Here is a 55,330-nt window from a genome sequence, read left to right as displayed (position 1 = left end):
CCGCTACCTTGCCCGATTTGAGAAATTGGGCTGTTAATTTCTCAAATTCGATCCAGACTGTGTGAAAAGTCGCGTCTGCGATTCCGCTGGGTTGTAGATCGGAGTATGCTGGTGGCATGGCGTATATCAAGGGTCACGCGCGCGACCAGGCGCTGCTGTTGCCGGCATCGGTTGAGGATTACGTATCGGCGGACAACCCGGTGCGCTTCATCGATGCCTTCGTCGACGATCTTGATCTCGGCGAAGCCGGTTTCCATCGCTCGCAGCCGAAGGCCACAGGGCGGCCGGGCTATGACCCAGGCGACATGCTCAAGCTGTATCTGTACGGCTATCTCAACCGAGTGCGGTCGAGCCGTCGCCTGGAAGCGGAAGCGGTACGCAACCTGGAGGTGATCTGGCTACTGCGCGGGCTACGGCCCGACTTCAAGACCATCGCCGACTTCCGCCGCGACAACCGGTTCGCGTTCAAGGCGGTGTTCCGCGCCTTCGTGCTCCTGTGCCGCAAGCTCGACCTGTTTGGGCGCGAGCTGCTGGCGGTGGATGGAACACGGCTGAAGGCGGTGAACAGCCGCGAGCGTAACTTCACGAAGGCCAAGCTCCACAAGTACATCAAGTCTGCCGACGAGCGGCTCGAGACGTACCTCGGGCAGTTGGATAATGCCGACCGCGGCGAGGAGGCCGGAACGACTAGGCGGAGCGAGGCACTGGCGGCCAAGATCGCGAAGGTGCGCGAACAGCGTCAGGTCAACCAGGCAATGCTGGAGCAACTAAAGGCCAGCGGCGAGAGCCAGATTTCGCTCACCGACCCGGACGCTCGTGCGATGGCAGCCCATCCCAAGGTAGGCGTCGGCTATAACGCTCAGGTCGCAGTCGATGCCAAGCACAAGCTGATTGCCGAACAGCATGTCACCAACGCGGGCAGCGATCTGGGTTTTCTGGCTGAGACAGCCGGCGCAGCAAAGGACATCCTCGGCGTCGAGCGGATCGATGTGGTCGCCGACATGGGGTACTACATGGGCGAGGACATCGCCGCGTGCGAGCGGGCCGGCATCACACCCTATGTCGCCCGCCCGCAGCGTGGCACGGCCGTCGGCGACGGGCGCTTTCCCAGGAGCGGTTCCGCTACGATGAAGCCGCGGACTGCTACCACTGCCCCGCCGATCAACGGCTCGATACACGGTACCGCTGGCTTCAGGGCGGTCATATCATCGTGCAATATTCAAACCCGCGCGCCTGTGACGGTTGCGGACTCAAGGCGCAGTGCGCCCGCGGAAACTTCCGCCGCATCACGCGGTGGGAAGGCGAGGCCGTGCTTGACCGCATGGCAATACGCCTCGCCGCCCGGCCCGGGATCCTTAATATTCGCCGCGAGACGGTCGAGCACCCGTTCGGTTCGATCAAGCAGTGGATGAACCAGGGTGCCTTCCTGACGCGTGGCCTCGAAAAGGTGCGAGCCGAGTTCAGTCTGACGGCGCTCGCCTATAATCTCAGGCGGGCGATAAACCTGGTCGGCGTCCAAGGGCTGATCGGGGCAGTGCAGGCCTGATCTAACGCGAAAATGTTCCCCTCCTGGCCGGCTGCCGCGGCAAATGGCGCTCTATCGGTGGCCCGGTGCCGCCTGTAACCCTCAGCCACTAACACCGCCCTCATCCCGTGCATTCCAAGGCGCGGCATCAGCCAACGGCGAGTTTTCGCACAGTCTGGATCGATTGCAAGAAGCCGCCATTCATCTTGCGGCAGACGCAGATATTGGCTGGCCTCGCCTCACTGCCAAACAGGTGGTCTATTCCGATCCACACTCCAGCTCTATCGAACCGAGCTTTAGTATCTTCGAACACCCGATCGTGGCGGACTAAGGGCCCTTTTTGCACTCAGCCTTTTATCCTATGGCAACGCCTGTTTTAAGGCCTCCTCGAAATAAACGCCCACGCACCGGAATAAAAAAAGATCCGTGATTTCGGCACTTACTCGACATCTCCGTCAGATTGACACAGAGCGCAGCGCCTTCCCAACCATGCTCGATGCGGAACTACGATGCGACCATCCGTCTACGCCTTAATGCTCTTTGCGTCCGCGACCGCTCCTGCGAGAACATGGGCGCAAGGCAACGAAACACCGTTGCATCATGCACTGGGGGCGCCGGAGGCTCTGACGATCACGGCGAGCATCCGTCCACGCATCGAGGCCATCGATGGACAGTTCCGTCCCGACGCCGCGGATCATGACCAACTATTGTCGATCCGCACGACGCTGGCGATCGATTACCATCCCGGAGCCTTTTTCGTCGGTGGCGAAATCTGGGACGTACGCGGCTATCTGGAGCGCGACCGGTCTTCGACGCGAACGGGCGAGGTCAATGCCTTGGAGCCTATTCAGGCTTATGTCGGCTATCAACTCGGCGACGCACTGGGGCGCGATACCACGAGCCGGGTCACCGTAGGTCGCTTCACGCAAGATCTCGGGGCCCGGCGGTTCATAGCGCGACAACGGTTCCGCAACACTACCAACTCGTTCACTGGGGCGAAGCTGGATTGGTCGAACAAGCGAGGTGACGAAGCACTGTTCTTCTGGACGATGCCACAGAACCGGCTTCCTAACACATCGGCGCGCGTACAACGCAACGCAGTCGTGCTCGATCACGAAGGTACTGACCTGCAATTCTTCGGCGGCTCTTTCACACGCAACGGAGTGCTCGGCGGGAGCGTGCAGGTCTACGCGTTCGGCCTGACGGAGCGGGACACACCACGGTTCGCGACCACCAACCGGCATCTGTTCACGCCAGGCATTCGTCTTTCGCGCAAGCCGGACAAAGCGACAGCGGACTACGAGATCGAAGCGACGTACCAGACCGGGCGTGCCCGCGACTCTGACGAAGCCGACAATCTGACCAATCTCGACGTCTCTGCGTATTTCCTTCACCTCGAAGCCGGATACACCTTTGCCGCCGGATGGTCGCCGCGCGTTGCTCTGCAATATGATCTTGCGAGCGGCGATAGCGGCCGAGCCGGTAAGCTTGGACGGTTCGACACGTTGTTCGGCGCACGACGCGAATACGGTCCGACGGATCTGTACGGCCTTTTCCAGCGATCGAACATGAGCTCACCTGCGGTCCGGCTGGAGCTCGAACCGAGCGACCGTACTGAAGGCTACGTGAGCTACCGGGCTGGATTTCTGAGCCGAGCACAAGACAGTTTTGCAGCTACAGGAGTACAGGATAAAACCGGGCGCGCTGGCAAGTTCGCCGGGCACCAGTTCGAAGGCGGTGTCACCCACGACCTAATTTCCGATCGCGTCAAACTGGCGGCGGGAGCAGTCTATCTTATTAAGGGGCGTTTTCTGACCCTGGCGCCGAACGCTCCCACTACGGGTGATACCCTTTATGGGTTCACCGACGTCACCTTCTCCTTTTAGCGCGTTGCCGTCGGCGCGATCCGCCACACGGTGTTCGACAAATCGTCGGCCACCAACAACGCGCTGGTCCGAGCGTCGAACAGGACGCCCACCGGCCGACCCCGCGCATGCCCCTGTGCATCGATGAAGCCCGTGACGAAATCGCGCGGCTTGCCGGAGGGTTTGCCACCAGCAAACGGTATCCAGACCACCTTGTAGCCGGCCAGATCCTGGCGGTTCCAACTGCCGTGTTCGCCGACAAACGCGCCTTGCGCATAGCCGTTACCCAACCCTGCGCCCGTCACGAACGTCACTCCCAGTGCGGCGACGTGTGATCCGAGCCCATAATCGGGCGCGATCGCCTTGGCGACCAGCGCCGGGTTTTGCGGGTGGACACGCGGATCGACATTCTGACCCCAGTAACTGTAAGGCCAGCCGTAGAAGCCGCCTGGCCTGATCGAGGTCAGATAGTCGGGCACGAGGCGGGCACCCAACTCATCGCGTTCGTTGGCAACCGCCCACAGCGCGTTGGTCTGCGGATTGATCGCGAGCGCGGTCGGATTACGCACGCCGGTCGCAAAGACACGGTGTGCTCCCGAAGCCCGATCGATCTCCCAAATCCGCGCTCGATCCTCTTCGACCTCCATTCCTCGCTCGGTTATGTTGCTGTTCGAGCCGATGCCGACATACAGCTTCGTACCGTCGGCACTCGCCGCGAGAGACTTGGTCCAATGATGGTTGACGCGGGAGGGGAGCGATGTGACCAGCTCACCCGGCGTCGTAATCCGCGTTTCACCGTCACGGTACGCAAACCGCAGCAACGCGCCCTGGTTGGCGACGTACAGACTGCCGTTGACGAAAGCCAAGCCGTATGGCGCGTCAAGTCCGTCGATGAAGACAGTTCGTACGTCTGCCCGGCCATCGCCATTCGTATCGCGCAGCAGCGTGATTCGATTACCACCCTTGGTACCGGACTTGCCCAGGCTCTTGATGTAGCCTGCGATCAGATCCTTGGGACGCAGCACCGATTCATTGCCGCCCGTCCCTTCTGCGACGAGAATATCGCCGTTCGGCAATACGAGCATTTGACGGGGGATCTTAAGGTCTGTCGCAATCGGGGTGATCGCGAACCCCGCCGGCACTATCGGGAGGGTGCTACCCCATCCTACAGGCTTGGCAATCTTCATCGGCGGAAGCAGGGTCTCATTCTGCTTGGGAAGCGTTGGGGCGGCGCCGGTCTGGTCGACGTCAGGCGCACTGCCGCAGGCGGCAAGCGTTAACGCGAGCGCTACAGGGGCGAAGAACCGACTGGTCATCATACGATCTCCCTGCTGCGACCATAGGAAAAGGCGATCCAGCTAGCGACCAGCGCTAGGACAGTGGTCAGGATGGACAGAAGCAGACCAAGTGTTCCAACCGAACTCCAGGCATCATGGCTGTGCTGGAAGGCGTTGATCATGCCTGCGATCCACATCACTGCGATCAAGCCGAAATAGAGCATCGCCCGAGGACGCCGATGCCAAACCAGTCCAAGCGCTGCCAATGCGACGATCGGCGCGCTAAAAACCAAGGCGCCAGCAATCGCCCATGATGCGAAATTCGACCACTGCATTTCGGAGGTGTTGAGAAAAGCTATATCGGAAGCCAGTCCGGTGCTGAACAGTGCAATCGGAAAAGCGAGAAGAATGCTGTGAAGCGGATGCAGCGGCCGTAAATACAGTCGGCTTAGGGTTTCGGTCACGGCTATCTCCACTTCGGCGCGCTACCAAGCGGCTGTCGCCATCAAATGTACCACGGCCGTAATTGGTTTCAATTCTCGATAAATCGCCCGGGCCGGTCGGCATCGTCAATCGGGTCCGAAGGCGGAACCTAGACTCGATTAAAACGAACCTCCGACGAACCGTTGCGCTCGATCAGGTAGTCAAGAACCCTGCTCGGTAGGGGGGTGGCGGAAATCGATTCCCGTGGTCTGATGCTGTTCCATGCAACTAAGCCCCACACTTGGGTGAACCGCGGAATAGAGATGTTCACGAATTTGCGGACTGCGACCGCCAGGTCGGTTTGAATGCGACACCCGTGCATGGTGCAATCGGCAATGTGAACCACCTTGGCGTCGACGTCGTAAGCCGATACCGACGCCGTCCAATCCACGATAAGGCGCATCGCCTGGCGCTGCTCGTTGCCCTGCCACGCGGGGTCACCGGATTTCCTCGATCGGGTTGCAATCACGGGCTCCATAGCACCGCTCAAAGCGAGACCGACAGCGCATGCAACCCGTAATAGAGTGCCGTAAGGATGCCCAGCACAGCTAAATACGCCCGGCCGACCTTCCATCCCGAAATGAGAACGCCCGGGTCCCCTCCCCGACATAGAACCTGCAACGGCGTTTCTCCGGTGATCAGCGCGACCAGCAGGATCAGCAGCACCGGGATATGGCCGACGACGTCCAGCATCCCGAACTCCGGCATGGCGATAACGAAAACGATGCCCAGCAGTATCGCGCCTATACGACCCAGAACCTCCCTGCCCGCGAGCAGATAGAATGCCAGCGAAAATTCAACGAAGCCGGCAATCGTAGCAACCGTCGAGAATGACTGCCCGGCCGTCACGCCGGGATGAAGCAGCAGCACAGATATCGTCCACTGTGGAAACAGGAATTTCTCGACTGCAGTCCACATTAGGCTCAGGCTCAACGAGCCGACCAATATCGGCACCCGGTAAACGTGAAATGAAAACCGTCGGGAGCTTGTCCCGCTCAAGGCTATGTAGGCTGCCAGTCCGATGAAAAAGAGATAGTCAATCATGTAGAACAGACCGAACTTCATAACGCCCAGTCCGTACAGGATCACCATTATTGCCGCTGCGATAAGCGATAGCCTCGGTATCAGGACCGTGATCGCCGCTGCCAGCTGAAGAAGCCCGACCAATCTATTCGTACCGTATAGATCAGGCGTCAAAATGGATCCGCTTGACGGGTCGGCCCACAGAACGACAGCCAGGTTGCCCCATAGGCATAGGGCGTAGACTGCGACACCAACGCGAACGATGACGTCGTTAAGAACGGCGACTCTGTCGGCTTTGAAGACGGTTGCGGTCACGAACCGCGCGATCAGCGCATCGATCATTCCACCGATAACGACGAGGGCGACGAAGAGCACAAGCAGTTCGAGAAACAGCGGCGTAACGACGTCGCGAAGCGGAAGCGGTGGTGCCGAGCCGTCGATCGGTCCGCAAAACCACTTTACATGGGCGTCGGCTACGCCCGGGGCGCACAAAAATACGGCAAATAGGAAACCTGTCGGCCGCGTAGAGAACCTGCCGCTCATCGCCGTTCCCCTCACGGTGCCCATAAAGGTACGATTTGCGTAGACGATTGGACGCCCGGACAGTGGCTTGCCGAAGTGGGCGGTAGCTGATGTCGGATCGAAGCTCTAATGGGGACGGGTGTCATCGCGATGCCACCCGATCGTGCGACGCAGTAAGCCTGATTTTGGATTACGACCCTTGCAGAGCGCGACACCCTTTATTCTCCAACAGCTGGTCGATTGCATAGCCACAGGCCGCGACCCTTCAATTCTGGAGCTGGAAGCCCTTGCAGAACGCATTTGGATCGAAGGGGCTGCATGTCGATCTGCTATATCCTGGAACCACCTGCCGGCCGCGAGCCCGCAGCGGGTCGTCGCGCTCCGATCGTCCCTACTGGCTTTGCGGGGAAGCGACCCGACATTAATCACGATAGGCCAGAGTACTTTATCTAAATCATGACCAATGATACGGAGCGTTCGCAGTTCATCTGAACGAGCATTGCGACGTCCGCAATAATACGGGGAGGACCCTGATATGACTGAGAGCCTGCACCTGATCGAAGCCCTCGATGCCCGCGTAGAGCGACGCAACGAACGGCGTGATTTTTTCAAGAATGCGCTTGGCGCCGCTGCGATCACCGCAGCGGGTGCTACCGCGCTCTCATTCTCCTCTTCGGCTGCGGCACAGTCCGTCACCGACGCCGACGTCCTGAACTTTGCCCTCAACCTCGAATATCTTGAAGCGCAGTTTTATTCCTATGCAGCTACCGGCAACGGGCTGCCCAACAGCATGCTGACCGGCACCGGCCAGCAGGGCGCGGTCCAGGGTGGCCGCCAGGTCAACTTCACCGACCCGATTGTCGCGCAGTACGCCAAGGAAATCGCGGCGGACGAGATTGCGCACGTCAATTTCCTGCGTACCGCGCTCGGCACCTCGGCCGTAGCACAGCCAGCGATCGACGTCAGCGTGACCGCGACCAGCGCCTTCTCCAACGCGGCCCGTGCAGCCGGCCTGATCGGTGCGGGCGCCGCGTTCGACGTCTATGCCACCGACGAGAATTTCCTGCTCGGCGCGTTCATCTTCGAAGATGTCGGCGTCACCGCCTACAAAGGTGCCGCCCCGCTGCTGACCAGCAAGGCCTATCTCGAGGCTGCTGCCGGCCTGCTGGCCGTCGAGGCCTATCACGCCGCGATCGTCCGCACGACGCTGTACGGCAAGGGCATCGACACTCCGGCGCTCCGTACGTCCGCGGATGCTATCTCGAAGGCACGCGACAGCCTCGACGGTGGTGGTGCGAACACGACGATCTTCGGTGCCAACGACATCGATCAGGGCATCTCCTCGTACAGCGCAACGCCGATCAATCTGGCGACTACGCAGGCCGCAGTGACCGTGTCGAACATCGTTCCGCTCGACAGCAACGGCGTCGCGTACAGCCGCTCGGCAAGCCAGGTACTCAACATCGTGTACCTCACCAGTGGTGCAGCCTCCGCAGGCGGGTTCTTCCCGGCCGGCATGAACGGCAACATCAAAACGAGCACCGCAGCAGCCTGATCCGACCAGCTCTGCCATCTGCTCATCTTTGATATTCAGGGATTACCCCAATGACCGATCTCAGTACCAAGCTCGAAATATTCGACGCGATCACCACGCGTCGTAATGCGCGCCGCGGCTTCTTGCGCTTTGCCGGGGGCAGTGCGCTTGCCGTCGGTGGTGCATCTTTGCTCGCCGCCTGCGGCAGCGACGACAATGACCTTTCACCAGCACCCACGCCCACGCCCACACCGCCCCCGGCCGCAGCACTGAACGATGCCGATGTCCTCAACTTCGCGCTGAACCTTGAGTATCTCGAAGCGCAATTCTATGCGTTCGCAGCGTTCGGCGTTGGTCTGAATTCCAGTCTGCTGACCGGTACCGGTACGCAAGGGGCCGTCACCGGCGGTGCGCAGGTTCCTTTCCAGGATACGGTCGTTCGCGAATACGCCCGAGAGATCGCGATCGACGAGGTGGCGCATGTTGCATTCCTGCGCAGCGCGCTCGGCACCGCTGCCGTCTCTCAGCCGGCACTCGATATCTCCGGGGGCACTGCGGCTGCCCCGGGCGCCTTCACCTCGGCTGCTCGCGCTGCCGGCGTCGTCACCGCGACAGGCGTGTTCAACCCGTATGCCGACGATAACAGCTTCCTTCTTGGCGCTTACATCTTCGAAGACGTCGGCGTGTCGGCATACAAGGGTGCTGCTCCGCTGATCGCCAACAAGACGTATCTCGAAGCAGCAGCGGGCATCCTTGCGGCCGAGGCCTATCATGCTGGCCTGATACGCACGATTCTTTACCGTAAGGGGCTCGAGGCACCAACCTTGCGCACCGCTGCCGGCCAGATCAGCGACGCCCGCGACAGCCTTGACGGTACGGTTACCAACACCACTACGGGTGTCATCGGCGACGACGATCAGGGCATCACCGGCTCGGACGCGACGGTCTCGAATATCGTTCCGACCGATGCCAACGGCCTCGCCTACAGCCGCTCGACCGGACAGGTGCTCAACATCGTCTATCTCAACAAGGCTGCAGTTGCGATGGGAGGGTTCTTCCCGGCCGGCGTCAACGGCAACATCAAGACCAGCGCCGCCAATCCGTAATCGCTGCCATCACTTAATACAGAAAAAATAGGGTCGCGGCGTTCATTGAGATCGCCGCGGCCCTCGTCCGGGGAATGACCATGATGCATTACACCAAGCTTACCGCGCTCGCCGGTTTCGCCGTTGCGAGCCTTTTCTCCGTTCCGGCCCAGGCACAGGAAGTCACGCAGGACCGGCCGTTCTCGGGCCCATATATCGGTGCAGCCGGCGGTTACGACGTTCAGGGCAACGATGTCGGTTCGTCGATCCTGTTCGATCGTAACGGCGATGGCCAGTTCGGCGACAGCGTCAACACAATCACCGGCGCCAACGCCTTTTCGCCCGGCTTTTGCAACGGCTCCGCCCGCACTGGGGCCGCGGCGTATGGCTGCCGCAACGACGATGACGGCTGGGCCTATTATGGTCGCGCTGGCTTCGACGTTCAGCGCGGCAACATTGTCATCGGCGTCGTCGGTGAGTTCGGCAAATCCGAGATCACCGACAGCACTTCAGGCTTCTCGACGACGCCCGCCAGCTACACCATGGCGCGCAAGCTGAAGTGGGAAGGTTCTGCCCGCGGTCGCCTTGGGTACGCAGTCAACACCACGCTGTTCTACGGCACGTTCGGTGCGGGCTATGCCAAGATCGACAACCTGTTTTTCACGACGAACACCGCGAACGCGTTCTCGGCTTCTGGCTCAAAGAACCAGTGGGGCATTCTCGGCGGTGGCGGCATTGAGCAGAAGCTAACGAAGAACATCTCGATCGGCATGGAATACATGTTTCACCAATATCAGGACAATGACGCACGCGTCCGCGTTACGGCAGGCACGGCGCTCGCCGGCAGCCCTGTGTTGCTCGCCAACAACCCGTTCCTGATTGCACCCAACACCAGCGGCACCGATTTCCGCCGCAGCGATGACAACTTCCGCTGGCATAGCCTGCGTGGAACGGTTGCGTTCAGGTTCTAGTATACGAGTGTCTCGTCCATCTGAGGCGAGACACCCCCTCCGGGAAATGCAGATCCGGTTCTGCTGTGAAGGTTGGATGTTCAGAGAACTTTAGCTCTAATTTTGAAGTGCTGATTGCCACCGTAGCTTAGTCGGTGACTCGCTCGATCCACAACTCAAAACAAAATATTCGTTATTTGGTTAAGAGTTATACTATGAAATTATTATTTCGAGCACAGACGTGCTAGTACGCTGTCGCTGGTCCCCAGCCATGACCTTGGAGCTTCGCCAGCGCTTAGAGGCGGGCGAAACGGCGCCTGAAATTGCCAAAGCAATGAATCGTTCGATCTCAGCCGTTCAAACCAAGATGTTCAGGCTCAACGTTCTGGCTCAATGATCCGAGGCAACATTCAAGTTAGTGGTGGAAGACCGGGGTCCCAGTGCTTGGGTTCTTCCCTTGGCACTATCGGCAAAGCATAGTTTAAAACCGGTCAGCTAAGGATTCCCGTTTTTCCGTGTCGTTTAGGCAATTTCGAGAAAATCGATTTGGGAACAGGTTTCGAGAAAACGGCACCCAACACCAGTGCTTTTCAGGGCGGCGAGCTGGATATTCCCCACTTGACCTTCGCTATTGGGGAGCCTCAGTAGCTATCCGTGACGGCGCTATGGAACGAGATCGTCACTCAAATTCGCGGCATCTTTGATAAAATCCGACCAGATCGCGAGTATAGCACTCTGCTCAAGATCATCCCTCGATATATGAGAGGCCGGCCATCAGGTCGCCGAGTTCCGCGGCCGGCACCACGCCAGAACGATGAAGGACGGCTGCTAACAGCGCCAATGCCTTGCCGTGCGCGTAGATAAGCGATCGATCCATGCGGCGTTCTAGCGTGAGACCGCAGCGACCGGAACCGTGCTCGTCTAATGTGCGAAATTGGTCTGTGGTCAGGCTACCACCATTAGTCTCGGTCGTTGCGCCCTGCGGCTAATTTTTGCGTGTGCTCAACTCGCTCAGCCATCTGGTCCCATCGCTCAGCAGCGCGCAATGCGCGGTCTCGAACGTTTGGTAGAACGGCAGTGCTCGCTTCCAAGCGCTCCGCTTCGGCTCGTTCTCTGAACAATTTTGCGTCGTCTGCCATGCAGGCCATAGTATATAGCTTTGTCAGCTACATGGAGCTTTTTATGTCCGATGATACCTATCAGCCCAACGCTGTCGAGCTCGCCACCGAATTGACAGTTGCGTGGTTGAGTAACCCTAATACGCGGACGTCCGCTGATGACGTTCCAGCATTCCTGTCTCAGATGCACGCCAGCGTTCAGTCGCTTGTTGGTGGTTCGCAGACGCCCGAGGTGCCTGCCGAGGAAGCTAAGGAATATGTCGGCGCAGTGACCGCCCGAAAATCGCTGGCCAGCCCGGATCACATCATCAGCATGATCGATGGCAAATCGTACAAGACGCTGCGGCGTCACCTTGCGACGAACGGGATGACGCCCGCAGAGTATCGCGAGCGCTACAACCTTAAGGCAGATTATCCGATGGTCGCCGCGACATATTCGGAAAGCCGTCGCGCAATGGCAAAGAAGATCGGCTTGGGTCGCAAGCCAGGTCAGGCAAATGCCACCAAGGCAAAGGCTGCAAAACCAGCGCCGAAACCCAAGGCTGACGACGGAGCATCAGAGTAATATTGGATGAAGCTGGATCTCTCTTCCGCCGACCTTTGGCGATCATTCCGTAATGACTGGTGGGGCACCCTCAAACGCGCCTGGGCCAGTTCCAACGACGACAATTTAGGCATGATCGCTGCCGGGGCCGCCTTCTATATCATAGCGTCGATCGCGCCGATTTTGGCGGCGATTGTCTTGAGCTACGGTCTGTTTGCTGACGCCCAGACGGTGCAGGGCAACATTAGAGATCTTTTCGCAGCGGTTCCCAAAGACGTGGCCGTCCTGATCAGTCAGCAGCTGGACACCGTGGTCTCAGGATCGCAGGGCAAGAAAGGGTTTGGTCTTGTCGCGGCGCTGCTGATCGCCCTGTATGGCGGTAGCAAAGCGGCGACATCGATGATGACGGCTCTCAACGTCGCCTATGAGGTCACGGAGAAGCGCAACTTTATCGTATGGACCCTCACCTCTTTCGCGGTCGTCCTAGGCGGCATATTGTTGGTGTTCGTCGGCATCGGAGCGAGCGCCGTAGCGGCATTTGTCGGCTCGCTAGTTCCCTGGTTCCCAGACGCCGTTCTGGTTCTGATCAGGATCGCGACTTATCTCCTGCTAGCCATAATAGTGATAACAGGCGCATCGCTGCTGTTCCGCTTTGGGCCCTATCGTCCACGAGCACGATTGCGAATTGCAACGCTAGGCACGGTGACCGCTACCGCAGTCTGGCTGCTCGCAAGCGCCGGTTTCAGCCTCTACGTATCCAACTTCGGCAATTACGGCGCGGCGTATGGCTCGCTGAGTGCCGTGATCGTCGCACTGACCGGCTATGGCTAAGCGTCTATTCTTTTCTGCTGGGGGCGGCTTTGGACGTGCAAGCGTATCACTCGAAGGCAAAATGAGCTTGCAGCACTTGCTAATAGGGGTGCGATTTGCAGATCAACATTAAACACGAAGGCTGCCGCACTGTCGAAGATGCCGATTTTGCCAAGATGCTGGCGTCACATGATAAATCGATGGCAAGATATGCGAGATATCTAGCGAGAGGGGAAGCTGATGCCGACGACCTCTTTCAAGATACATTGCTTCGATGCTGGGCAGCCCGCCATACGTTTCAGACGGGAACGAACCTTGGGGCTTGGATAAGAATCGTAATGCGAAACAGATTTATATCTGGAACGCGCAGATCGTGGTTGATGGTCGATATCGACGACCATGATCTTGATCCCCTACTTATAACCGAACCTTCTCAAGAAACAATTGTCACGTTGAAAGACATTTACAAAGCTCTTAGTAAATTACCGACCGAACAAAGTAGCGCTATAGTTCTAGCATCTGAGGGATTTTCGATGGAAGAAGCCTCCCAGAAGACGGGAATATCGATTGGCGCATTTAAAAGCCGTTTAATGCGTGGGCGCATACAACTTCGAATATTACATGATGGTTGATGGTAAGCGACAGCCAGGAAAAATCTCAAAATTGTAGCTCAATCGAGGTGATTGCGGGGCTTAGCGTATTTTTCCGACCATCCTTTCACTGAACCCGCGATATGGGTGATTGTCCCTACCCAGCGGCGGCTTGGTGGGGACAATCACATCAACCGGCCGCTTCTTTGCTGTCGGCGTCATTCGATCAGTTAGTCTTGACCATGGTCTTCTATGACAACCGATGGGGTCTGATCGATCTTGTCGCCGGCAAGCAATGATTCCCGATTGAGCATTCCCGCCGAGAAAGCCAGATCGGGCGAGAACGCCCAATAGCGGACGTCCGTGAGTTTAGGCGTCGTTCCATCCGCCGTTGCGGTTCGAGAAGAGGCGAGCGATAATGTTGCAAGAACCCACGTCGGAGTTGCGCAGCTATGGCGGATGCACCGGTTAAAGGCCCCTCATCCTACTTCCCCTCCATCGAGAAGAAGTATGGTCGCCCGATCGCTGAATGGCAGGCGTTGGTGCGCCAGAACCTCCCAGCGAAGCACATGGATCTGGTTGCCATGCTGAAGACCGACCACGGGATGGGTCATGGTCACGCGAACGCCTTGGTCGCGCACACGTTGGCAGCAGCCAAGAACTAATCGAAGCGGCGATCGGGCGAACGTCCGCTTTCTTCCCCAACCCGGACATTCCCGAAACTCGATCCCATTCGGGACGATCAGGGCAGGCGTAAGGCTTTTTTACAACAGTCCCGGTCGGTTGTAACACATGGTGTGGCCAAGGTGACGCTGGACAGCCGGTCCATCGTCACCTTGGCCTCCATCCGCCCAGAAAGTGCACACACACGAGACCACGTGTCGCACGATCCTTCGGAAGATGACGTAGCTTCAGCGACGATGCTATATGGGCCATAGGCGGGCGATCAGGGGGGACGCCGCCATCGCACCTACACCCTCCGTTTAACTTGAAGACACTATGTCAAACGACGATCAAAGCCACGAGCGAGGCGAAGATAGAGATCGACTGGCCGCTCTCAAGCGCTACGATATTCTCGATACAGCTGCCGATCCGCGCTTCGATCGGATCGTTGCACTGGTGCAAAATATTTGCCGGGTCCCGATCGCGCTGGTGAGCCTGATCGACGCTGACCGGCAGTGGTTCAAGGCCAAGGCTGGCGTTGAGGTCGATCAGACGTCGCTCGATACTTCCGTCTGCGCCCTCGCCATCCAACAGCGCGACGTCTTCCAAATCGAGGACTTGTCCAAGGACTCCCGTACCGCGGGCATGTCGCTGGTCAGGGATAAACCGGGCATTCGCTTCTATGCCGGAGCGCCGCTGGTCACGCGTGCGGGGGTATGCCCTTGGCAGTCTGTGCGCCATCGATACTATCGCTCGCCCGGACGGCCTCGACCCCATGCAGACAGAAGCCTTATCGCTTCTAGCCGAGCAGGTGGTCGACCTGATCGAGACCAGTGACGCTATCAAGGAGCGCGACCACGCGCTGGCACTTGGTGAAGCGCACTCGCGTTTCCGTGATGTCGAGGATCGCTACCATGCGATCGTCGACTCCGCGATCGACAACGCCATCATCGCTATGGATGCTAACGGCATCATCACGAGCTGGAGCAAGGGCGCCGAAAGCGTGTTTGGATGGACCGAGGCAGAAATGCTCGGCCATAGTGCCGAACGCTTCTTCACACCTGAAGATTGCAAAGCTGGCGTCCCTGCAAAAGAGTTTTCAACTGCCCAAGCAGAAGGACGAGCATCTGACGAACGCTGGCACCTGCGTAAGGACGGTAGCCGTCTCTTCGCCCACGGTGCGATGACGCCACTGAAAGGAACTGAGAAAGCCGGCTTCGTCAAAGCCGTCCGCGATGTCACTGCGGAACATGCGACGCGAACTGCGTTGGAGGCAGCTCGCGCGACAGCCGAACGCGTCACGGCTGCGGCACGCCTCGGCACATTCGACTATAACCTGACGAGCAATGAACTGAGCTGGGATGACAGATGCCGAGCCCTGTTCGGCCTGCCTCCGGGCGCACCCATCACGTATGCCGAGGCATTCATACGTGGAGTACACCCTGATGATCGCGTGTCTGCCGATGCGGCCGTGGCGCGCTCGTTAGACCCGAGCGGCAACGGCGTCTTCGAGATCGACTATCGAACCATCGGGATCGAGGACGACAAGCTGCGCTACGTCGCCGCGCGCGGTCAGGCGTTTTTCGAGGACGGCAAGGCTGTCCGCCTTCTCGGCACCGTTCAGGATGTTACCGCAGCACGATCGGCCGAGGCAAAGCTGCGTGAGACCGAACAACGGCTGCGCTTCGCAAACCGCGCTACGAACGATGCGATCTGGGACTGGGACCTAGTCCGCGACCACGTCACCTGGAACGAGGCGATCGAGCGTGCCCATGGCCATCAGCTTGCAGCAGTCGATCCGACAGGAGCCTGGTGGATCGACCATATCCACCCGGACGACCGCGCTCGCATCGACGCCAGCATCCACGCCGTGATCGATCATGACGGAACGGATTGGACCGACGACTATCGTTTTCGGCGTGGCGACGGCAGCTATGCGGACATCCGCGATCGAGGCTTCGTCATTCGGGATGAGACCGGTCGCCCGATCCGAATGATTGGGGCCATGCTCGATCAGAGCGAGCGAATGGGGGTGGAGCGCGAACTGCGGCATCATGCCACCGATCTCGCCGGACAGGTGGAGGCGAGCGAGGCAGAGGTCGAACGCCTTTGGAATGCCTCGCCCGACCTGCTGGTTCTCATCGACGCCGATGGGCGGTATCGCCGCGTTAATCCAGCTTGGACGACGGTGCTCGGCTATCAGCAGCGTGAGCTGATCGGCATGTCCGCCATTGAACTGGCCCATCCTGAAGAGGTCCCCGCCTCTCAGGAGGCGCTTGAGATGGTGCAAACTAACAGCCTGCCTGGCTTTATCGTTCGCGTCCGTCACAAGCATGGCAGTTACCGCTCGATATCCTGGGTAGCCGCGCCGAGCGAGCACGAGGTCTTCCGTATCGGCCGCGATGTGACAGCGGCAATGGAGGCGGAAGCAACCCTTCGACAGACCGAAGATGCCTTGCGGCAGGCGCAGAAGGTTGAGGCGGTGGGGCAACTCACCGGCAGCGTCGCGCACGACTTCAACAACCTGCTGACTGTCATCCGCGGCTCGGTCGACCTCCTGCGACGTCCAAGCCTCAGCGAAGAACGCCGGGTGCGCTACGTCGATGCGATCGCCGACACGGCCGAGCGCGCGACCAAGCTTACGAGCCAGCTTTTGATGTTCGCGCGTCGTCAGACGTTGAAGCCACAGGTGTTCGACGCGGCTGCCAACGTCGCTTCGCTCCGCGACATGCTGCGAACGCTCGTCGGATCACGGATTGCGATAGCTTACGACCTTCCCGAAGATCGAGCGATGGTTCTGGCCGATCCCAGCCAATTCGACACCGCCATCGTCAACATGGCGGTTAACGCCCGCGATGCGATGGACGGTGAGGGAAGCCTCACCATTGCTGTTCGTACCATCGATAAACTTCCGTCCGTGCGAAACCACCCGCAAGTCCTCGGTGATTATGTCGCGATCTCGATTATCGACACCGGCGCAGGCATCTCGGCAGCCGACATCGAGCATATTTTCGAACCGTTCTTCACCACCAAGGGCGTTGGCCACGGCACCGGCTTGGGGCTCAGTCAGGTGTTCGGGTTCGCCAAGCAGTCATCCGGTGAGATCACCGTCGACAGTGAACCCGGAAAGGGCACGACGTTCACACTCTACCTGCCCCTAACGACGGAGCAGGAGTCTCAGGTCGTTGGTCAGAGCGATGAAACCTCGGAGATGACCGCTGGCTGTATTCTCGTTGTCGAGGACAACAGCGAAGTCGGGGAGTTCGCTACCCAGGCGTTGGCTGAACTAGGCCATGACTCTCATCTGGCAATTGATGCCGACGCGGCTCTCGCCGAGCTGGAGCATGGCGCCGACCGGTTCGACATCGTCTTCACCGATGTCGTCATGCCGGGCCGGTCAGGCATCGAACTGGCAGCCGAGATCGGGCGGCTATACCCCAACCTACCTGTCGTCCTGACCAGTGGGTACAGCCACGTGCTCGCACAGGAGGGGACCAAGGGATACGAACTACTTCGTAAGCCATATTCGATCGCGGAGCTGGCACAGACCCTAAACCAAGCATTAGAACGCAAACGGATCACGAATTAGGCAAAGGTGGCCTTGAACAACGCAGCGGCACGTCGCGACCCTCGAACTGCCCGTCAATCTACCGGCATAATCGGAACGTACATCGTGAACACTCAAGTCGCACGCTGCTCGTTCCCAACAGAACTGCGTGGCCAGGCCGGCTTATCATTCGTTAAAGCACGATGGGTCATTGCCACTTGGCGAGGATTAAACGGCTTGGTCAGCACGACAGCCGGTACGGTGACCGGTACGCAATCCTCTGGGTGGCCTGTCAGAAACAGTACGGGAATGCTGCCGTGCCTACCGAGAATGGTGGCGACCGCCTTCGGGCCAGTGCCTTCCAAGAGAGCAACGTCCGAAGTGATAAAGGCGGGCAGATGCTCGTCTGCCAGCGCAACGGCATCCTGCTCGGTTGCCGCAACGTCAAAGCTTGTGACGCCCTCATCTTCTAATGCCATTTGAATAGCGAGCGCGATAATTGGCTCGTGTTCAATAATTAATACGTGATTCAACGCGTTACTCCTGCAGGGGGAAGTAACGAACGGTGGGGATAATAGAGCCGCGGCAACGGGTGCGTTGTTCGTTACGTCGCGGTGCCTGAACACCTGGCGCCGGCCCAGGCCGAGTACCATAGCAGCAGCATCAATCCGCAAGTCGCCGCGCTCGACCCTTTGCTGTAGATCGGCGTCCAAAGCGGGACCCCGGTAGATTTTTGCCAAGCTATTGATCGTGCGTCGAATCTCTACCAAGGCAGGGGTCCCGATCGGTACCCACTCATAGCCATATTTCTCTAAGAATTATGCATGTTTGCCTCGCTCAAAGCGGGGTCCGGATTTGGGCGCCGATCCTCAACCAGGCAACGGTAAAGTCCGGCTATTCGTAGAATGCTGTTATCCGAACAGCCGCCTTACGCTACTTTTTAGCTCCGTCCCGCGGAGCAATTATCGGGGATCCCGTATGACCCGTTCGCATTGCGGACTAGCGAAGCTTGTGGTGTTATAATCGCTACGCTGTAGCCTGCGAACCACGCTTGGCATGCTTCGTAATTCCGGGTGGGCCATGGGCAATCCAACGGCGTCGTTCCCGCTTTCCCTGCCTGTATGCCTTGTGCATGAGCGATCGCGGTCAGGGAAAGGCTTTCGCGCATTTCCTATGGATGACCATTTTTTCTAACGATTTCAATGCCGAATAAGTAGCGATCACGTTTTTGCTCAAAAACAATGATTAGCTTCTGATCCGCGACAGAACGCGTGCCGCAACATTGCTCCTAGCGGCAAGCTTGCGTCCGTAGCGTAGCGCGGTCGACGGTGAAGACCAACGCAGCGCCTGTGCAATGCCAACACCGTCCTCGCCGGCCGCAAACAGATCCTGCGTAAGCCCGACGCGTAGCGAGTGGCTCGATAAGGCACGCGCCGCCTCCTCAACCTTCGCGATCGGCATCTCGACCAGCCCCTGATCGAATGCACTCAGCGCCACGCGCCGATAGATCCCGTTGACACCCTGCCGGCTAAGCGGGGCCGTCCCGACGGTGTAGACCGTCCTCGCCGGTTCGGCCTTCTTCCCCTTGAGCTTCTCCTGCCAGTGCCGCGTGTGCCCCGGGATTGCCTCGTACGCCATCGGCGGAACCGCGGCGCGCAGACGGCGCCGATCTACCCCGACGCGGCGAAAAACAGGCCCCTCAGTAAGCGCGCTCGCGACCAGCCAGGCGCCGACCCGGCGCATAGTGTCCGCGGACAGCCAGCCCCAGGCCCCCTGCCCTTCCTGATCGGTCTTGGACGACGGGATGAACAGGAGCGCCGATCCATCGCTGTGCGGATCGATGTGCGCGACGGTGACCGCGACGAGTTCACTGACGCGCAATCCCGCATCATAGCCGAGCGACAGTAGTGCAGCATCGCGCAAGCCCTGCAAATCGCCGCCACAGGCACCGAGCAGCGCGGTCAGCGTGAACCCCTTGGTATGGGGGTCTAGCGAGGCCCCGAAGCGCAACGGGGCAGCCTGACGCTGAGCAGCGCCACGCCGTCGGCGCATGCCCTTGAGGGCGGCGCGGACCATGACGTGGCTGGTGGGCGCATGCCCCCTCTCCTGCATCCCTGACAGGCCGTGTGCGGTGGCAAGACTGGCGACCCGCCGTGCGACCGTCGCGGGCTTGGCGCCGCGCGTCTCGAGCATAGCGACGTAGCGGACCAGGTTTTCGGGCTCAGCGGGCAGCGGGGCGACACGGATGTCCTCACACCAACGCAGATAGCAGGTCAGGTCCGAAGCCAGTGCCGCCTTGCTCGCTGCTGCCATCGCGCCAAGTTGCGCGGCGAAGCCGATCTCGCTGACAGGGCCAGCATCAGCGGGCAGCGCAAGACCCAGCAACCGGGTAACGCGGGCATCGATCGGCTCGACCACCCCATGTCGTGCCCTGACCGGAAGCCCCTGCCCGTCGGTGCGGTGGACGATGATTTCGCTCATGCGGCACCTGCCCGCTGGTCCGATTTACCCTGCATTCCGGCTTCGTAGCACATTCATGTAGTTACCATAATGTCCGATTATGGTAAGTGCATATAATTGGCGGATAGCACGGCCTAGTGATTGCGTGATTACTAGCATATGGTTGCCACGATGACGTCCGCTGATCAAGCTTCGCTCGGCTACGCGCTCGGTCGATTGGCGGGTGCTATCCGCTTTGCCTCCCCAGAAATGCGCAAGGTTGCGAGCCTCGCTACCGTGGCCGACGCGTGGCGCGCGTATCGACGCGATGCCGGCATTGGCGACGTCGGCCCCGCCCATCAGCCCTCTACAGACGCCCTGTCGATCCTCCTGACCGACGACCCCCGCCGCGACGCCGTCGTGCTCTGGCTTGCTGCACACGGGGAACCAGCAATTGCCGACGCTGCGACGGTGGTCGTTCGCATGGTCAACGCTACGCGCGGTTTCGAGACGGATGCGCTGGCATTGCTCAACGCCGCCCAGGACGCGGTGGCGCAGGCGGCTGCCGGTGGCCCCCTCACCTGCGCCTGCGGAGTGGCGTACGTTGGTCCGGATCATCCGCTCCACGGGCTGGCGCGCGCTGCGGCTGCGGTCGACCTTTTGATCCACGCGCCCGATTTCGCCGAAGGCGCTGGCCATGAGGCGCTTCTCCCCCTGCCCTCCCGATCGATGCGGCATTACATTGCGTCCGAGCCGGCCGGATGCTGGGCCCTGAACCTTGTGCTTGTTGCACGCGGCATCGTCCCACAGGTTACCGGGATAGTCCCGCGCACGGCCTTTCGCCTCGATGTCACGGATGCCCAGCGGGCTGCCGCGCTCGTCGACCATAGCACGCATGAAGCGTTGGCCGCGTTCACGAATTTGGAGCGCATAGAGTCGGTGTTGGGTCGCGGTCGTGAGGCCCTCGCCGGCTTATCCCGCAACGCCCGTGCGTTTGAGGCTTGGACGCTTTTGGCGGCGCTCGGTCCGACCACGCGCAAGCAGCTCATGCGCGCACTTAGCTTGTCGCGCGCCGGTGCCGATATCCAGGCGCGCGCGCTTGCTGCTGCGAGACTCGTTGGGCTCGAAACGGGAGGTTTGGTATCCCCCCGCCCTCCCCGGTTCGTCTCCGTCGCCGTCTGCGTCCCTCGATCACGGTCCGCTTTGTGCAGCGGCTGCGGATCTTGAGATCGCAATGGCAGAGATTGACCGCCTCCTCACACGGGGTCTCGATAAACGAAACTAGCCAGTGCGATTTTTGGATACCCACGAAGATTATTAGCCCGTTCGCTTGCCTTACTTGCAGGAGGCTCGGTGCCTAGAAGTATCCTAACCCTTCGTGGTAAGTGCCCGCAGTTCCTCAAGTGCCTGCCAATAAGAGCGGTGACCACGCTCGTTGGTAAATTCAACGAACCAGTCGAGTGTTTCTTGTGGACCCTTAATAAAGAGATTTCCCTGAGCGACGGTTTCCCGCCGACGTCGGCTAGGTCGAGCTGAGACACTCTCGCCCCTCCCCCTGGGCGCGATCGACGAACCCCATTGCGGCGCCACGCGCAACTGCCTCCTCTTCTCTCACACGATCGATACGAAGGGGCGCTTTCGAGAGGCCGGAAAGATTGATTTTGTCGGCGACTTCGTCAGCCGATGCCGCATTAGGCTTCTTGAACCCATAACCGCTCATCGGTCAGTCTCCTCACGCACAGCCTCTACGACTGCGTACGCAACTTCGAATGCGTTTCGTTTGGCTGCCGCAAGTCCTGAAGTCTTTTCATCGGTCAGTTCTTCCAATGTTGATGCAAAATCGAATACGTCACGGTAAGCCGCTCGTTCTACCAGTCCCTTGCTGAGCAAGGGTAGATCAGCGTCCTTGATTGCTGAGGTAATTCGTTTCGCAGATTTCGTCTCAATCGCCGCGTTGTCACGACTCCGGACGAGGCGGTACGGAATAACGCGGCCTAAGGCTTCCGCCTCCTCGTGTATCAAACCAACGGCATTAGCTGCTAATTCTGCGTCAATCGGCGAGAGATTGAACGGAATCAGTACCAAGTGAGAGCGGGCAAGCGCTCGTGATGTCATTCGCGAAGCAGTCCCCTCAAGATCGATTAAAACAAAGTCGTTCTCCTCTGTGAGGGCGTCGAGCACTTTTACTAGCTCTGACTCTTTAGGGCTTGCTACGATCTCAAACGGAAGTGCCCTCCCCTCAGCGGTACGCCTGGCGCCCCACTTCGCTATGATCGCGTTTGGATCAGCATCGACGACGACAACCGACGCTCCGCTGCGAGCCAACTCCCCAGCGAGAATGAACGTAAGGGTCGTTTTGCCGGCACCCCCTTTCGGGTTTGCTACTGATATCGCTGGCATGCCTGCGTTTCCTCATTAACATTTTACTAGGCTACTAATTGCCTATTGCGATCGATTGGCCACGCATAGGCTGCTGGAGGCCTATCGAAACCCTATTGATAGCGCAATACATATACGATGGATATCCTTTTGGCAGCCTTTGGATCGCCTAACGATATGGTTGCATATGGATATGGTTGCCTATGAATAGGGTAGCCTATGCCTATAGTGGCATATGGATATGGTGGCATATGGATATGGTGGCATATGGATATGGTGTCCAATAGATGATTGCAACCCAAAGAATATTAACTGGATATCCTTATGGTGGCCAAATCAAAAGGATATCCTGCGGATATCCACCCTCGCCACTGGCCTACGTTGTGGCCTGCTGGAGTTAGACGACCACCGCTGCTGCCAGGATCGTTGTCGGAATAGAGCAGCTTTGCATTCAATAGGTAATCTGCCGCCTTCAGCGCAGCCTGATTGCCGCAGCAAGCTGCCGCTCGCGCTGAAGGCCATCTAAACCCTCTCCGCAGGCGACGAGCAGGGGATCGCCCGACTAAGACACCAACAGCTTCAGCAAAGGGGGAGGGGGGCAACACCCGGGAATCCACCGCTCTGTGCGTCAGCCACCCAAATCAGAGCCACCATAACGGCAAAGAGCCCGTCGGCAGGCTTCACCGCGTACGCTTCTAGCTCAGCGCGATTGTCCCTAGCGATCGGTCAACGCAAGGCACCTCCATGTCGCCATCAATGCCGCTGCCGCCCTTAACGAGCTTTTGCGCCGTCGCGAGGGGGGAGGGGAGGGGGGGCGATCGCAAGCATCCCAAGGCTTGCGAGTGTCCGATTCATGTGTGTTCCCCTTGTTCAGTTGAGCGGTTTTGGGTTGGTAAAGTTGATGCTGGTGTGCAGGTTGCCAGCCGGCGACCGATGTAAGTCGATCATCCGACTGGTTCGCCGTGTGAAGACCATCGGTCGCACCACAGTCTCATAGGTGGTCGACGTACCGAACCACGTCGTCGGACCGTGCCATTTGTCCCCTTCGATAATTTTCATCCGGTAAGTGCCGGGTGGCACCGGCACGGATACATCCTCGTTACGGTTCACATAGACGGAGATGACGTGCACGTCGGTCTTCCGATCAAACAGCTGTACGACAACATTTGCATCCGCCGCTGTCACCCCAATTTTCGACGTCGCCGTCTTTGGATCGACGCTATTATTGACCGTGACGGTTCCGGACGCTAGGAAGGGCAGTTCAGCCACGCGATCGGGAAACCAGCCAGAGCGTTTTGCCTCACGGTAGGCGGGGATCAAGATGGGAATCGCGCATATGAGGAATATCCATTTTTGCGCTGGGTGCGTCCGATCATGTCGTTTCGGACGACGCCGGTTCTTTTGATATTCGAATCGACGATTGGCTGTATCGAACCAGCCAGGGCCAACTCCGCTGCCGTTGCCACCGCCTCCGATCCAACTCGCGCTGCCAAGCGGTACCGCTTTTCCTTGTTTGTCGTGCGAATGCTCGACGCTTGCTTTGCGATCGTTCCAGATTGTTTTGGCGGCGGCCTTTCCCTGACGGTCCCGATAGCGTTCGCGCATATAGTCGCGGTCATCAATGCCCATGACCAGTCCCCGCGTTTTCCTGTGCCCGCCTGTTGACGGCACGGCGGTGGAGAACACCGAGTTGCTGGACGAAATCGACGATGACGAACGAAAACTCGTCAGCGACGTCTTGCTCGGCCGCGCAGGTGGGCGCGATCGAAGCGGCAGCCAGCACCAGATGCGCAGCGGCGATGGGATGCGCTTGCATCAGGTGGAATGACTGAGTCCGGAAGCTGACCGCCAAGTCCGTGTCGGACGGCGCATCAGGCGTCAGCAGCTCGGCCGACGACGGTTCACTTTCGGCGTGCTGCATGATTACCCTCCTCGGTATGTGAATTGCTTTGCGTAGTGTGCGACGTGAAGGTGGTGCCTTGGCCGTGCCACTGGGCTCCGATCATCGCGCAGGCGATCGCCCACAGGGCCGTGAAGACCGCAGTCCCGCCCGCGATCCAGAATGCTATCCCCATCAGGCGGCGATGGCGGTGTCGCGGTCTGGCTGTAGGCCAAGAGTTGACCGTTGCCTCCCAGATGACACCGTCGGTCGGCGCGGCATCGAGACGGGTTGTACGGCCACGTTGCCTGGGTGGCGCTCGCATATAGTCGCGGTCAGCCAGCCCCATGGCTCACCTCCCGCTGTTCCCGATGTGTCGTTGGGCACACTGTTCTGATAGGGACTAAGTGTAGTCTCGAGGCCATCCAATTGTACTCGAAAGCACGAAGTCCGCGAACGACGGCAATGTTCATGACGAAGCGTTCCCTTGAATGGCGTGAGCCTGGAAAAGCGGCGCGATTGCGACCCGAACCTCGTGGACCCGGGGCTGGACAGCGCGGCCGATGCGAATTGTGCGGTAGCCTGCATGGGACGTCATTGCGTCGCGCCGGCTGTCTCGCTGCGCATTGTGGCTCGCGTCATCGACCTCGATCAGCGCGACGATCGCGCCGGTCACTCGGTCCTGCGCCACGAAATCAATGATCTTCTGAGAGAAGGCATTGCGATCGGCAGGATGGCTTTTGCCGATCAGTCGGGGAGGGGCCTTTAGCAGCGCACCCATCGCGACCTGCGCGTGAAAGCGGTATTCGGGCAGGCAGCGTTCAAGGATATCTAGCATTGCCAGCTCGCGAGGGGTCATGAACCGCTTGGCCTGCGGTCGCCTGCCCCCGCTGCTAGCGCCATCGCCAGTTAGCGCCTTCAAAATCATGAATACGCCGAGCAAGGCGATCACGACCGCGATATTTTTGTCCATGGTCAGAGGGCCTTTGTAGAGAGAGGATAGCTTTCCATCGTCATGTCTGCGCTCACATATCCAAGCTGAGGTTTTTCTCTGGAAGCCCGCGGATCTGCTCATTTGATTTCAGCATCGCAGGAAGGGCGCTGAGGTCGTCCATGTCGAGCGGACGCATGCCGAGTTCGTCGTCCTTCCGATCGGCGCGAGCATCACGCCGATCAGCGTCCTGGCCGTCTTTGATCGACGGCATTTCCCCATCGAGGTTTTTGATGTCGGAATAGTCGGTTGTTGACGCGCCCATTGGCGGTAGGTCGGTCATGTCGAGGCTGGCGGGATCGATCAGGATCTTCTCGCTGCTCGCCTCGTCGAGGCTCTCCATTGCTTTGGTGAGCGCATCGTCGGCCGCTTTGGTCTGTACGGCAGCACCATCGATATCGAGGCGGCCAAGGCTTTCCAGCGAAGAGGTTTTGTCGCCAGGGTTTTTATCCAGCTGCATCTCGAGCTTCTGCTGGCTGTCGACGACCATGGTCAGGTCGAGGCGAATACGGGTGACACCGACGTTGAAGAGCCGCTGGTTCGACAAATTGCGCTCGAAGCTCTGCATCACCGTGATGGCTTTGTTGACGGTGATGCCCTGCGCCATGTGCATGTTGAGCGCGTAGGCGAGGTCCATCCGTTGCATCATCGGGTCGTTCTTCTCGAGCGTGACCTGGTCTTTGTTCGCCAGTTCGACCGTGACCTTGCCGTTCTCAATGCCGCCGATCGTGGCCAGCGAGGCATTGTAGATGCCGCGCTCCTTGTCGTTATCAGTCCACCGAATCCGGTCGCCCTCGTGGATCTGGATTGTCTCGATCGTCGCGAGCGACATACGATCCTTGTCGATCATCGGATCGATCTTCTGAGGGCTGAACTTGATCGACTTACCGTTTTTGACGATCTCGACCTTGCCGTTGGCAAAGGTTCGCCGCACCTCGGCTACACCGAGTTCGAGTTTAAGCTCCGGCACCGAGCCCTTGATCTCCAGCCGCTGCCCTTTCTCGTAGGTCTTGGCGTAGCGCAGGTCCTCACGCTCGATGTTCACGTTCTGGATGACGGCGATGTAAAGCCCGTCACCTTTGAGCGCGCCCTCGTCCTTCAGGCCTTTCTGCACCGCCTGATTGATCGCTGCACGGGTCTCGCGGCCCGACGCGAAAATGGCCGTGTTGGCACGTTCATCCGGTGACAGGGCCAGCCACAGGTCGGAGGCGTGCGCCGATGGATTCTCATGCTCGACGACCTTGTCGCCAAGCACCTTCATGGCCTGCCCCGCCTTGCCGATGTTGGCCAGCGCCGCGACCGTGCGCAGTTGGTCAGTCTGCTGGCGAAGGTTGTCATCCATGCGAGCCATGCCGATCTTGTCGGCTTGCATCATGGCAAAGGCCTTGCCGGCATCGATCGGGAGGAGCTGCTGGCGATCGCCGATCAGTGCGACTTTCTCGATGCCGAGCGATTCTGCGATCGTCAGCATTTTGAGCATGTCACGGTTCGACACCATCGACGTCTCGTCGACGACGATGATCGTATTCTTCAACTCGTCACGACGCGCCTGAGCCTCCGGCGTGTTCGGGTTGGTGACGTGCTTTTCGTTATGCCAGATAAAGTGAGCGATCGTCTCGGCTTTGACCCCAGAATCCTGCATCTGATCGACGGACATCTCGCGAGTGGGGATGGCGTCCGGCCGCGCCATGCCTTCCTTCATGTCCGCGACCATCTTGTTCTGGAATGCCAAGCCCATCACCGATTTGCCCTCGGACTCAACGACGCGGGCAACCGCCTGCAGCATGGTCGACTTACCGGCGCCGGCGATGCCCTGGACCGCAACGATGCGATCCGAGGTCGAGACGATCAGCGTAGCGGCTGCGAGCTGTCCTTCGTTCAGGGGGTGAGGGGAGGCGGCCTGCAGCCGGTCTGGCGCTTCCGAGGGTGCCACGATCGGGGCACCTGCGTCTTTACCCCCCCTGCACCCGCGCAAGGATGCTCTCTTCAGTCCGAAGCGCTTCTGGTGTCGTGACCGCATCGACCTTCTGACCTTGGTGGGTAATCTCTCCGGATAGGAGTTTGCCCCTCTCGGTGAGCTGCTCGACCCTCGCCTCGACATGGTCGATGGTGACGCCTTTGAGACCGAAGTCGAGGGGCCTTCTTGGCGACCTTGTCTTTATCGAACGCCGCTTCGCGTTGACTGAGACTGCGGATCGCGGAGGCGACAGCAAGCTGCGCATTAGCTTGGCCGGTGGACTGCGCGAGGCGAACGAAACCGCGGTCGACCAGTGGGTCCGGTGACCGTAGCAATCCCGATACGGTCTCCATTGCGACTTTCACTGCGTCTGCAATCACAGTGTAGCCGCGTCCGATTGGGCCAGCGTTCTCTCGTTGCTCCGCCTTGGCGGCGTTCTCTAACGCTCCCTCGAGCAGTTTCTTGCCGTCAAAGCCTTGCTCCGCTGCTTTCGCCATCCAGTCGAGAACGAGCCCGTCGCGGTCTTCGACATTCAGCTTTGGATCGCGCGTGTTGACGGTTACGCCATCACGACCCTTTGGCGAGACGATGCCTAGCTCGGCCGCCTTTTCCATGATCTGTTCGCGTCGCTGGCTGAAGACTTCCAGAACCGCTTTTGGGACGCCGACAATCTCGAACGTGCCATGCTTACCGTCCATCCGGGTCTGATAGCCAAGCTTCTCCAGCTCGTTGCGGAGGAAGCTATGGTAGATCGAGCCGATAACGGTGTTGCTGGCCCATAGCTTTTGGGCATCCAGGGCCTGCCATTTGCCGTCGGGCATCTGCGTCATGTTGGCGACAATCGCGTGGATATGCGCTTGAGGATCGAGCGCCCGGCTCGTGTCGTGCTGAAACAGTGCATAGACCAGATTCCCGGTCTTTAACGTTTCGGTCTTGCCGTCCTTGGTGATCCGGCCGGCCGCGATATTCTTCTCGACCCAGGCCATGGTTTGCTGAACCGCTTTGGTCTGGGCACCATCGGGGCCGAGGATCCGCTTATCCCCAGCGATATAGGCCATTACCGACACCGACTTCGGAGCGGAAAAGGTCAGGTCGAAACCGGGACGCCGACCGTCCCTGACCTCGACCTTCTCACCAGATGGCAGCTCACCGCTCAGCGCCTTTGCAAATGCCTCCTGCGAAACGGTGCCGGTAAGGCCAGCTGCGGTAGCGCCTTCACCGCCCCACATGCTGACGTCACCGGCCTTCTCGTCGGTGTAATATTCGCCGCTGACGAAATCGTCCTTGGTGAAATATTTTGCGGCGCCGGATGCCGATTTAACGGATGCGATCGAGTGCATCGTTACATCCCGTATCCGTCATCAGGGAAGGCATCGCGCGCCTCCCGGATCGACAGGTCCTCCGGCCGTTCTCCGGTCGGCGTAGGATCGTCTTTCTGGCGCTGCTGGTCCTCACTGCGCGCCTGGACGGACTTACCCTCCAGAGACCGTTCGCGGTCCTTGCGATCGTCATCGCCGGAACGCTCACGCATGTCTTGGACGAGCACCGGCGGTTCGGTTCTGGCGGTGGCTTCAACCGGTGTAGCGTCGCGCGAATTGTCGACCTCGTTCTCAGTCGGCTGCGACAGGATATTAGTGGCGAAGGTGTTGGCCACGTTTGCCGGCTCAACCTCTTCTTCTGTCAAACCGGGCACATCGCCACGTCCAACATCGTCGTCGCCACTCTGCGGCTTGCCACCACCTCCGCGAACCACCCTTCCAGGCTCGTCCGGCTTAGCCGGTTTCCGCTCGATGAAGCCCTCGGCGACGGTCGAGTAATGTTCCCATTCCAGGCGGATGCGGGCAGCAGGGAAGCCATCGGGAAACTTCACGAAGCCGTGCAGGCTGGGCAAATTCATGATGTCATCGGGGATGACCAGCGGCTCGATCTGTTTACGGGGGGTCAGGGTCGAGGCGTCGCGGGTGTTGTTGTAACCATAGCTGTACCCCTCATCCATCTGCCGGATCTCGCGGTTGCCAATGTAGCGGGCACCCTGTTCGGCGGTGTCGAGGTCGGCTGCGGCGAGGATCAGTTTGGTGCGTGCGAGCGACGACAGATTGCGGGCATTCTCTTCGCCGTAGACCTGGATGAGCTTGTCGAACGAGTGCAGCCCAAGGACCATTGCACCGCCGAAGTTACGGGCGGTCTGGAGGCCGTCTTCGATCGCCGGCAGGCGGTGGAGTGCGCCCAATTCGTCGAACACGAACCAGGTGCGCAGATTGCGGGTCTTCTTCATCGTCATCAGCGCGTGAATGGCGAGGTTCGACCAGAGCGTGAGCAGCGCCCGGTTCATCTCAAGGTCGGTGTAGTTGGAGGTGATGAAGAGGATCGAGCCGGGCTTTTTCTCGGCCGTCATCCAGTCCTTGATTGAGTATTGCGGCCCGTCATCGGGCAGGAAGCGAAGGACCTGCGCGTTGGTATTAAAGACGGCTCGGATCGACTCCGCCATCTTGGCTGCCTCGGGTGCCGTGATGGGGTCGGCGATGGTATTGGCGAGATGCTTGTGAACCAGCTTGAGGTCGGCGGTCATCAGGTTGTCGGCGAGCGCCTGATTGGACGTCAGCCCCTTTTCGATGAGCTTCATGCACATCTCGATGAAAAGGGTGCGCGCAGCGAGTGCCCAGAACGGATCGGCCGCTCCGCCATCGGAGGGGATCAGGGCTCCAGCGGCAGCGGTAAATTCGCTATAGGTCCGGCAGTCGTTGAAGATCGTCCAGGCCGGGCAGCGTGCGTCGGCCGGGTTGAGAATGGTGTCACGTGTCGGGTCGTAGAACGCCTCAACATAGGCTCCGGTCAGATCGAACACGACGGCGGTATCTTCGCGTTCGCGCATCTCCTTAAGGAGCTTGCGGAACACGGTCGTTTTACCGGACCCGGTGGTGCCGAGCGTCATGAAATGTGACTGCTCAAGACGGTGTGGAAACGGGATGCCGGCAACGGTGTAGGGGGTGGTGGATCCCGCCCATCTTGCGGGCCTTGAACTTCAGTTTCAGGACCTGTTCCGGCGTCTTGTCCGGGAAGAGTTTTGCGGCTTCCTTCACGAACTCGATTCTGTTGTGCTGGGCGATCTCGGAATAGAGCAGATCGCGCTCGACCAGCATGGCGCCGCGCTCATGGCGCTCCTGGATCATCGCCTTGCCGCGACGGGCCGAGAAATCGACGTACCAGATCGACAGCGGGATGGTGATGCACGAGGCAATCGCGACCGAGCCCATGAACCCCTTCACGGCCTTGTCCCATGCGAGGATGACCTCTGGCACGTAAGGCACGTAGCCCATGTAGGTGTGGCGCACGCTGTTGTCGGGCAGACGCAGGTTGATGCGCTTCATTTCGTCGAACGAGATCCAGTCCCACAGCTTGGACAGGATACGCATCGAGATGAGCTGGATGTTGTTCTCGTCGAGGGTGAGCGACAGGATCGTGGAGTAGGCGATGACGAAGATGCCAAGCCACATGTAGAGCGGCATTTTGGCACCCTGTAGCCACATCAGGACCTGGGTATTGAGAAGCTGGCTGCCACGGGTGAAGTTGCCCGAATTGCGCGGTGCTTCACCGCGCGCGCTATGGTGCTTCTGGGGGATCGGACGCCGGTCGTTACGGATGTCCTGGCGGGGCGCTTTGGGGTCATCACGCGCCATGATGAAGCTTCATGCGACGGTCGGCTTCGAGGACGAGCGTCTCGCGCAATTCCGGGTGGTTTTCCCGGATGATCGCATCGAGCGCGACCTGCATATATTCGGTCACGCGCAAGTGGCGTCGCTCGCTGCCTTCAAGCAGCTTTCGGCTATCAAGGTGTTGTTCGATCGCCCGACGAATTAGGTCCGACGGCGAGCACTCCAGTTTGGCTGCTTCTGCCTCTATACGGGCACGCAGATCACCGGCTACCCGAAGGGTATAAGGGCGTGAGGTACTCAAGTAACCAGCCTCCTAGCAGAGAGGCTGATGGGTCCTTAGGAGGACGTTCCTTATAGCTTTGCAACGCGGCTACAACAAGCTCGATATCGTGGCTTGGGCATAAGCCGTATTACGGTGTCTTACGCAGGAAACGGCGGAAATCTGCGCTTTTTGGGACGTATTACGTTGTAAGACAAAGTGTAAGACATTGTATACACTATCATGGCCTTTCTAAGGTCCTGATATCCAACGGGAAAAAGCAAGCGCAGCTTGCAAGGGTGTGCTGTCAATTGCCCATCGATCCGTTTTGATTTGGGAGGCGAGACAAATGGGAAATTGCGCTGCGATTTCAGCTTTCTAACGGCTTCTACCGCGCGTGAGCGCGGACGGAATAGCCTGCGCAACTGGACAATGTTCCTAATTTGATCCGGTTTTGGGACCAAATAGCCATTATAGCCCTGCCAGGCTCCGGACTCTCTGACGAAGTACGGTAGGGTGGTTGGTGGCGGTTGGGTTCCTGGCTGCGACGGCAAGTTGAAAACTACCGCATACCTGCCCGGTAAGTTCGCTCAATTTTGGCGGCGCACAGAGGCAGTGCTGCCGGTCACGCGCCTCAATCGCGCCGTTCCGTTTTGTGCGGATATGAGCCAATGGTTCTGACGCGAAGTCGTCCTATCTATCGTGGATGGATATCCTGTCTCCAGCGGATCGCTCAGAGCGAATGCGGCGCGTGCGTAGTAAGGATACGAAACCGGAGCTTGTGGTCCGCCGGCTCGTTCACGGCATGGGTCTACGTTATCGGCTTCACCGGAAAGATTTGCCCGGCACGCCGGACATCGTATTCGGTCCTCGGAGGAGGGTAATCCTCGTGCATGGGTGCTTTTGGCATGGACACGATGATGCAAATTGCCGGAAAGGGGCGCTTCCAAAAACCCGAATCGAGTTCTGGCGGAATAAGATTGATCAGAACCGTCTTCGCGACGAGCGGACGAGTTTGGCGCTTGATAGGGCAGGGTGGGGCCAGCTTGTGGTGTGGGAGTGCGAATGCCGCGACCGTGAAATCTTAAGTGCCCGTCTCAGAGCATTTTTGATCCCGTAAAGGAAAGTGGCCTACCCGCTGTTGCCAAGGTTTTCCAAGGTTGATATGCACGGGGAATGAAGGCTCTTACAGGACGAGATTGGCTTAAAGTCGGGGACGCCGCTGAATTACTCGGGGTCTCGGAAAAGACTCTGCGGAACTGGGACAAGGCAGGCAAGCTCCGACCGGCAAGGCACCCGATAAATGGGTACCGAATCTACCGGGCGGCCGATCTGCATGCCGTAAAGCGCGACCTCCAAGCACCGACGGTGTTTCAGCATTCGTTCGACTTGAACGGACCTCCTTCAGCTAAGGTGGCCCCTGAACCGCCGTCTCGAACTGAGGGTCCAGACGTTGCCGCCATGCATTGGCGCGCAGAGGTCGCGCTTGATCCAAAGCACCGACCGCAACTTTGGGACAAGCCCTCGTCCACGGTTCGACGCGATTGGCGGAAGCTTCCGCAGGAAGCGCACGTCCTTGATCAAAACTGCGCCCGCTATCGCCGGTTCACGCCGCAGGAAGTGGCTTGCCTCCAAGGCTTTGAACCAGCTGTCGTTGAGGGTTTATCATTCTCAAATCGTCAACTGATAGGCGCCCTGGGTAACGCCGTACCGCCTCCTTTAGCAGAGGCCGTAATGGCGGCCGTCGTTGAGGCAAGGGAGTGGAAGAACCGTACGGCCGTAGAAATCTGTGCCGGGATCGGCGGCCTCACGCGCGGCGTTACCAAGGCGGGCTTCGAGCACCTTCTCTGCCTTGATATTGACCCTATCTGCGTGCCATTTTTAGAACGCTTACCGGAACTTTCGAACGCCGAGATTTCAGCGCAAGATTTGCGGTACACCGACTTCACCCGGTTCAAAAACCGGGTAGGAATCCTATCCGGCGGTCCGCCTTGCCAGCCATGGTCATCGGGCGGCTTAAGGCGTGGCTCCGAGGACGACCGGGACATTCTCGGAGAGATGCCGACGCTCATATCCGAGGTGCGCCCTGAAGCTTTCGTTTTCGAGAACGTGGCGGGCCTGACGACCGGTCAGAATAAACGCTACTTCGATCGTCTGATGAATGCCCTCAAAGATGCTGACGGAAGTGGAAGCTACGGCGTCCTTGCTGCAAAGTTTAATGCAGCAGACTTCGGCGTTCCCCAAGTTCGAGAGAGGGTATTCATCGTCGGGCTCCGTGGTCAGCCTGCGGCCGCGGTACATGGCTGTTTTGAAAAGGTCTGGGAACGGCGAACACATAGAAATCCAACAATCTCGGACGCTCATCGTCCCGCTTGGAAAACGGTGGGAGAAATGCTTTCCCAGCGTGACGATCCGGGCGGCTGGCGCGCTTGGTTCGGGCAAAATGTTGGGGAGCAATTTGATTGGGGTACCTCTGAATGACCGAACTTTCCATGGACGATGCTGATCGCGTTGAGCTCGTCTGGCCCGGGAAGTCACTGAACGTCCGAGTATCGCAAACCAGCGATGGTAAATGGTCGACCGGGCAGCTCACTCACAAGGGTGAGCTGCGTGGGTTTTCAGTTTCTGAGCGCATAGGTACGAACTCGTCAGATGACGTTTCGTTAGTGATCACCGGTGATCGCCATGACGCGATGCGCGCTTTGCGACGCGCTGTGGGGCCGGCCTTCAAGCTCATCTATCTTGACCTTCCGCGGCTCAATGTGGACGATGCTGAAACCGCTTTCCAAAGCTCCTCGACAAAACGGCTGACAACGTGGCTTGCTGTCGTACGTGCCTTCTTACTTGAGGCCCGCGCACTGCTAGCCCGTCAAGGGGTAGTAGCAGTCCACTGCGGCGAGCAGGAGGCACATTACGCCCGCATGATCCTAGACGAGCTCTTCAGGGACAAGCGCGTCGGCACGATCATTTGGCAAAAAACCTACTCAGCTCGCAACATGCCGGGAATGAAAGAGTTCACGGACGCTCACGACCTGATTTATCTTTATGCTCGCGACAAGGATGCACTGGGCCCTGTTGCCTTGAAGCGTGCTCCGAAAGGCTATGGGAACGCCGATTCCGATCCGAGAGGCGCATGGAAGGCTGAGCACAAGGGGGCAAAAACGCGTCGTGGAAACTCAGACTTTAATACGTTCCAGCCTCCTTATCGTTGGCGGCTTATATCGGGAGCGCTGCCCGATGGCCTCTGGCGGGTATCCCCGTTCACGGGGGTAATTTGGGGCAAACCTACCATCCCAGGTGTTTACGTCTTCACCATTGAAGTTACCGATCAAAATGGGGCAGCGGCACGGAAAAAGTTATCGATCGAAGTAACGACCTCTGGCGCACCGATAGCTGCGCCCGATATTCCTTGGATCTTTGAAGAGCTCAGCACGAAAGGCGCGTTAGCCGTCGCGACCACAGAGCTACCAAACGGCGTAGTCGGCCAGGAATACAGCGCCGTGCTTTTCGCCCGGGAGAGGCACCCCTTACAAGGGCGAGCCGATCCGGCCGGGGTCAGGACGTTATTGGGATTTTGCCAAGAACACGCTGATTGCGGCCTACAAGGCGGATGCCGTTCACTTGGGCAGTCGACAACCCACCGCAATCCCGACTCCTAAAAATACGAGCCGCGGGGCGGCATTGAGACCGAGAATCAGCAGTCAATTTGGCTTGGTCGGACAAAGGGAGAGGAGACCGGAAAGGCTGAGGTGTTAGCGGGATATACCGAGGACGCTACGAAGCACCTTAAGGCCCTTAAAGCTCTTGGCCTCATCGAGAACGAGGTCTCCACGTCCAAACCTGAACCCCTCCTCGATCGCCTTCAGCGGGTCTTTACGGCTCCCGGCGACCTCGTGTTGGAGCCGTTGGGGACCGCTGCGGATTTGGCAGCTGTGGCTTTAAAGTCGGACCGTCGTTTCGTTACTCTGCTGGGAGGGACCGACCATGATCGTAAGGTTGCAGCTTCCTGCGCGGTGCCGCGGCTCAAAGCGTGCGTCGACGGCAAGGATCAAGCCCTTGAAGAACAGCTTCCGTCTACGAAGGTTGTAGAAGGTTCGTATCTCCCATACGCCGGCGGTCGCGGATTTGTTATGGCTGAGCTGGGGCCGATCATTGCGACACTTTCCGAAGGCGATGACCTGCCTGACTTGTCGGAACAGGCAATTGCCATGAGCGACAGTGATCTTGCAGCAGCCATCCTAAGTTCCGAGGGTTATCTCGACGACGGAACACTAGCGATGTATGCGACTTCGATCGCCGGTGCTGGCCGCGCCAGGTTTCTCGGGCCGGCCGAGTTTCTGACACCGGAGTTTGCATCGAAGATCGCCAGCGAAGTGCGAGACGGGGATATAGGGCCACTAACAGTATTTTATTTCCGAAGCACCGACGACTTGGAAGAGGCCGACTTTGAAGGGCAGCTTGTTCTTCGCCGTGTCCCCTTCGATATCCTTCGCCCTGAGGCCATATGACTATTTCTCTACGTTCGCTTGCATTCCTGACCGCCTACGAAAGCGTAATTGCAAAGGCGAGCTTCCGGCGGCCTCAACACGAGTCATTCACGAAGTTCCACGAGCTGATGCTCGCGCTAGGGAACGACTTGCGAGTTATGGATGCGCAGTCCGTTTCTGACCGCCTGTACGACTTGGGGTTTAGCAACGATGTACCCGCGGACCTTATGTTTGATCTTGCGACTGGAGTGGGAAAGACCCGTCTGCTGGGTGCCATAATTGTTTATCTGGCACGGTCGAACCAGACCAAGAATGTTCTTATTCTTGCATCACGCAACGCAATTTTAGATAAGTTTAAAAGAGAGACCGACCCGCTTTCTCCGAAGTATTTGTTCTTAGACAAGTCCATTATGAGTGAGCCGAATATCTGCTTTCGGGCAGATGTAAGCAGCTTCTCGCCGGATGAAAGTCGGTTAAACGTCTTCATACTGTCTCCGCAGACGCTCATCGGCACGAAGATAGGAATGGATGGTGATTTCGGCCCATCGATACGAAGCTATCTTATGGATGCTGACGACTTAGTAGTCCTGTCTGATGAGGCTCATCACATTGCTAACCAAGAATTTGGCGCTTGGCGTGAGGCGGTCGCTCAGCTCAAGCCCAAGCTGCATCTCGGCTTTACAGCCACGGTCCCTCAAGCCGCAAAAAAGCAAGGTACTCTACTCATACGATTTGAAGACATGCCTGCGTGAGGGTAAGTATACAAAAGGCGTCAAGCTTTGGGTAGAGAAGAAGGCCGACGATATCTCAGATGATGAGTGGGATCATCAAACAATTGACTTCGCTCTCGATCGTGTGCGCGCCAAGCAAGAGGCCATTAACGAACTTCGGGAAAGGCGATCTGACTTCCCTGACGTCCACCCTGTCGTTCTTGTGGCCGCAAGGGATATCGCTCATGCCGACCGGGTCGGTAGCTGGCTTAAGTCTCACCGCGGGTTCGCAGACGATGAGGTTCTTATAGCACATTCAAAGACAGCACGGGCCAGCTCCAATGAGGGCGAGATATCGCGCCTAATTTCGGTTGATCAACCTGGTAGTACTGTAAAAGTTGTGGTTAATGTATTCCAGCTATCGGAGGGCTGGGACGTTACCAACGTGTGGGTTGTCGCGCCTTTAAGATCACTGGCGACCTTCTCCAACGCCATACAAACAATCGGCCGAGGGCTGCGCCTTCCTATCGGACGCCGTGTGGATGATGACGAGGTCGATACGCTGGACGTCCTCTGCTTTGGCAAGGAGGACTTCGGCACTATTGTCACGCAGGCGACCGAGGAGTTCGGGGCCGGCGTTGAAGGCGCTGCGACCATCGGCATCGCACATCGCGATGAGCACCATCTTCGAACAACTGAGCCCAGACTGATCGCTGTTACACGCGCCGTCACAGTGCAGGTGCCCAACGTGACAAGGGTGCCTGGCGAACCTCCTTTGGATTTCTCGGCTGAAGTAACTAGGGGAATCAGCTCCTTCGTCGAGGTGTATGACATTGGCACCGGCGAGCATGGGAGTCAGGACGGCGTTGCCGTTCGGCGTGACTTCGACCTCGTAGTGCGAGCGGCTACAAGCCTCGTCTTAGACCGCCTTAAGTACTTGAATCCCGTCAAGCATGGAGCGCCGGTTAAGAGGCTTATCGCAGGTGTCCTAACCGACTTGGGTGGAGTTTCTGGACAGCAAATCGCAACCGATCCCTTGAAGCTGGCCCTCGGGGTGGCGGAGTCAATCAACTCACGCTATCGAGCGGTTCACTCAACCTACGTAGCCTCAGGCGAAACGATGTCACTCGAATTTGGACCCGTCACGGTTCCCGTACCGGCCGAGTTCGAGGAGCTTCCCCATAAGACGGAAGTGAGTAAGCTCACATGAGCTTCGTGCGCGTTCCGATAAAGGGGTGGTCGAAGTGCGTGTATGAGGCAGCTTCTTTCGAATCCAATCCAGAATACTGCGCTGCCAAGCTTCTTGATGCCGACAGCAGTGTGATTTGGTGGCTTAGGAATGATCCAGTCAGGCTTCGCATTCCTTCACCGGCAGGTTTTCTAGAGCCGGACTTTTTATATTCGAAAACGATCAACGGCCGGCAAGTCATTGCAGTTTTAGAGGTGAAGGGCGAACACCTTTGGAACGGCCCAGGCTCCGTAGCCCGGATTAAAGCAGCTGGTGCGAAAGCTTGGGCGCGCGCAATAGCGGAAGCAAAGGTCGATCCAGAGTGGCACTTCCATGAAGTGCTTGGGCAAGACGTTGAAAGCTCTCACACACTTGCGAGCATGTTGGACAAAGCTGTCCTATCGTTCAAAGGAATGTGACGCTTCCAAACAATTTGCCTTTTAACCGGGGTGGGCCACTATAAGGGGGGCGATGATGCCAAACTACGAAAGCACAATACTTTGTTTGGCTAATTCAAGAAAGACAAGCGGCAGATGCGTTGCGGGTAGAGAAATAGTCAACGGACAAATAGGTAACTGGATTCGACCTATTAGCAGTCGGCCGAACCATGAAGTGTCGGTTGATGACCGTAGGTATCAAGATGGTAATGACTGTAGTGTCCTTGATGTGGTCACCATACCCATGCTTTCGCCTCAACCACACGCATTCCAGGTTGAGAATCAACTCATCGACGCCCAATATTATTGGCGTTTGCAGCGTCGCGCTAACTACGACGAGGCTCGGGCTGCCGTCGATAACCGGCACTTGTGGGCCAATCTTTCGTCAAGTTACAACGGAACAAATGATCGTGTGGCCGAAGACGCGGCGGATCCCGCCGACGGCTCTCTTCGTTTGATCGAGGTCAACGACTTAGAGGTTCGCGTGGCGGTTGAGGGAGCGGCGTTTGGGAACGGAAAGCGGAGAGTAAGGGGGTATTTTAACTTCAGGAATGCGCCCTTCCTGCTTTCGATCACCGACCCGCACTACGAGGCTCAGTATCTTGCTCACCCTGACGGACGGCATGCGGTGGGGCGCGCGCTCCTGTGCGTCAGTCTGGGCGAGCCGTGGCAAGGGTTTGCGTACAAGCTGATCGCCGCGATTATTCGTCCAAATGAGTGAGTACCGTTAGGTCATGACTGCCACACGAATCTGGAGCGTCGGTCACTCCACGCTTAGCTACGAGGAATTCCTGCAGCGCCTTAGAGCTGTTGGAATTACGGCGATAGCAGATGTCCGAAGTGCCCCGTATTCGCGTACGTTTCCTCACTTCAATAGGGAGCCGCTTAAGGCTGCTTTGTCCAAAGACGCTATAGCGTATGTTTTTCTTGGCAAGGAGCTTGGTGGGCGTCCTGCATCGGATGATTTTTTTACAGACGGGGTCGCCGACTACGAGAAGATGGCGCGCGATCCCGCATTTGCCAAAGGGCTAACTCGGCTCTGTGCGGGCGCAACAAAATTCAATATTGCTATGATGTGCTCAGAAAGAAACCCGCTTGATTGTCATCGATGTCTTCTAGTCAGCCGTGCTCTGGTGGACGCGGAAGCCCAGGTCTTTCACGTGCTTTCCGCGGAACGGATTGTGTCGCACGAATGGATTGAGAATGAGCTCTTAGCTATGGCAGATAAGTCTCACGCCGACATGTTTGCACCTCGTATTGAGCTTTTGAATGATGCGTACCGTGCGAGATCACGGAAGGTTGCGTACGCAAAAAATCGCGCACCAAATTTGTTGAAAAAGTAAAGGACATAGAGACATGTCAAAAACTAGCGTAACAACCATCGGTTTTACGAAGTCTAACGCTGAACGATTTTTTTGAGCGCCTACTGGTATCTAAAGTCAAAACAGTTGTAGACGTTCGCCTTCACAATACCTCACAGTTGGCAGGATTTGCAAAGTCTGAAGACTTGGCGTATTTCCTAAAAAAAGATTGGCGATATTCGATATGTTCATCAGCCACTTCTTGCGCCTACGGACGGCATGCTCAAGTCCTATAAAAAAGATAAGGGTGACTGGAAGGTCTATGAAAGTCAGTTTCTTGATCTCATGCATACTAGAAAAATAGAAGAAAAGTTTAAGCCTAAGATGTTTGAGGGAGCTTGCCTCCTGTGCTCAGAGGATACGCCTCATCATTGTCATCGGAGGCTTGTAGTGGAGTATTTAAACGAAAAGTGGGGAGACGAACTAACAGTTCGTCATCTCTGAATCGTTTGAATGCCACCTGCGCACGTGATTTCGCCGATGAGAGTGCATCTTTTCAAAGCGGTACCTATAGTTAGGACGACATATTCCTCTACGGCGTTGAGAAGGCAGTAGTCACAATAGTAGCCGCTCCATGGCGGCCCCGATCTGCTGTGCGGCTTCTGATACATGTTCGTCCCCCAAATGAGCGTAGCGTGACGTGGCACTTAGACTACGATGTCCGAGAAGGCGCCCAATCATAGACAACGTTTCATTGCTCATGGCAGCATGGCTGGCAAACGTATGGCGCAAATCATGAAGCCGAACGTCGGATAGACCAGCTCGATCGCGGATGCTTGGCCAATAATTACTCAGTTTAACCAGCGGTGCACGGCGCTCAGCGTTCCAGAACACCCAGGGGATATTCCGAGGCCGGGAAAGGGCGTCGAGCACTGCTCGTGCGTCGTCTCCCAGCCAAACCGTACGGGGTCCGGTTTTGCTATCACGCAGTTTAAGGCGATAGCCTCTTAAGTCCTGCCACTGGAGCCCCGCCACCTCACTTGCTCTACACCCTGTCAGCAAAAGCAAGGTCACTGCTGCTGCTACCGTCGACCTCAGACTTCCTTCGACGGACTGATCGTCTTCAAGAACCTCACCCAACCGCCGCAACTCCGCGCTGCTTAAAAAGCGCTCGATTTTCCGCGACTTATTCCGGCGGACAGACCGACAAGGATTCGACCCGTCGCTGCGATAGCCCCATTCCTCGCCCTTGTTCAGCATTGCATTGAGGATCGCCAGCACACGGTTAGCCGCCCCTGGCCCGGTGTTGCTGTTCAATGCTGCAAACCAGCGCGCGACATGTTCCTCGTCGATTTCGTCGATCGATATGCCGGGGAAGGACCCTTCGAGGTAAAGGCGACGATAACTGGCGTGCATTTGGCGAGAGGATTTTTTCCAACGCGGCATCGTGCGCTGCCAGTATTCGTCGAGAAAATCTCGAAACATCGGCGCGGACCGTATCCGCAGCCTGTCGTCTGCCGGATCATGCCCCACCTCGGCATGGGCCATGACCCTGCGCGCGATCGTTGCGGCCCGATGTTCAGTAACGACCGAGGTCGGCGCGATGGTGATAGTGCGGCACCTTCCGCCCATTCTCGTTTGGACGATGTACACCTCGCGCCCGCTTGCATAGCGACGTACACCTAGCCCGCGTTCGCCAAGCCAAACCGTACTACGAGCTTTGCAGGTGGGTAGCTTATAACGAACGTGCTGACCGATGTCGGCGAGTTCTTCCGCAATGATTGCTCGCAGTGGTATCCTGCTCATGGCCGTAACCCCAAAGCTTGAGCGAGCGAGCCGGAAATTCGCTGTGCGGCATCTCCGATTACCTCGTCGGCCAGATGCGCGTATTTGGCCGTGGTCTCTGGGAGGACATGGCCGAGCAGCTTGCCGATGGTTACCAACGGCACGTTGTCCATGATCGCGGTGGACGCGAAACTGTGCCGCAGGTCATGAAGCCTGAGATCAGGCATGGAGCAAGATCGACGGAAGCCGCTCCACCACGGATCTATCGTAAGCGGTTTTGTCCCGGTGCTGTTCGGGAAGACGAGCGCGCATCCTTCGCGGCGAGGAATGTCGGCCAGCACCGCCAGCGCTTGGCTGTTCAGCCAGATCGTCCGAGGCCCCGTCTTGCTGTCCGGCAGCGAGAGGTGAGGGGAGCGGACCCATTCCCAACGCAGATCCCGGATTTCGCTGATGCGGGCGCCGGTGAACAGAAGTAGCCGCACGATCGCGACCTCCGCCGGGAAGCGAACGGCTGCTGCGCGCAGCGCAGCGCCGAGGCGGTTATATTCAACCGAGGAAAGATAGCGTTCCTTTGCCGCCCGGCGATATCGCGGGAGCCCTCGACAGGGGTTCGATCCCCTTGCGACGCAGGTTAAGCGCCTCTGCATATCTGAACAGGCTACCGAGAACCGGAATAGCGCGATTGTATTGCGCCTCATGTTCGCCAGCGCAATCGTCTCGCCAGAGCCGCACATCGGCGGACCGCACTTCGCTAACTCGCATGGAGCCGAACGCGGGCGATAGCTGAACACGCCAAGCCTGAAAATTCCGTTTGGCTGTGGATGGCTTCCAGTACCGTGCAACGTCGTCCCAATACATTTCGACGAAGTGTTCTAGCGTGATAGCAGCTACGGCGGCCTTCTGCTTCGGAAGACCGTCTACGGCCGCTTCGGCAAGCAGTCGGCGAGCCTGAGTCCGCGCCAGAAGCGCGGCGACCTCATCGGGGCGACCGAGCGTTACCCGGGTATGTTTGCCGCGCCGGCGTGATCGAACCGTCCAGAAGCAGCTGCCGCTCGGCAGGACGCGAAGCCCAAAGCCTTTCAGCTCGGTATCCCAGATCGTGTATTCCGCTTGTTTCGTCGGATGCTTGCGGCGAGCGTAGTTCCCATCCAGAAACGCACTCGCATATGCATAGCTCCCGCGACTTTGGGAAGTAGCTTCAGCGCTCGAAACGTGCCCATCAGACTTATCAGAGTATATCTTGGTCCTAATATGCGGGACCAGATAGCAATCCTCCCCACCCAAACTGCAACCCGTTTTAGGTCGCGAATCTATCGAATTTACTATACTGTTTCTCATCTACGCATGCATAGCATGCAAGGGTGTGTCTCTACTGTAGTCCCGATTCCCATGTATCGATTTGATTGCCTCGGTCCTTCGTATCGATATGATGGGATTTCGGTTTTCCGTGGGGCAAAGGTTCGCCTTCAAGGCGGAACGACGGTCGAACTGGTGTTCTGCGGTGCTGTCTTGGGGTCGGTCGGTGATGATCGTCACGGGGTTTTCCTTGGTGTGCCGAGCTGGTCGTTGGTTGACGCTTTTCCCTCGCCTAATCGACGGCTATACCGGTCCCGTTCAGAGCCCGATCAGCCTGACCGAAAGGCAAGTATTATGGCGAAGTCACTGGACGCTGAAATGGCCGCGATCGAGGCCGAGGAACGCAAGCTGGCAGATCGCCGAAAGGCGCATCTGAGGAAGCTTCGGGATACGGCTATTGGGACGGTCGAGAAGGTAGGGTTGCTCAAGCTCCCGCTGGATCGACTGGAGCGGTTGATGGAGGCGGTGAAGACGCTGGGCGTGGACGAGGTCGAGAAGCGGCTCACGGCGAAAGCCTGAGACGGTTCGAGACCGAGGCCCACACTAATGGCCGCACGGGTTTGCTACCTCGTGCGGCCATTCTCTTTCGGAAGGGGAGGGGCCTCGCCGGCTTGGCGGCATCAGGCAAAAAAAGGGACGCGCCAGCCGGTAGGCTGGGCGTCCCTTGCGGTCGTTTTAGATAGACGCGGACCGATCAGATCCACGCCAGCAGGTACTCCCCTTCGATCGGTTTGAGTGCCGCCATCGTCCCCAGCGTTTCGATGCTCTCGGCCATGTCCGGATCGGAATCGAGGCGACGCCTGATGCGGGGATCCGTCAGCCTCCGGCGAAGCTCCGTCATCGGCACCATCCCGGCGACCATGCGGTCGATCCCAAGGCCGTCTAACAGCGCCAGCGCTTGGGGGTTTGCGAGAGCTATTTCTGGGGCCGCATCCGGGTTCAGAGACAGGCGTATCGTAATATCGCCAGTGGGTTCAGTCTGCGCCACCCGGACGCGTCGACCGAGGAACTGAGCCTCGTCCAAAATCGCGATGACGGAAGGGTCGTGATCGAAGCATTTTGAGACGACCGCGAGCGACAGATGGCAGACGCGGGCGTCGAACTCAAACCACGAATCGCCGGTGACGCCGTAGACCGGGAGCAACATGGCAAAACCTAACCGGAGCGATTGTTCGGTAAGCAGATCGCGTAGCGATGCGAGCTGGTCGGGAGTGATGATTGCCGCCATTGGCGCGAGGATGGCGCGGCCGTCTTCGACGCGGAACGTAATGGTCATGGTGACCTCCTTCGTTGAAACCGCAAATCCCTCCCCTTCCTCCTCTCTGGAGAGGTTTCGCGACGCCTGAGATCGAACATCACGGTCGATGCCGCGACGCGTAGTCAGCGCACGGCCAAAAGGCCGCTGCGCGCAGGCGAGCGAGCGGTGCAGGGTATGACTGTCAGACGTTGGAAAACCGCGTCAGCAGCGCCGGGGCGGGCTCGATGCCCGCACTGGCGCTTCCCCGGCCGAGGCGTAGCGAAGGGCAGGCCGAAGGGCCTGACCGATGCGAGCGAGCCGGGTCCCGCGCCAGCCTCAAACCGGACGGTCGGGCAGCTTGTTCGCGATGTTTCCAAAGCTGCGGCAGCGCATTACCGGAGGGGGAAGGCGACCGGCTGCGCGGCGTCCAGGTGCGGCCCGACCGGGCCGTGCCAAGGATGTCGCGCGGCCGGTCGCCTGGCGTGGGGGAACCGTAGGGTTCCCCCCACAGCAACGCTGACAAAAGGGGCCAGCGCGGGGATTTCGCCCGCCGCTGGCCTAGTGTTTCCTGCCAAGGAAAGGTGAGGGGCGGCGCGCTCTCGGCTGCGCCGCCCGGATAGGGTTAGCCGATTGCCTGCCGCTTGGTTGCGGTCGGTGCCGGTGCCTGTCCGTCGATACGGAAGGCGTGGGTAGGGACGCGGGCGTCCTTCAAGGTCTGCAAGAGATTCGATTGCAGGCCGGAACCTTGGCAAACGATGGCTTCGACGGGTGCGAGTTTTACAAGCTGCTCGTTGCGAACGAACCCGGCCCGGTTGCCATAGCGGCCCGTCTGCGGTGTGAAGGCAACCACGGTAACGCCACGGCTTGCGGCCCATGCTGCGGCGATCATGTCGCACCCTTTACGCTGCGCTGTGGTGCAAAGCGTCATGTGCGGGATACGGGCTTTAATCTGGTCGAGGCGGTCCCAAAGCTGTTTGAAGTCGTGCCACTCCTGACCGCCCGAAAAGACGACAAGCGGGCCGGTGGGATTACGCTTTTCGCGGTGGTCCTGCGCGCGGGCCTTCAAGAAATCGAGGGCGGCAATCTGGCTTGCGGTGCCTCCGCTGGAAACCTTCGATCCGCGCGCGGGGGACCACGGGTGGCCGGACTGTGCACGATAGCAATCGGCTGCATAGTCGCGCATGCATTCGATGGCGGCGCGCTGCTCGGTCTTGGTCTGCGCGCGAAGTTGCAATTCCTCCATTTCGACCGCGTAAATCTCGGACGGATCATAACGGCGCGTCATCTCGCCAAGGTCGCGGCAAAGCGTGTCTTCCTCGCGTTCCAGCTTCTGCGCTTCGTAGTGAAACGAATTGACGAACCCCCATGCAATTGCCTGTGCGCTCGCCTCTAGGCGGGTATCGCGGAACAGGTCGAAAAGCGTTGCCATGATCGACGCGCAATCGTGCTGCGCCTCGATCGGCTCGGGCATGTCGAGTTCGGCGCGGTCTGCGCCAAGCTCGACAATGGAAAGCGCGCCAACGTCGCCGAACGCTTCCTGAAAATTGGTCGTCGCCGCTGCGTCGGCGCATGCTCTCGGCAATCTCTGCCGTGCGGGGGTCGGCCGCGTCGTCGGACGCGCTGCCGGTCGCGGGGGTGGCGTTGGTGTCGTTCATGGCTTCGCCCAAGTCGGCAAAGCTGGTAAGGCGCGGGGAGGTCGTTTTCTTCGTCATTGGTCTGACTCCGTTGGCAGGGTAGGCGGCTAGGGTCGGGGAGCGTTAGAGCGCTCTCCCCGCCCGTCTTGGTGGTCTTAGAACGCGGGGATTTCGTCGTTCAGCGGCTCGGAAAGCTGGCCGTTGTCGGTGGCGTTGCCGGTGCCGAAACCGTCATCCGATGCCTTGCGGCGGTTCTGGCGGGTGCCGTCCAGATTTTCGCGGCGCGTGGTCGGGCGGTTCCAGACGACGCGGAAACCCTCTTCGTTATTGCCGAAAAGCATGATCTGGAGGGGTTCGCTGATGCTGGGGTCGTCCAGCTTGCCCTGATAGAAAACTTCGCCGCTGCTGTTGCTGGTCATTTCCCAAAGCGCGCCGATCTGCACCCAACGCTTCGCGACGTTCAAAACCATGATTTCGAACGCGGGGGCCTTGTCGTTCGTGCTCTCGACGGGACGGAGGCCAAGGCGAGCGAGGTCGATGGTTGCCGTTGCGACCGAACCGATAAGCTGACCGCCGACCGACTTGAAAGAACCGATGTTCATAGTATTCGCTCCATGTTTCGGGGGCCTATCCCCCTGTTTGCCGGTGCGTGGGGCCTTTCCCCTCCGGCATCTTCTTTTACCCCCTCCACTCTATTTGACCAACCTGATTGATTACTTGACGCCCAATCATCGTACACGGTGAGTCCGAGCATAAAAAAAGCCCCCGACTAGGGGGCGTAAATAACAAATCAAAGACGCATTGATCGCGGTAGCGAGCAATTCTGTTTCTACCGTGCTGATGGGCAAGGCCCGGCCTTTGTTTTCATCGCACCCGGAGCCGTCCTCGCAGGGGCTCAAGAGGCGGGCACGGCTGGCGGGGTCAACACGAATGACGGAGGCTCCGCCGCTTTAGCGGTGGAAACCGTAGGGCCTTTAGGCCCGGTATTCTTGTTGAGGCGTCTTCAGATCAAACAAAAGCATTGTCCGCTTGCGGACAATTCTCCTTTGACGCCGACCCCGTCGGACGGGTCTGGCACGCAGAGACACTGAGAGACGGCGAAGGGTGCGATGAGAACACAGGCCCACAAAGCACACATCATGCGCCTAGCGCATGATTCCACAGCCGAAGGCTGCCTGCGGTGGTCGCTGTCCTGGGCGTGACGTCAGGGTGGATCCGCACCCCGCCCCATGCCGTCCGCGGACCTGGCGCGCGAGCCCTCTCAGCGCGTTCCGGGAGCCCGACAAGTGATTGTACCCGAAGGGCGGAGACCCGCTCTTCGCGGGGCTCCGGGAGGCTCTTGCCGACTATTGAACGGTCCCGCCCTCTTGGGCGGGATGTCCCAACCCCTGCCTGTTCTTGCTTGAAATCTTCGAAGATTCCGTCCGGCTACCCCTCGTCTAGATCGCTCCCGATCATGCCACCGGAGCGCTTTCGTTTTCACACCAATCTCTGCACGATGCGACCGAACAGATAGTCCATCGACGGCGGAAGGCTTCGTTAAACGACGGTCATAAAGCACGCTCGAGGCAACGCGAACGCTAGGCAGGCACCGCATTTCCGTAGGGGAAAAGCTTGGCTTGAGCCCATCAATCAAGTCTTTAGAGTGGCCTATCGAAAAGGGCGAACGTCACAGCGACGCTGGCCGAAAACACGAAAGCAGATGCCTCGCGATGTATGATCGTCCGGCAGGGGAGGGTTACAAAAATGAATCCGGAAGCGATGCTCGGCACATTGGAAGGGCATCATCGAGACATCATGGCTGGCCTTCGCGAAATCAGACGGCATTGCGGCGAGGAAAACCCGAACAGTCGTGAGCTGGCGAACGCCCGTGAACAGTTGACGGCGTCCAGCCTGTCGCGGTCTAGGTACGTCAGCGAGGTGATCGTTCCAACTCTGCTAAAAGATGCCGACGATGGCTTTAGGACGGAGCTGTCCGAGTTACTCTTTGCGACCGCAACCAAGCGGATGTTTTCGCGCGCGCATATTGCCCAATGGACGTCGACGTCGATCGAGGCGGACTGGTCAGGTTATTGCGCCGCGGCGCGGGATATTTGGCCAATGATGGAAGAGCAGATCGCGCGTGAGACGAGGGTGTTGGCTGCACGGCTCAAGCATCGATAGCGACATCAAGCTGGGTTGGATCCCTTCAGACCAAGGCGGTGCCAAAGATATCGTAAGGCGCACCGGGTGGCGTTTGGCAGACAAAAAAAGGGCCAGAGTAAGCTGGCCCGGATAGTTTTTAGGAGAGGATGCCTGAAAGGCGTCGCCATGCTGCATCTGCGAAGATCGCATTGCAACCGCGAACATGCTTGAACCGCATAAACTTTGGTCGTTAACCGGCGAAAGCCGACAACCGCATCACGCGCGATCGCACGGCTATCCGGGGGAACATTGAGCGACACGCGCATCGGCACGGTTGAGCGGGCATTCCAGTTGGCGAGGGAAGGCGCCTGTCGCTCGGTTTCGGACATTCGAGAACGCCTTACTGCCGAGGGTTATGAGGGCGTGTTTAGCCACCTGAACGGCATGAGCATCAGGCGTCAGTTGACTGCCGCGCTCGTAGCGCGTGGCGTGACGACGCCGGTCGAGAGCGACGACGTCTGAACCACGCCGTCCTACGCGGCTCAGGCCGCATTCTTGAACGTTACTGAGGGTAGGTCCACGGATCCAAAAGCGTAACCTCTGTACCTGCGAAGTCGACGACATTTCGGGTGACGATCGTCAGGTCGTGTACGAGGCCAGTCGCTGCGATCCAGGCGTCGCGTTCGCTCTTGGTGTCCGGAACGTGTAGCCGCGCACAGCGCAGCGCGATCGTTGTGTCGACGGGGAGTATGCGCCCGGCAAAGGCGGGCATGACCTTGTCGTGTAGCCAAAGCCGCAACACGCCGGCTTGCCGCGCATCGCGCCGTTCGAGCAGTGCGATCCCTAGCTCGATCTCCATGATCGTGATGACCGAAAGGTACATGTCCGCCTGATCGACGCTACCGGCCCACGCTTCGACGGCTGGGCTTATCTTCCCGCTGCGCCGCTTGCGCAGCTCCGACAGGGCATTTGTATCGAGCAAGTACATCAATCGAAGACCGCCGGACGTGGGAACGATGCTGCCCGGCTGAAATCGACCTCGATGTCTCCGATCTCGTCCATGTCGAGGGCGTCGAGGATGTTGCCGGGAGGCGCTTTCAGCCGCTCGTACTCGGCAAAGGGCATGACCGCCATGATCGGTCGGCCGCGTTCGGTGATGATGACTGCGCCCTCAATCGCGGCCCGCTTGATGCGACCTGGTTCGCGATTGAAGTCGCGACTGGAAAAAGTTTGCATGGCGGCTTGACCTTATTTGTCGTGACGTACAGACATTGCCGTAGGCAGCGGAATTGTCAATGTTCGTCACGCGACCGGGTATTGCTCGATCGTAAGACGATCCCGCCAAATCCGAGGCCTCACCCGAAGGAGGATATGATGAAAGTACAGGATATGATGAGGGGGTACGACTATGACCTCCCGCTATATGACGTGCTGAACAACAGCAGCACCAACGAGAACGGCGACCCCGAAATATCGACCGATCGGCGGGTGCTGGCAGGCGCCACGATCGGGATCGGCCTCGACGTCGCCTATTTCGCGATCACGGAGATGCAGGAAGCGTTCGCCGCTCTGGCGAACGATACGAGCAACGGCATGGGCCGTGGCGAGGGGCACAAGGATCTCGAAGAGATCCTGCGCGACAAGAGCCCGTTCCAGATGCGGCTTTGGTATCTGCTGTACGACACGCCTATCGAGCAGGCGATTACAGAACTCGCCTGGTTGCAGAGCCTGACGTACCGTCGTGGTCGGATGTGCATGGTGATGCGCGAGCAGAAGCTTGCGGTAATTTACGCCACGAACGCCCAGCTGTGCGAGAGCCTGACGGCCGCGCAGATCATGGCCAAAGTGACGACCGAGGGCTGACAATAGTCGCCCGGTCAGGCGACCAGGGCGAGAAGACTCTCCGGATGATGTGGCCGGCACCGGGAGACACGGAAAGGCTGAATGGGATTGTCGGTGCGGACCACAAACTGGTCGATGCCGGTGCTCTCACGAAGCTGAATAGCCACGGCGTAGGCGTTCTCGAGTGAACTCAGTGAACCGCGTCGGGCTGAAAGTGCAATGACGGTCATGGAGATGTCCCTTCGGGGTGAAATCCTTCGGGTGATGTGCCGTATGGCGGGTGGAACGGCCGAAAGGCCCGTTCATGGAAAATTGATGAGGAACCGTATATCGGGGGTGGTGGACCGGATTCGACGCAGATGCGTTAAGCCAGTCTATCCATCGTTTCGACGGAGGATCCTTCGATCGACGGGGTCGGACCGCTGCTATCGGTTCCGGCCCTGTTTTCGTAAGCGGAAACCGTCGGCGTCAGCCGAGCCAATTCTCCACGCGAAGACCCCGAATACGGGTGAACTCGCCGACATTAGCGGTGACCAGAGTGGCACCCAGCGCATAGGCGTGAGCTGCGATCAGGAGGTCGTTGGGGCCGATCGGTTTGCCAGCGGCTTCAAGCTCGGCGCGGATCCCGCCATATTCGGCGTCGGCCGGGACATCGAGCGGAAGGATCTCGAGCCCGCTCAGAATGGCTTCGACTTGCTGGAGCAGGCGAGGGGACCCCTTACGGGCGCAACCATAGCGAAGTTCGGCCGCGGTGATGATGCTGAGACACAGATTGTCGCTCCCGATCTCGACGATCTTGTCGAACACCGCGCCTTGCGGATTTCGAACGAGATCGGAGACGATGTTGGTATCGAGCATGTAGCGTGAACCGGTCAAAGATCGACGGCCCTGAGCGGGAGCAGCGTAGCATCGAGATCCTCTGGAAACAGATCTTCAGAGGCGAGGGGGGTTAGCCCTTTCAGGATGTCGAGAAGACGGGCCTTGGGTTCGGGTTCGATGATAAGCTTGTCGCCTTCCTTGTGGATAAGCACACGGCTTCCCGAAAATTCGAACTCGGCGGGAATTCGCACTGCCTGACTGCGATTGTTGCGAAACAGCCTGGCTTCGCGCACGTCGAAATTAGCAGATGCCTGGGTCACGACGCCTCCTTTGTATATGCCATGTATATACCTTGTTGGGCAGACGTTATCAATCGCCATGAGCGATGGCGTCGTAGTTACGTCTGTGTCGTCCATCTTAGGTGGCCTCGGCGTGGGAAGCGCGTAGCTTTATGCGGTCCTGGCCTCGGTTGCTGCTTGAAACGGATCCCGGCGAAAGCCGGAACAAAGCCATGCAAAATCAATGTCAAATATCTGCTAACTTATTGATTTAACATAAGATATATTATCGATCCGAACGGTCCTCATGGCCCTGAGCCATGCCAAGGCCGTTCGTCGAGTTACCGCCGTTGTAAGCGACGCGCCTTTGATTTCGACCCGGTGAAGCCCAACTCGATCAGATTGGCAACGCGCGCATCACGCGCCGAAACGCTGGTCTCACCCAGCACTACGACCACGATACGCCGACCTCGGCGCATCGCCGATGCTGCGAGATTGTAGCCGGCGTCGGACGTGTACCCGGTCTTGATGCCGTCGACGCCCGTAACCCGGCCGAGCAGATGGTTATGATTGGCAGTGCGACGCGATCTCCACTGGATCGTACGCTTGCTGAACCGGGCATATTGCCGCGGAAAGCGCCTGACGATGGCGCGCGAGAGCTTCGCCATGTCGCTCGCCGTTGTCATGTTACCGGCGCTGGTCAGTCCAGATGCGTTTGCAAAGCGCGTATTCCGCATCCCAAGCTGGCGCGCCTTTGCCGTCATCAGTCTGGCAAATTTCGGCTCACTACCGGCAATGCGTTCGGCCAGGGCAACGGCCAGGTCGTTCGACGAGATCGCTGCGATAGCATCCAGCGCCTTGCCGACTGTGATCCTTCCACCTGCGGCTATACCCAAATGCGTCGCTGGCTGGCGCGCCGCCCGGCGGGATATCGGCAAAGGGTCACTTGGCCGTAAGTGGCCGTCGGCAAGAGCTTCGAATGCGAGATACAGCGTCATCAGCTTGGTCAGTGAAGCGGGCCGTCTCGCTGCATCCGGCGTCTCCGAAAACAGAACGGTACCGGTTGAGGCATCGACCACAATCTCAGAGACGAGTGATCGGGCATATGCCGCCTGCACAGGTAGGCCGAATGCCAAGCTGGCAACGATAAAACAGATCTGCGAACGCCGTAGAGAACTGAAAAACATGCCGAAGTTGGTATCCTCAATGAGCCTTGAGAATGCCAACTCTGACCTGACTGCTGCCTTAAGCGGCACGCTTCGAAGGGTGCCTTGGAGCGACCGCTACTCGAGGTCACTTTCTGTCACGGTTATCAGATTGGCCGTTGGCCGAAGCTCGGCAAGATCGGCGCAGATATCGAGTATCTCGTCGCTGAACCGCTCGAACAGTTCCAGGGCGTCATTGTCTGGTTCGTCGCCGCTCACTTCACGCAAAACGGCGTATTTCACGGCAAAATCGCGGTCGTCGCTGTCGATGTCGGCGGTAAACTCAACCTGCTTTTCGCGGTCGTTGTCGACCAAGCTGTCCTGATCAATCGTGAGACGGTTCGCCATGTATTACTGCTTCCTTGGTTGGCAGGCTCCCCTGCCCGAAGGCTACACAGCGCGCAAACTCAGCAAAGGCTGATCCCGCGGTACGTCGCGTCCTCAACGATGATCTTGGCAGTTCCCGGTCCGACGATCGTGTTCACCTTCCCCAGCGTCGTATCGATCGTGTCCCCTGGAAATACGATCTCGACCACATGGGAATTCGCGACTGGGAGGCCATTCGCGTCGATTACTATCGGCGCCGGTAGCAGTTGAACACGATAGGCAGGCACGTCGGAATTGGTCATGGGGCCTTCTCCAGCCTGGTGGATCAGTGTCAATGCCTAGGGGCTACGGTCTAGAAGCCGTTCCAGCATGGGGCAGAATTAGTCACGTTCGCGCAAGATAACTGCGTTTGACGCCGGGAAGTTCATCATGGACTTGGCACATGCCTACCGGGCTTATAGGCATGGCTTTCTTAATCAGCGAAGCAATCTCGAAAGTCAGGTTTCATGCAGGTCATCGTCCGCGACAACAACGTCGACCAGGCTCTTCGCGTTTTGAAAAAGAAGCTGCAACGCGAAGGCGTGTACCGTGAGATGAAGCTGCGCCGCCATTTTGAGAAACCGTCTGAGAAGCGAGCTCGCGAACACGCAGCGGCCGTTAGCCGGGCGCGCAAGGCCGATCGCAAGCGCGCCGAAAAGGATCAGTAAGACCGGGGCCTGGTTAGACCGTCACCGTGTGAGTGCGTGCTGTTTGCTCAGGCGGCGAACGACGGAGACGAGCTTCGCCATCGTGGGTTCGCGGATCGGCTCGGTGAGCCGCATGTCCCGGCTTCGTCCGTTGATCGTCAGGCTAAGTGGACGGTCTGCAATTCTTTACATCCCGGCCAACCGTTTCGCCGTTTTAAAGCATCAACCCTACTGGATCCCAACTTCGGGAGGCAGCGTCGTAACCGCGTTGCCACGCAGCGCGCAGACGACTACCGCGCCGTCCGCTGAGATTATCATTGCCCATGACGAAGCAGCGCCAGCCTGCTTTCTCGGCTTCCCAGTTCTCATCGACCGGTCCGGGCGTCAGCAATGACATTAGGTCCAGGCGGCGATCTTTCGGTGCTGCCGTGACCATGTCAGAGGTCCTCTCGGACCATGATCGTCAGCACACGCCGGGTGATGCTGGCATCGGCGGGATCTTCCGGGCCGTACTGAAACGCAGCGTCGTAATAGTCGATCTTGAAGTAGACCGTCGTCCCCTCGAACTCGAAGTTGCCCCGGTCCCGTTCGGCCGCATCCGCATCGGCGAATACATGGTGGCGGATGGCGGCGTAGAGTCTCGCTTGAACGACGATCTCCATGGCGCCGTCACCAGAAGCGAAGGTGCCAAGGCAGCTCCTCGTCACCATGATCCGAGCGGTACGGTCGAGGCCATGGCGACAACGGTCATTCAGACGGCCGATGGACGCCAGACGCGCTTCGGCGCTCGCCAGCGATCCGTTGAGCAGCCGGCCAAACTTGGCGGTGGCTTCGTGCGCGGCGCTGGTGGCGATCGTGGCAGGGAGCATGGTGGTGTCCTCAGGCTCGGCGGGGCCATTCCCCGCATCTTCCTGTCACCTCCCCCTCCCTCTTTGAGCCTCGGACCTACTTGGTCTGCCTGGGTAAACACCGATCGCGGCCTCTCTACCCGTTGCGCGGACGTTCCACCGCTCAGGCGTAGCGACACTCGTCGGATGCGAAGACCGACCAGAGGTGAGCCTCCGCATCGATCAGGTGGTCGAAGCTCCGGCTGGTGTTCCCGACGTCGACGATCCAGTCGGTCCCATGTGCTCGGACGAAGCCGGCCGAGTAGACCCGGCCTGCGCTATCCGATGGTGGGATTGTCGCCAGATCGTGACCCGCCGCGGCCAGGCTTGGCACATCGCGCCCCGTTACACGCCAGGTGTCGAACCGGGCCGCCTCGTCTGAGGCCGTCAGGTAATAGCGGGTGGCGACTTCCCAGGCGGCGTTGACGTGAGCGAGGTCGGTGCCGAGCGCATCGGCATCGCCATTCCCGACGATCGCGGGCGGGCGTGTAGCTTGCCACGCCGCCAACATGACCATGTTGGCGTCGAGGAAGTCGTGCGACGCACAGACACCAGCTGCGATCGTCTGGTTTCGTAGGCGCATCTGGCGCCACTCATCCGGATCGAGCTGTTCTGCGAGACCGTGTGCGAATGCGCAGGCGAGTGTCTCGATCGCAATATGCCCAAGGGCTTCGGCATAGTCGTCGCCCGCATAGGCGACCGTCAGTTCGCCGACTGCGTCACGCCGGCTAAAAGTGAACCTCGCGCTCTCCGGGAATTCGCGCATCGCCGCCTGTTCGTAGTCGATCCAGATCTGTGCGGCCTCGCCCATAGGACCGAAGCAGGGTCCGAAGCTCGGTGCCGTTTCGTGCCGCCAGCTCATCTCGGACCATTCCGGCGGTATCGGCACCATCCTATCGATCGCATAGTCGGGAAAGAACGACGGCCACGTCGGGATCACCTCATGGATGGTGAACCCGTGGGACAGGCAAACCAGACCGTCGGTAATGCCTAGCCGTCGGTATCCCTCGATCGTCTCGGCATCGCCATCCGCGCCGTCGATCAGCTCGGCCAGCACGTAGGGCCATGCCGAGACCGGCACCCTGACGTTGAGGAAGCCGTTCCAGTTCGTGTCATCGGTGAAGCCGGGGAACGTGGCTCCCTCCCCGAACGACCACGCGATCGGGCGCAGATGATTGTCCTGTCGCGTTGTGTCCACGGCCTCGGGGCGGACGTCGAACTGGGCAAGCGCGCGGGCAAACGCCGTCCGGTGCTGAAAGCAGCCGAGCGCCGACAGGACGTCGACATAGGCAGAGCGTGCCTCGTCGGTCTGGAACTCGTGTTCGGTTGCATCGCGGGCGGAGAGATATTCCCGCGCAAGCGTCACCGGGTCGGTCCGGATCGTATCGGCGAAAGTTGCTATGTAGCGAGTGCGCATGGGGGAAGGATCCTGTCCGGCCTATTCCGGTCTCCCTCCTCTCACCCCTCTCCTCTCCTGCGCCGCCTTGGCTGATTAGCAGGGCGTCTCGCTCTTCAGCACCGCGGCGCGTGCGCGTTCTTCCTCGGCGGTGTCCATCACCAGCACCAGTATCGACGGTCAGTAAATCATCTCGGCGTCTCGAAGCCGGCCATCTGCCGTGCAGAAATATTCCCGCTTTCCCATGTACGACGGCCTGTTTTGAGAAAACTCAATCGGGAACAGATTTCGAGAAAGTAGCTCCCCTGGGCGCATCAAGAGAACGATTCTGCCCGGCTTTCTCGCTGCGCCTTCCTTTTCGAGAACGCCGATCCCTTCGACCGTCCTTCCTTAACGCGCACGGGTCCACGTTTGCGCTCGATAAGCGCAGGCATTCCCGGAGACGGCGACTGCGATGGGGGGGCAGCAGTCCAAGGGTTGACGTAACCTGTTACTGGC

General features: G+C 58.9%; 59 protein-coding genes and 3 pseudogenes. 31 read left to right on the top strand and 31 right to left on the bottom strand.

Translation table 11 applies throughout. The features are described from left to right. Nucleotides 1-116: 116 nt before the first annotated feature. The 3 genes and pseudogenes from NHF48_RS24460 to NHF48_RS00895 form a co-directional block, all read left to right on the top strand. Nucleotides 117-425, top strand: a pseudogene (locus tag NHF48_RS24460) (transposase); the annotation flags it as partial. A gap of 608 nt (nucleotides 426-1,033) precedes the next feature. Then, the gene (locus NHF48_RS00900) at nucleotides 1,034-1,546 is read left to right on the top strand and encodes a transposase (RefSeq protein ID WP_342454540.1); all 513 of its coding nucleotides are present in this window, start codon (nucleotides 1,034-1,036) and stop codon (nucleotides 1,544-1,546) included. A 572-nt stretch (nucleotides 1,547-2,118) separates the two neighbouring features. Beyond that, entirely contained in the window at nucleotides 2,119-3,411 is a 1,293-nt protein-coding gene (locus NHF48_RS00895; protein WP_253069731.1) for an alginate export family protein, read from the top strand. On the opposite strand, the gene NHF48_RS00890 is transcribed toward NHF48_RS00895, so the two are convergent. The 4 genes from NHF48_RS00890 to NHF48_RS00875 form a co-directional block, all read right to left on the bottom strand. After that, on the bottom strand, nucleotides 3,408-4,706 hold the full coding sequence (locus NHF48_RS00890; RefSeq protein WP_253069730.1) for a PQQ-dependent sugar dehydrogenase: 1,299 nt from the start codon (nucleotides 4,704-4,706) through the stop codon (nucleotides 3,408-3,410). The genes NHF48_RS00895 and NHF48_RS00890 overlap by 4 nt on opposite strands. Then, entirely contained in the window at nucleotides 4,706-5,131 is a 426-nt protein-coding gene (locus tag NHF48_RS00885) for a DUF2231 domain-containing protein (RefSeq protein WP_253069729.1), read from the bottom strand. The genes NHF48_RS00890 and NHF48_RS00885 overlap by 1 nt, the downstream gene beginning before the upstream one ends. A gap of 128 nt (nucleotides 5,132-5,259) precedes the next feature. Next, complete coding sequence (locus NHF48_RS00880) at nucleotides 5,260-5,628, bottom strand: hypothetical protein (RefSeq protein WP_253069728.1); 369 nt, start codon at nucleotides 5,626-5,628, stop codon at nucleotides 5,260-5,262. 8 nt (nucleotides 5,629-5,636) lie between these two features. After that, nucleotides 5,637-6,716, bottom strand: a complete 1,080-nt coding sequence (locus NHF48_RS00875; protein WP_253069727.1) for a hypothetical protein — start codon at nucleotides 6,714-6,716, stop codon at nucleotides 5,637-5,639. Nucleotides 6,717-7,230: 514 nt separating this feature from the next. Between NHF48_RS00875 and NHF48_RS00870 the strand changes: the two genes are divergently transcribed. The 4 genes from NHF48_RS00870 to NHF48_RS00855 all read left to right on the top strand — a co-directional run bounded on the left by NHF48_RS00870 (nucleotide 7,231) and on the right by NHF48_RS00855 (nucleotide 10,661). Further along, complete coding sequence (locus tag NHF48_RS00870) at nucleotides 7,231-8,250, top strand: ferritin-like domain-containing protein (RefSeq protein ID WP_253069726.1); 1,020 nt, start codon at nucleotides 7,231-7,233, stop codon at nucleotides 8,248-8,250. Between the two features lie 50 nt (nucleotides 8,251-8,300). Continuing rightward, nucleotides 8,301-9,335: a ferritin-like domain-containing protein gene (locus NHF48_RS00865; RefSeq protein WP_253069725.1), complete on the top strand. Its 1,035-nt coding sequence runs from the start codon at nucleotides 8,301-8,303 to the stop codon at nucleotides 9,333-9,335. An 83-nt stretch (nucleotides 9,336-9,418) separates the two neighbouring features. Further along, nucleotides 9,419-10,285 (top strand): outer membrane protein, encoded by an 867-nt coding sequence (locus tag NHF48_RS00860; protein WP_263816577.1) that lies wholly within the window; start codon nucleotides 9,419-9,421, stop codon nucleotides 10,283-10,285. A 250-nt stretch (nucleotides 10,286-10,535) separates the two neighbouring features. Then, nucleotides 10,536-10,661, top strand: coding sequence for a hypothetical protein (locus NHF48_RS00855; protein WP_263816575.1), 126 nt, complete (start codon nucleotides 10,536-10,538; stop codon nucleotides 10,659-10,661). Between the two features lie 348 nt (nucleotides 10,662-11,009). Here the strand turns inward: NHF48_RS00855 and NHF48_RS00850 are convergent, their stop codons facing one another. Continuing rightward, nucleotides 11,010-11,141 (bottom strand): hypothetical protein, encoded by a 132-nt coding sequence (locus NHF48_RS00850; RefSeq protein WP_263816574.1) that lies wholly within the window; start codon nucleotides 11,139-11,141, stop codon nucleotides 11,010-11,012. A gap of 305 nt (nucleotides 11,142-11,446) precedes the next feature. Here NHF48_RS00850 and NHF48_RS00845 point away from each other — a divergent pair, with 305 nt between their 5' ends. The 4 genes from NHF48_RS00845 (at nucleotide 11,447) to NHF48_RS00830 (ending at nucleotide 13,991) form a co-directional block, all read left to right on the top strand. Beyond that, complete coding sequence (locus NHF48_RS00845; RefSeq protein ID WP_253069955.1) at nucleotides 11,447-11,947, top strand: MucR family transcriptional regulator; 501 nt, start codon at nucleotides 11,447-11,449, stop codon at nucleotides 11,945-11,947. Nucleotides 11,948-11,953: 6 nt separating this feature from the next. After that, complete coding sequence (locus NHF48_RS00840; protein WP_253069723.1) at nucleotides 11,954-12,757, top strand: YihY/virulence factor BrkB family protein; 804 nt, start codon at nucleotides 11,954-11,956, stop codon at nucleotides 12,755-12,757. Nucleotides 12,758-12,852: 95 nt separating this feature from the next. After that, complete coding sequence (locus NHF48_RS00835; protein ID WP_253069722.1) at nucleotides 12,853-13,368, top strand: RNA polymerase sigma factor; 516 nt, start codon at nucleotides 12,853-12,855, stop codon at nucleotides 13,366-13,368. A 410-nt stretch (nucleotides 13,369-13,778) separates the two neighbouring features. Then, complete coding sequence (locus tag NHF48_RS00830) at nucleotides 13,779-13,991, top strand: DUF4287 domain-containing protein (RefSeq protein ID WP_253069721.1); 213 nt, start codon at nucleotides 13,779-13,781, stop codon at nucleotides 13,989-13,991. Between the two features lie 337 nt (nucleotides 13,992-14,328). Here the strand turns inward: NHF48_RS00830 and NHF48_RS00825 are convergent, their stop codons facing one another. Next, the gene (locus NHF48_RS00825) at nucleotides 14,329-14,598 is read right to left on the bottom strand and encodes a hypothetical protein (RefSeq protein WP_263816573.1); all 270 of its coding nucleotides are present in this window, start codon (nucleotides 14,596-14,598) and stop codon (nucleotides 14,329-14,331) included. Here NHF48_RS00825 and NHF48_RS25645 point away from each other — a divergent pair. Both NHF48_RS25645 and NHF48_RS00820 read left to right on the top strand, forming a co-directional pair. Further along, nucleotides 14,479-14,826, top strand: coding sequence for a hypothetical protein (locus NHF48_RS25645; RefSeq protein WP_446741101.1), 348 nt, complete (start codon nucleotides 14,479-14,481; stop codon nucleotides 14,824-14,826). The two genes, NHF48_RS00825 and NHF48_RS25645, sit on opposite strands and share 120 nt — an antisense overlap. Further along, on the top strand, nucleotides 14,765-17,578 hold the full coding sequence (locus NHF48_RS00820) for a PAS domain-containing hybrid sensor histidine kinase/response regulator (RefSeq protein WP_253069719.1): 2,814 nt from the start codon (nucleotides 14,765-14,767) through the stop codon (nucleotides 17,576-17,578). The genes NHF48_RS25645 and NHF48_RS00820 overlap by 62 nt, the downstream gene beginning before the upstream one ends. Before the next feature lie 92 nt (nucleotides 17,579-17,670). On the opposite strand, the gene NHF48_RS00815 is transcribed toward NHF48_RS00820, so the two are convergent. Beyond that, nucleotides 17,671-18,276: a response regulator gene (locus tag NHF48_RS00815; RefSeq protein ID WP_253069953.1), complete on the bottom strand. Its 606-nt coding sequence runs from the start codon at nucleotides 18,274-18,276 to the stop codon at nucleotides 17,671-17,673. Nucleotides 18,277-18,781: 505 nt separating this feature from the next. Further along, complete coding sequence (locus NHF48_RS00810; RefSeq protein ID WP_253069952.1) at nucleotides 18,782-20,017, bottom strand: integrase; 1,236 nt, start codon at nucleotides 20,015-20,017, stop codon at nucleotides 18,782-18,784. 150 nt (nucleotides 20,018-20,167) lie between these two features. On the opposite strand from NHF48_RS00810, the gene NHF48_RS00805 reads away from it, so the two are divergent. Then, nucleotides 20,168-21,202: a hypothetical protein gene (locus NHF48_RS00805; RefSeq protein WP_253069951.1), complete on the top strand. Its 1,035-nt coding sequence runs from the start codon at nucleotides 20,168-20,170 to the stop codon at nucleotides 21,200-21,202. Between the two features lie 489 nt (nucleotides 21,203-21,691). On the opposite strand, the gene NHF48_RS00800 is transcribed toward NHF48_RS00805, so the two are convergent. The 7 genes and pseudogenes from NHF48_RS00800 to NHF48_RS00770 form a co-directional block, all read right to left on the bottom strand. Beyond that, nucleotides 21,692-22,375, bottom strand: a complete 684-nt coding sequence (locus NHF48_RS00800) for a ParA family protein (RefSeq protein WP_253069950.1) — start codon at nucleotides 22,373-22,375, stop codon at nucleotides 21,692-21,694. A gap of 849 nt (nucleotides 22,376-23,224) precedes the next feature. Continuing rightward, nucleotides 23,225-23,983: a hypothetical protein gene (locus tag NHF48_RS00795; RefSeq protein WP_253069949.1), complete on the bottom strand. Its 759-nt coding sequence runs from the start codon at nucleotides 23,981-23,983 to the stop codon at nucleotides 23,225-23,227. Next, nucleotides 23,973-24,275 (bottom strand): hypothetical protein, encoded by a 303-nt coding sequence (locus NHF48_RS00790; protein WP_253069948.1) that lies wholly within the window; start codon nucleotides 24,273-24,275, stop codon nucleotides 23,973-23,975. Before NHF48_RS00790 ends, NHF48_RS00795 begins: the two co-directional genes overlap by 11 nt. 427 nt (nucleotides 24,276-24,702) lie before the next feature. Beyond that, the gene (locus tag NHF48_RS00785; RefSeq protein ID WP_263816571.1) at nucleotides 24,703-25,185 is read right to left on the bottom strand and encodes a DUF2726 domain-containing protein; all 483 of its coding nucleotides are present in this window, start codon (nucleotides 25,183-25,185) and stop codon (nucleotides 24,703-24,705) included. A 73-nt stretch (nucleotides 25,186-25,258) separates the two neighbouring features. Further along, complete coding sequence (locus NHF48_RS00780) at nucleotides 25,259-27,157, bottom strand: ATP-dependent DNA helicase (RefSeq protein WP_253069945.1); 1,899 nt, start codon at nucleotides 27,155-27,157, stop codon at nucleotides 25,259-25,261. A 53-nt stretch (nucleotides 27,158-27,210) separates the two neighbouring features. Next, nucleotides 27,211-28,521 carry a MobF family relaxase gene (mobF, locus tag NHF48_RS00775; RefSeq protein WP_253069944.1) on the bottom strand — a complete coding sequence of 437 codons (1,311 nt, stop codon included), beginning with the start codon at nucleotides 28,519-28,521 and terminating at the stop codon, nucleotides 27,211-27,213. Between the two features lie 2 nt (nucleotides 28,522-28,523). Then, a pseudogene (locus tag NHF48_RS00770) lies at nucleotides 28,524-30,858 on the bottom strand (type IV secretion system DNA-binding domain-containing protein). 941 nt (nucleotides 30,859-31,799) lie between these two features. Between NHF48_RS00770 and NHF48_RS00765 the strand changes: the two are divergent. The 12 genes and pseudogenes from NHF48_RS00765 (at nucleotide 31,800) to NHF48_RS00715 (ending at nucleotide 39,760) form a co-directional block, all read left to right on the top strand. Next, on the top strand, nucleotides 31,800-32,213 hold the full coding sequence (locus tag NHF48_RS00765; RefSeq protein WP_253069943.1) for a very short patch repair endonuclease: 414 nt from the start codon (nucleotides 31,800-31,802) through the stop codon (nucleotides 32,211-32,213). A gap of 56 nt (nucleotides 32,214-32,269) precedes the next feature. Beyond that, nucleotides 32,270-32,827, top strand: a pseudogene (locus NHF48_RS25640) (MerR family DNA-binding transcriptional regulator); the annotation flags it as partial. Then, entirely contained in the window at nucleotides 32,828-33,574 is a 747-nt protein-coding gene (locus NHF48_RS00760; RefSeq protein WP_253069942.1) for a DNA cytosine methyltransferase, read from the top strand. Continuing rightward, nucleotides 33,571-34,752 carry a DNA methyltransferase gene (locus tag NHF48_RS00755; protein ID WP_253069941.1) on the top strand — a complete coding sequence of 394 codons (1,182 nt, stop codon included), beginning with the start codon at nucleotides 33,571-33,573 and terminating at the stop codon, nucleotides 34,750-34,752. The genes NHF48_RS00760 and NHF48_RS00755 overlap by 4 nt, the downstream gene beginning before the upstream one ends. Before the next feature lie 90 nt (nucleotides 34,753-34,842). Continuing rightward, on the top strand, nucleotides 34,843-35,601 hold the full coding sequence (locus NHF48_RS00750) for a hypothetical protein (protein WP_253069940.1): 759 nt from the start codon (nucleotides 34,843-34,845) through the stop codon (nucleotides 35,599-35,601). After that, on the top strand, nucleotides 35,598-36,332 hold the full coding sequence (locus tag NHF48_RS00745) for a DEAD/DEAH box helicase family protein (RefSeq protein WP_253069939.1): 735 nt from the start codon (nucleotides 35,598-35,600) through the stop codon (nucleotides 36,330-36,332). The genes NHF48_RS00750 and NHF48_RS00745 overlap by 4 nt, the downstream gene beginning before the upstream one ends. Beyond that, nucleotides 36,313-37,500, top strand: coding sequence for a hypothetical protein (locus NHF48_RS00740; protein ID WP_253069938.1), 1,188 nt, complete (start codon nucleotides 36,313-36,315; stop codon nucleotides 37,498-37,500). The genes NHF48_RS00745 and NHF48_RS00740 overlap by 20 nt, the downstream gene beginning before the upstream one ends. After that, complete coding sequence (locus NHF48_RS00735; protein ID WP_253069937.1) at nucleotides 37,497-37,937, top strand: hypothetical protein; 441 nt, start codon at nucleotides 37,497-37,499, stop codon at nucleotides 37,935-37,937. The genes NHF48_RS00740 and NHF48_RS00735 overlap by 4 nt, the downstream gene beginning before the upstream one ends. Before the next feature lie 52 nt (nucleotides 37,938-37,989). Further along, nucleotides 37,990-38,676, top strand: a complete 687-nt coding sequence (locus NHF48_RS00730; RefSeq protein ID WP_446741094.1) for a dual OB domain-containing protein — start codon at nucleotides 37,990-37,992, stop codon at nucleotides 38,674-38,676. Between the two features lie 13 nt (nucleotides 38,677-38,689). After that, the gene (locus NHF48_RS00725; RefSeq protein WP_253069935.1) at nucleotides 38,690-39,298 is read left to right on the top strand and encodes a DUF488 domain-containing protein; all 609 of its coding nucleotides are present in this window, start codon (nucleotides 38,690-38,692) and stop codon (nucleotides 39,296-39,298) included. 59 nt (nucleotides 39,299-39,357) lie between these two features. Then, the gene (locus NHF48_RS00720; protein ID WP_342454539.1) at nucleotides 39,358-39,552 is read left to right on the top strand and encodes a DUF488 family protein; all 195 of its coding nucleotides are present in this window, start codon (nucleotides 39,358-39,360) and stop codon (nucleotides 39,550-39,552) included. After that, nucleotides 39,485-39,760, top strand: a complete 276-nt coding sequence (locus NHF48_RS00715) for a DUF488 family protein, N3 subclade (RefSeq protein WP_446741100.1) — start codon at nucleotides 39,485-39,487, stop codon at nucleotides 39,758-39,760. Before NHF48_RS00720 ends, NHF48_RS00715 begins: the two co-directional genes overlap by 68 nt. Before the next feature lie 111 nt (nucleotides 39,761-39,871). On the opposite strand, the gene NHF48_RS00710 is transcribed toward NHF48_RS00715, so the two are convergent. The 3 genes from NHF48_RS00710 to NHF48_RS00700 form a co-directional block, all read right to left on the bottom strand. Beyond that, nucleotides 39,872-40,804 (bottom strand): tyrosine-type recombinase/integrase, encoded by a 933-nt coding sequence (locus tag NHF48_RS00710; RefSeq protein ID WP_253069934.1) that lies wholly within the window; start codon nucleotides 40,802-40,804, stop codon nucleotides 39,872-39,874. A 254-nt stretch (nucleotides 40,805-41,058) separates the two neighbouring features. Next, on the bottom strand, nucleotides 41,059-41,688 hold the full coding sequence (locus NHF48_RS00705; protein ID WP_253069933.1) for a tyrosine-type recombinase/integrase: 630 nt from the start codon (nucleotides 41,686-41,688) through the stop codon (nucleotides 41,059-41,061). Continuing rightward, entirely contained in the window at nucleotides 41,588-42,379 is a 792-nt protein-coding gene (locus NHF48_RS00700) for an integrase arm-type DNA-binding domain-containing protein (protein WP_253069932.1), read from the bottom strand. The genes NHF48_RS00705 and NHF48_RS00700 overlap by 101 nt, the downstream gene beginning before the upstream one ends. A gap of 312 nt (nucleotides 42,380-42,691) precedes the next feature. On the opposite strand from NHF48_RS00700, the gene NHF48_RS00695 reads away from it, so the two are divergent. Next, the gene (locus NHF48_RS00695) at nucleotides 42,692-42,916 is read left to right on the top strand and encodes a hypothetical protein (protein ID WP_093400787.1); all 225 of its coding nucleotides are present in this window, start codon (nucleotides 42,692-42,694) and stop codon (nucleotides 42,914-42,916) included. A gap of 175 nt (nucleotides 42,917-43,091) precedes the next feature. Here the strand turns inward: NHF48_RS00695 and NHF48_RS00690 are convergent, their stop codons facing one another. The 3 genes from NHF48_RS00690 to NHF48_RS00680 form a co-directional block, all read right to left on the bottom strand. Beyond that, on the bottom strand, nucleotides 43,092-43,673 hold the full coding sequence (locus NHF48_RS00690; protein WP_253069931.1) for a hypothetical protein: 582 nt from the start codon (nucleotides 43,671-43,673) through the stop codon (nucleotides 43,092-43,094). 583 nt (nucleotides 43,674-44,256) lie between these two features. Beyond that, nucleotides 44,257-45,105: a DUF2493 domain-containing protein gene (locus NHF48_RS00685; RefSeq protein ID WP_253069930.1), complete on the bottom strand. Its 849-nt coding sequence runs from the start codon at nucleotides 45,103-45,105 to the stop codon at nucleotides 44,257-44,259. Between the two features lie 318 nt (nucleotides 45,106-45,423). Further along, nucleotides 45,424-45,870, bottom strand: coding sequence for a DUF736 domain-containing protein (locus NHF48_RS00680; protein WP_253069929.1), 447 nt, complete (start codon nucleotides 45,868-45,870; stop codon nucleotides 45,424-45,426). A gap of 1,114 nt (nucleotides 45,871-46,984) precedes the next feature. Here NHF48_RS00680 and NHF48_RS00675 point away from each other — a divergent pair. Next, nucleotides 46,985-47,431, top strand: a complete 447-nt coding sequence (locus NHF48_RS00675; protein ID WP_263816567.1) for a hypothetical protein — start codon at nucleotides 46,985-46,987, stop codon at nucleotides 47,429-47,431. 270 nt (nucleotides 47,432-47,701) lie between these two features. Then, the gene (locus NHF48_RS00670) at nucleotides 47,702-47,914 is read left to right on the top strand and encodes a hypothetical protein (protein WP_093400793.1); all 213 of its coding nucleotides are present in this window, start codon (nucleotides 47,702-47,704) and stop codon (nucleotides 47,912-47,914) included. Nucleotides 47,915-47,954: 40 nt separating this feature from the next. Here NHF48_RS00670 and NHF48_RS00665 read toward each other — a convergent pair whose 3' ends face one another. Further along, entirely contained in the window at nucleotides 47,955-48,380 is a 426-nt protein-coding gene (locus NHF48_RS00665) for a type II toxin-antitoxin system VapC family toxin (protein ID WP_253069927.1), read from the bottom strand. Further along, nucleotides 48,380-48,628, bottom strand: coding sequence for a type II toxin-antitoxin system Phd/YefM family antitoxin (locus tag NHF48_RS00660; protein ID WP_253069926.1), 249 nt, complete (start codon nucleotides 48,626-48,628; stop codon nucleotides 48,380-48,382). Before NHF48_RS00660 ends, NHF48_RS00665 begins: the two co-directional genes overlap by 1 nt. A 138-nt stretch (nucleotides 48,629-48,766) precedes the next feature. Here NHF48_RS00660 and NHF48_RS00655 point away from each other — a divergent pair, with 138 nt between their 5' ends. Then, nucleotides 48,767-49,255, top strand: a complete 489-nt coding sequence (locus NHF48_RS00655) for a hypothetical protein (protein ID WP_253069925.1) — start codon at nucleotides 48,767-48,769, stop codon at nucleotides 49,253-49,255. Between the two features lie 14 nt (nucleotides 49,256-49,269). On the opposite strand, the gene NHF48_RS00650 is transcribed toward NHF48_RS00655, so the two are convergent. The 6 genes from NHF48_RS00650 to NHF48_RS00625 all read right to left on the bottom strand — a co-directional run bounded on the left by NHF48_RS00650 (nucleotide 49,270) and on the right by NHF48_RS00625 (nucleotide 52,165). Further along, the gene (locus NHF48_RS00650) at nucleotides 49,270-49,464 is read right to left on the bottom strand and encodes a hypothetical protein (RefSeq protein WP_253069924.1); all 195 of its coding nucleotides are present in this window, start codon (nucleotides 49,462-49,464) and stop codon (nucleotides 49,270-49,272) included. Between the two features lie 238 nt (nucleotides 49,465-49,702). Continuing rightward, a complete protein-coding gene (locus NHF48_RS00645; protein WP_253069923.1) occupies nucleotides 49,703-50,092 on the bottom strand; it encodes a type II toxin-antitoxin system VapC family toxin in 390 nt (129 codons plus the stop codon). 14 nt (nucleotides 50,093-50,106) lie between these two features. After that, the gene (locus NHF48_RS00640; RefSeq protein ID WP_253069922.1) at nucleotides 50,107-50,373 is read right to left on the bottom strand and encodes an antitoxin; all 267 of its coding nucleotides are present in this window, start codon (nucleotides 50,371-50,373) and stop codon (nucleotides 50,107-50,109) included. A gap of 299 nt (nucleotides 50,374-50,672) precedes the next feature. Further along, nucleotides 50,673-51,587, bottom strand: coding sequence for a D-alanyl-D-alanine carboxypeptidase family protein (locus tag NHF48_RS00635; protein WP_263816566.1), 915 nt, complete (start codon nucleotides 51,585-51,587; stop codon nucleotides 50,673-50,675). A gap of 27 nt (nucleotides 51,588-51,614) precedes the next feature. After that, complete coding sequence (locus NHF48_RS00630; RefSeq protein WP_056678177.1) at nucleotides 51,615-51,884, bottom strand: DUF1488 family protein; 270 nt, start codon at nucleotides 51,882-51,884, stop codon at nucleotides 51,615-51,617. 59 nt (nucleotides 51,885-51,943) lie between these two features. Further along, the gene (locus NHF48_RS00625; protein WP_056678179.1) at nucleotides 51,944-52,165 is read right to left on the bottom strand and encodes a hypothetical protein; all 222 of its coding nucleotides are present in this window, start codon (nucleotides 52,163-52,165) and stop codon (nucleotides 51,944-51,946) included. A gap of 204 nt (nucleotides 52,166-52,369) precedes the next feature. Between NHF48_RS00625 and rpsU the strand changes: the two genes are divergently transcribed. Continuing rightward, nucleotides 52,370-52,570 carry a 30S ribosomal protein S21 gene (gene rpsU, locus NHF48_RS00620; protein ID WP_056483632.1) on the top strand — a complete coding sequence of 67 codons (201 nt, stop codon included), beginning with the start codon at nucleotides 52,370-52,372 and terminating at the stop codon, nucleotides 52,568-52,570. A 416-nt stretch (nucleotides 52,571-52,986) separates the two neighbouring features. On the opposite strand, the gene NHF48_RS00615 is transcribed toward rpsU, so the two are convergent. Both NHF48_RS00615 and NHF48_RS00610 read right to left on the bottom strand, forming a co-directional pair. Further along, complete coding sequence (locus NHF48_RS00615; RefSeq protein WP_253069920.1) at nucleotides 52,987-53,418, bottom strand: DUF3768 domain-containing protein; 432 nt, start codon at nucleotides 53,416-53,418, stop codon at nucleotides 52,987-52,989. Nucleotides 53,419-53,560: 142 nt separating this feature from the next. Continuing rightward, nucleotides 53,561-54,853, bottom strand: coding sequence for a hypothetical protein (locus tag NHF48_RS00610; RefSeq protein WP_253069919.1), 1,293 nt, complete (start codon nucleotides 54,851-54,853; stop codon nucleotides 53,561-53,563). Nucleotides 54,854-55,330 lie beyond the last annotated feature (477 nt).

The organism is Sphingomonas sp. H160509 (genome assembly GCF_024124765.2).
Classification (GTDB): Bacteria; Pseudomonadota; Alphaproteobacteria; order Sphingomonadales; family Sphingomonadaceae; genus Sphingomonas.
Note: the sequence above shows the minus strand (reverse complement) of the source record. Positions and strands in the feature narration are given on the sequence as shown.

Excerpts from the sequence above, each read along its gene's own strand:
- NHF48_RS00890 (WP_253069730.1), bottom strand. The coding sequence starts at position 4,706 with ATGACCAGTCGGTTCTTCGCCCCTGTAGCGCTCGCGTTAACGCTTGCC.
- NHF48_RS00880 (WP_253069728.1), bottom strand. The coding sequence starts at position 5,628 with ATGGAGCCCGTGATTGCAACCCGATCGAGGAAATCCGGTGACCCCGCG.
- NHF48_RS00875 (WP_253069727.1), bottom strand. The coding sequence starts at position 6,716 with ATGAGCGGCAGGTTCTCTACGCGGCCGACAGGTTTCCTATTTGCCGTA.
- NHF48_RS00870 (WP_253069726.1), top strand. The coding sequence starts at position 7,231 with ATGACTGAGAGCCTGCACCTGATCGAAGCCCTCGATGCCCGCGTAGAG.
- NHF48_RS00865 (WP_253069725.1), top strand. The coding sequence starts at position 8,301 with ATGACCGATCTCAGTACCAAGCTCGAAATATTCGACGCGATCACCACG.
- NHF48_RS00860 (WP_263816577.1), top strand. The coding sequence starts at position 9,419 with ATGCATTACACCAAGCTTACCGCGCTCGCCGGTTTCGCCGTTGCGAGC.
- NHF48_RS00855 (WP_263816575.1), top strand. The coding sequence starts at position 10,536 with ATGACCTTGGAGCTTCGCCAGCGCTTAGAGGCGGGCGAAACGGCGCCT.
- NHF48_RS00850 (WP_263816574.1), bottom strand. The coding sequence starts at position 11,141 with ATGGATCGATCGCTTATCTACGCGCACGGCAAGGCATTGGCGCTGTTA.
- NHF48_RS00845 (WP_253069955.1), top strand. The coding sequence starts at position 11,447 with ATGTCCGATGATACCTATCAGCCCAACGCTGTCGAGCTCGCCACCGAA.
- NHF48_RS00840 (WP_253069723.1), top strand. The coding sequence starts at position 11,954 with ATGAAGCTGGATCTCTCTTCCGCCGACCTTTGGCGATCATTCCGTAAT.
- NHF48_RS00830 (WP_253069721.1), top strand. The coding sequence starts at position 13,779 with ATGGCGGATGCACCGGTTAAAGGCCCCTCATCCTACTTCCCCTCCATC.
- NHF48_RS00820 (WP_253069719.1), top strand. The coding sequence starts at position 14,765 with ATGCAGACAGAAGCCTTATCGCTTCTAGCCGAGCAGGTGGTCGACCTG.
- NHF48_RS00810 (WP_253069952.1), bottom strand. The coding sequence starts at position 20,017 with ATGAGCGAAATCATCGTCCACCGCACCGACGGGCAGGGGCTTCCGGTC.
- NHF48_RS00805 (WP_253069951.1), top strand. The coding sequence starts at position 20,168 with ATGACGTCCGCTGATCAAGCTTCGCTCGGCTACGCGCTCGGTCGATTG.
- NHF48_RS00800 (WP_253069950.1), bottom strand. The coding sequence starts at position 22,375 with ATGCCAGCGATATCAGTAGCAAACCCGAAAGGGGGTGCCGGCAAAACG.
- NHF48_RS00795 (WP_253069949.1), bottom strand. The coding sequence starts at position 23,983 with ATGGGCATTGATGACCGCGACTATATGCGCGAACGCTATCGGGACCGT.
- NHF48_RS00790 (WP_253069948.1), bottom strand. The coding sequence starts at position 24,275 with ATGCAGCACGCCGAAAGTGAACCGTCGTCGGCCGAGCTGCTGACGCCT.
- mobF (WP_253069944.1), bottom strand. The coding sequence starts at position 28,521 with ATGCACTCGATCGCATCCGTTAAATCGGCATCCGGCGCCGCAAAATAT.
- NHF48_RS00765 (WP_253069943.1), top strand. The coding sequence starts at position 31,800 with ATGGATATCCTGTCTCCAGCGGATCGCTCAGAGCGAATGCGGCGCGTG.
- NHF48_RS00760 (WP_253069942.1), top strand. The coding sequence starts at position 32,828 with ATGGCGGCCGTCGTTGAGGCAAGGGAGTGGAAGAACCGTACGGCCGTA.
- NHF48_RS00755 (WP_253069941.1), top strand. The coding sequence starts at position 33,571 with ATGACCGAACTTTCCATGGACGATGCTGATCGCGTTGAGCTCGTCTGG.
- NHF48_RS00745 (WP_253069939.1), top strand. The coding sequence starts at position 35,598 with ATGACTATTTCTCTACGTTCGCTTGCATTCCTGACCGCCTACGAAAGC.
- NHF48_RS00735 (WP_253069937.1), top strand. The coding sequence starts at position 37,497 with ATGAGCTTCGTGCGCGTTCCGATAAAGGGGTGGTCGAAGTGCGTGTAT.
- NHF48_RS00730 (WP_446741094.1), top strand. The coding sequence starts at position 37,990 with ATGATGCCAAACTACGAAAGCACAATACTTTGTTTGGCTAATTCAAGA.
- NHF48_RS00725 (WP_253069935.1), top strand. The coding sequence starts at position 38,690 with ATGACTGCCACACGAATCTGGAGCGTCGGTCACTCCACGCTTAGCTAC.
- NHF48_RS00710 (WP_253069934.1), bottom strand. The coding sequence starts at position 40,804 with ATGGCCCATGCCGAGGTGGGGCATGATCCGGCAGACGACAGGCTGCGG.
- NHF48_RS00705 (WP_253069933.1), bottom strand. The coding sequence starts at position 41,688 with ATGCAGAGGCGCTTAACCTGCGTCGCAAGGGGATCGAACCCCTGTCGA.
- NHF48_RS00700 (WP_253069932.1), bottom strand. The coding sequence starts at position 42,379 with ATGAGAAACAGTATAGTAAATTCGATAGATTCGCGACCTAAAACGGGT.
- NHF48_RS00695 (WP_093400787.1), top strand. The coding sequence starts at position 42,692 with ATGGCGAAGTCACTGGACGCTGAAATGGCCGCGATCGAGGCCGAGGAA.
- NHF48_RS00690 (WP_253069931.1), bottom strand. The coding sequence starts at position 43,673 with ATGACCATTACGTTCCGCGTCGAAGACGGCCGCGCCATCCTCGCGCCA.
- NHF48_RS00685 (WP_253069930.1), bottom strand. The coding sequence starts at position 45,105 with ATGCCCGAGCCGATCGAGGCGCAGCACGATTGCGCGTCGATCATGGCA.
- NHF48_RS00680 (WP_253069929.1), bottom strand. The coding sequence starts at position 45,870 with ATGAACATCGGTTCTTTCAAGTCGGTCGGCGGTCAGCTTATCGGTTCG.
- NHF48_RS00675 (WP_263816567.1), top strand. The coding sequence starts at position 46,985 with ATGATCGTCCGGCAGGGGAGGGTTACAAAAATGAATCCGGAAGCGATG.
- NHF48_RS00665 (WP_253069927.1), bottom strand. The coding sequence starts at position 48,380 with ATGTACTTGCTCGATACAAATGCCCTGTCGGAGCTGCGCAAGCGGCGC.
- NHF48_RS00660 (WP_253069926.1), bottom strand. The coding sequence starts at position 48,628 with ATGCAAACTTTTTCCAGTCGCGACTTCAATCGCGAACCAGGTCGCATC.
- NHF48_RS00655 (WP_253069925.1), top strand. The coding sequence starts at position 48,767 with ATGAAAGTACAGGATATGATGAGGGGGTACGACTATGACCTCCCGCTA.
- NHF48_RS00650 (WP_253069924.1), bottom strand. The coding sequence starts at position 49,464 with ATGACCGTCATTGCACTTTCAGCCCGACGCGGTTCACTGAGTTCACTC.
- NHF48_RS00645 (WP_253069923.1), bottom strand. The coding sequence starts at position 50,092 with ATGCTCGATACCAACATCGTCTCCGATCTCGTTCGAAATCCGCAAGGC.
- NHF48_RS00630 (WP_056678177.1), bottom strand. The coding sequence starts at position 51,884 with ATGGCGAACCGTCTCACGATTGATCAGGACAGCTTGGTCGACAACGAC.
- NHF48_RS00625 (WP_056678179.1), bottom strand. The coding sequence starts at position 52,165 with ATGACCAATTCCGACGTGCCTGCCTATCGTGTTCAACTGCTACCGGCG.
- rpsU (WP_056483632.1), top strand. The coding sequence starts at position 52,370 with ATGCAGGTCATCGTCCGCGACAACAACGTCGACCAGGCTCTTCGCGTT.
- NHF48_RS00615 (WP_253069920.1), bottom strand. The coding sequence starts at position 53,418 with ATGCTCCCTGCCACGATCGCCACCAGCGCCGCGCACGAAGCCACCGCC.
- NHF48_RS00610 (WP_253069919.1), bottom strand. The coding sequence starts at position 54,853 with ATGCGCACTCGCTACATAGCAACTTTCGCCGATACGATCCGGACCGAC.